This is a genomic window from Streptosporangium sp. NPDC049046 (assembly GCF_040649155.1).
Lineage (GTDB): Bacteria > Actinomycetota > Actinomycetes > Streptosporangiales > Streptosporangiaceae > Streptosporangium.
This window is the reverse complement of sequence record NZ_JBEZEZ010000007.1, coordinates 113077-170747: the sequence shown is the minus strand read 5'-3', so window position 1 is coordinate 170747 and position 57671 is coordinate 113077. Positions and strand designations below refer to the sequence as shown.

Annotated in this window: 51 protein-coding genes, 1 pseudogene and 2 riboswitches (2 of these 54 only partly in view); of the genes and pseudogenes, 38 read left to right on the top strand and 14 right to left on the bottom strand. The window is 69.3% G+C overall.

Features of this window, described 5'->3' with window-relative positions; all coding sequences use genetic code 11:
• The 3 genes from AB0B96_RS12095 to AB0B96_RS12085 form a co-directional block, all read left to right on the top strand.
• On the top strand, positions 1–94 hold the final stretch of the coding sequence (locus AB0B96_RS12095) for a MarR family transcriptional regulator (RefSeq protein ID WP_362898025.1). 356 nt of this gene lie to the left of the window's left edge; only the last 94 of its 450 coding nucleotides appear in the window; its start codon lies off the left edge, out of view; the stop codon is at positions 92–94.
• A 296-nt stretch (positions 95–390) separates the two neighbouring features.
• The gene (locus AB0B96_RS12090) at positions 391–942 is read left to right on the top strand and encodes a SigE family RNA polymerase sigma factor (RefSeq protein ID WP_362898023.1); all 552 of its coding nucleotides are present in this window, start codon (positions 391–393) and stop codon (positions 940–942) included.
• Positions 939–2111 carry a hypothetical protein gene (locus tag AB0B96_RS12085; protein ID WP_362898021.1) on the top strand — a complete coding sequence of 391 codons (1173 nt, stop codon included), beginning with the start codon at positions 939–941 and terminating at the stop codon, positions 2109–2111. Before AB0B96_RS12090 ends, AB0B96_RS12085 begins: the two co-directional genes overlap by 4 nt.
• Before the next feature lie 179 nt (positions 2112–2290).
• Here the strand turns inward: AB0B96_RS12085 and AB0B96_RS12080 are convergent, their stop codons facing one another.
• Positions 2291–3685: a hypothetical protein gene (locus AB0B96_RS12080; protein WP_362898019.1), complete on the bottom strand. Its 1395-nt coding sequence runs from the start codon at positions 3683–3685 to the stop codon at positions 2291–2293.
• 595 nt (positions 3686–4280) lie between these two features.
• On the opposite strand from AB0B96_RS12080, the gene AB0B96_RS12075 reads away from it, so the two are divergent.
• From AB0B96_RS12075 to AB0B96_RS12050, 6 genes are all read left to right on the top strand, one after another.
• A complete protein-coding gene (locus tag AB0B96_RS12075) occupies positions 4281–4493 on the top strand; it encodes a hypothetical protein (RefSeq protein ID WP_362898017.1) in 213 nt (70 codons plus the stop codon).
• A complete protein-coding gene (locus AB0B96_RS12070; RefSeq protein WP_362898015.1) occupies positions 4486–4926 on the top strand; it encodes a type II toxin-antitoxin system VapC family toxin in 441 nt (146 codons plus the stop codon). Before AB0B96_RS12075 ends, AB0B96_RS12070 begins: the two co-directional genes overlap by 8 nt.
• A 190-nt stretch (positions 4927–5116) precedes the next feature.
• Complete coding sequence (locus tag AB0B96_RS12065) at positions 5117–6727, top strand: ATP-binding cassette domain-containing protein (RefSeq protein WP_350941564.1); 1611 nt, start codon at positions 5117–5119, stop codon at positions 6725–6727.
• A 64-nt stretch (positions 6728–6791) separates the two neighbouring features.
• Entirely contained in the window at positions 6792–7604 is an 813-nt protein-coding gene (locus tag AB0B96_RS12060; RefSeq protein WP_362898012.1) for a hypothetical protein, read from the top strand.
• 370 nt (positions 7605–7974) lie between these two features.
• Positions 7975–9831: a hypothetical protein gene (locus AB0B96_RS12055; RefSeq protein WP_362898010.1), complete on the top strand. Its 1857-nt coding sequence runs from the start codon at positions 7975–7977 to the stop codon at positions 9829–9831.
• Between the two features lie 155 nt (positions 9832–9986).
• On the top strand, positions 9987–11276 hold the full coding sequence (locus AB0B96_RS12050) for a C40 family peptidase (RefSeq protein WP_362898008.1): 1290 nt from the start codon (positions 9987–9989) through the stop codon (positions 11274–11276).
• Between the two features lie 172 nt (positions 11277–11448).
• Here the strand turns inward: AB0B96_RS12050 and AB0B96_RS12045 are convergent, their stop codons facing one another.
• The gene (locus tag AB0B96_RS12045; RefSeq protein WP_350941556.1) at positions 11449–11946 is read right to left on the bottom strand and encodes an inorganic diphosphatase; all 498 of its coding nucleotides are present in this window, start codon (positions 11944–11946) and stop codon (positions 11449–11451) included.
• Positions 11947–12068: 122 nt separating this feature from the next.
• On the opposite strand from AB0B96_RS12045, the gene dacB reads away from it, so the two are divergent.
• The 11 genes from dacB (at position 12069) to AB0B96_RS11990 (ending at position 22150) form a co-directional block, all read left to right on the top strand.
• Complete coding sequence (gene dacB, locus AB0B96_RS12040; protein ID WP_362898006.1) at positions 12069–13436, top strand: D-alanyl-D-alanine carboxypeptidase/D-alanyl-D-alanine-endopeptidase; 1368 nt, start codon at positions 12069–12071, stop codon at positions 13434–13436.
• 51 nt (positions 13437–13487) lie between these two features.
• On the top strand, positions 13488–14579 hold the full coding sequence (locus tag AB0B96_RS12035) for a zinc-dependent metalloprotease (RefSeq protein ID WP_362898004.1): 1092 nt from the start codon (positions 13488–13490) through the stop codon (positions 14577–14579).
• A 24-nt stretch (positions 14580–14603) separates the two neighbouring features.
• A complete protein-coding gene (gene tilS, locus AB0B96_RS12030; RefSeq protein WP_350941552.1) occupies positions 14604–15617 on the top strand; it encodes a tRNA lysidine(34) synthetase TilS in 1014 nt (337 codons plus the stop codon).
• A 12-nt stretch (positions 15618–15629) separates the two neighbouring features.
• Complete coding sequence (gene hpt, locus AB0B96_RS12025) at positions 15630–16187, top strand: hypoxanthine phosphoribosyltransferase (protein WP_350941551.1); 558 nt, start codon at positions 15630–15632, stop codon at positions 16185–16187.
• Between the two features lie 280 nt (positions 16188–16467).
• Complete coding sequence (gene ftsH / locus AB0B96_RS12020) at positions 16468–18474, top strand: ATP-dependent zinc metalloprotease FtsH (RefSeq protein ID WP_350941550.1); 2007 nt, start codon at positions 16468–16470, stop codon at positions 18472–18474.
• Between the two features lie 2 nt (positions 18475–18476).
• Positions 18477–19061, top strand: coding sequence for a GTP cyclohydrolase I FolE (folE, locus tag AB0B96_RS12015; protein WP_362898000.1), 585 nt, complete (start codon positions 18477–18479; stop codon positions 19059–19061).
• Positions 19062–19373: 312 nt separating this feature from the next.
• Entirely contained in the window at positions 19374–20225 is an 852-nt protein-coding gene (gene folP / locus AB0B96_RS12010) for a dihydropteroate synthase (RefSeq protein ID WP_362897998.1), read from the top strand.
• Positions 20222–20662 carry a nuclear transport factor 2 family protein gene (locus AB0B96_RS12005; protein WP_350941547.1) on the top strand — a complete coding sequence of 147 codons (441 nt, stop codon included), beginning with the start codon at positions 20222–20224 and terminating at the stop codon, positions 20660–20662. The genes folP and AB0B96_RS12005 overlap by 4 nt, the downstream gene beginning before the upstream one ends.
• Positions 20663–20832: 170 nt before the next feature.
• Positions 20833–21207 carry a dihydroneopterin aldolase gene (gene folB, locus AB0B96_RS12000; protein ID WP_350943518.1) on the top strand — a complete coding sequence of 125 codons (375 nt, stop codon included), beginning with the start codon at positions 20833–20835 and terminating at the stop codon, positions 21205–21207.
• Complete coding sequence (gene folK, locus AB0B96_RS11995) at positions 21204–21701, top strand: 2-amino-4-hydroxy-6-hydroxymethyldihydropteridine diphosphokinase (RefSeq protein WP_350941546.1); 498 nt, start codon at positions 21204–21206, stop codon at positions 21699–21701. Before folB ends, folK begins: the two co-directional genes overlap by 4 nt.
• Positions 21698–22150 (top strand): DUF3180 domain-containing protein, encoded by a 453-nt coding sequence (locus tag AB0B96_RS11990; protein ID WP_362897995.1) that lies wholly within the window; start codon positions 21698–21700, stop codon positions 22148–22150. The genes folK and AB0B96_RS11990 overlap by 4 nt, the downstream gene beginning before the upstream one ends.
• A 22-nt stretch (positions 22151–22172) precedes the next feature.
• Here AB0B96_RS11990 and AB0B96_RS11985 read toward each other — a convergent pair whose 3' ends face one another.
• The 3 genes from AB0B96_RS11985 to AB0B96_RS11975 all read right to left on the bottom strand — a co-directional run bounded on the left by AB0B96_RS11985 (position 22173) and on the right by AB0B96_RS11975 (position 25974).
• Positions 22173–23270, bottom strand: coding sequence for an acyltransferase (locus tag AB0B96_RS11985; protein WP_362897993.1), 1098 nt, complete (start codon positions 23268–23270; stop codon positions 22173–22175).
• 203 nt (positions 23271–23473) lie between these two features.
• Positions 23474–24658: an NADH-quinone oxidoreductase subunit D gene (locus tag AB0B96_RS11980; RefSeq protein WP_362897991.1), complete on the bottom strand. Its 1185-nt coding sequence runs from the start codon at positions 24656–24658 to the stop codon at positions 23474–23476.
• A 17-nt stretch (positions 24659–24675) separates the two neighbouring features.
• On the bottom strand, positions 24676–25974 hold the full coding sequence (locus tag AB0B96_RS11975; protein WP_362897989.1) for an aminotransferase class V-fold PLP-dependent enzyme: 1299 nt from the start codon (positions 25972–25974) through the stop codon (positions 24676–24678).
• 52 nt (positions 25975–26026) lie between these two features.
• Positions 26027–26142: riboswitch (SAM riboswitch) on the bottom strand.
• 241 nt (positions 26143–26383) lie between these two features.
• On the opposite strand from AB0B96_RS11975, the gene AB0B96_RS11970 reads away from it, so the two are divergent.
• Positions 26384–27331 carry a TerC family protein gene (locus AB0B96_RS11970; RefSeq protein WP_362897987.1) on the top strand — a complete coding sequence of 316 codons (948 nt, stop codon included), beginning with the start codon at positions 26384–26386 and terminating at the stop codon, positions 27329–27331.
• Between the two features lie 19 nt (positions 27332–27350).
• The gene (locus AB0B96_RS11965) at positions 27351–28550 is read left to right on the top strand and encodes a cytochrome P450 (protein ID WP_362897985.1); all 1200 of its coding nucleotides are present in this window, start codon (positions 27351–27353) and stop codon (positions 28548–28550) included.
• A gap of 20 nt (positions 28551–28570) precedes the next feature.
• On the opposite strand, the gene AB0B96_RS11960 is transcribed toward AB0B96_RS11965, so the two are convergent.
• A complete protein-coding gene (locus tag AB0B96_RS11960; protein ID WP_362897983.1) occupies positions 28571–29605 on the bottom strand; it encodes an SAM-dependent methyltransferase in 1035 nt (344 codons plus the stop codon).
• Positions 29606–29858: 253 nt separating this feature from the next.
• On the opposite strand from AB0B96_RS11960, the gene AB0B96_RS11955 reads away from it, so the two are divergent.
• From AB0B96_RS11955 to AB0B96_RS11930, 6 genes and pseudogenes are all read left to right on the top strand, one after another.
• Positions 29859–30749 (top strand): DUF2520 domain-containing protein, encoded by an 891-nt coding sequence (locus AB0B96_RS11955; protein WP_350941534.1) that lies wholly within the window; start codon positions 29859–29861, stop codon positions 30747–30749.
• A gap of 104 nt (positions 30750–30853) precedes the next feature.
• Positions 30854–31675: pseudogene (panC, locus tag AB0B96_RS11950) on the top strand (pantoate--beta-alanine ligase); the annotation flags it as partial.
• A gap of 203 nt (positions 31676–31878) precedes the next feature.
• Positions 31879–34545 (top strand): L-aspartate oxidase, encoded by a 2667-nt coding sequence (locus AB0B96_RS11945; RefSeq protein WP_362897981.1) that lies wholly within the window; start codon positions 31879–31881, stop codon positions 34543–34545.
• Entirely contained in the window at positions 34545–35327 is a 783-nt protein-coding gene (locus tag AB0B96_RS11940) for a type III pantothenate kinase (protein WP_350941530.1), read from the top strand. The genes AB0B96_RS11945 and AB0B96_RS11940 overlap by 1 nt, the downstream gene beginning before the upstream one ends.
• Before the next feature lie 84 nt (positions 35328–35411).
• The gene (gene lysX, locus AB0B96_RS11935; RefSeq protein WP_350941529.1) at positions 35412–36914 is read left to right on the top strand and encodes a bifunctional lysylphosphatidylglycerol synthetase/lysine--tRNA ligase LysX; all 1503 of its coding nucleotides are present in this window, start codon (positions 35412–35414) and stop codon (positions 36912–36914) included.
• A 775-nt stretch (positions 36915–37689) separates the two neighbouring features.
• On the top strand, positions 37690–37890 hold the full coding sequence (locus tag AB0B96_RS11930) for a LuxR C-terminal-related transcriptional regulator (RefSeq protein WP_030905642.1): 201 nt from the start codon (positions 37690–37692) through the stop codon (positions 37888–37890).
• 77 nt (positions 37891–37967) lie between these two features.
• On the opposite strand, the gene AB0B96_RS11925 is transcribed toward AB0B96_RS11930, so the two are convergent.
• On the bottom strand, positions 37968–39017 hold the full coding sequence (locus tag AB0B96_RS11925; protein WP_362897978.1) for an NlpC/P60 family protein: 1050 nt from the start codon (positions 39015–39017) through the stop codon (positions 37968–37970).
• A 5-nt stretch (positions 39018–39022) separates the two neighbouring features.
• Positions 39023–39170: riboswitch (cyclic di-AMP (ydaO/yuaA leader) on the bottom strand.
• Between the two features lie 461 nt (positions 39171–39631).
• On the opposite strand from AB0B96_RS11925, the gene AB0B96_RS11920 reads away from it, so the two are divergent.
• The 5 genes from AB0B96_RS11920 (at position 39632) to AB0B96_RS11900 (ending at position 47245) form a co-directional block, all read left to right on the top strand.
• Positions 39632–40183: an amino-acid N-acetyltransferase gene (locus tag AB0B96_RS11920; RefSeq protein ID WP_362898294.1), complete on the top strand. Its 552-nt coding sequence runs from the start codon at positions 39632–39634 to the stop codon at positions 40181–40183.
• A 228-nt stretch (positions 40184–40411) separates the two neighbouring features.
• Positions 40412–41509 carry an RDD family protein gene (locus AB0B96_RS11915; protein ID WP_362897976.1) on the top strand — a complete coding sequence of 366 codons (1098 nt, stop codon included), beginning with the start codon at positions 40412–40414 and terminating at the stop codon, positions 41507–41509.
• A gap of 1286 nt (positions 41510–42795) precedes the next feature.
• Positions 42796–43128 carry an Lsr2 family protein gene (locus AB0B96_RS11910; protein ID WP_350941526.1) on the top strand — a complete coding sequence of 111 codons (333 nt, stop codon included), beginning with the start codon at positions 42796–42798 and terminating at the stop codon, positions 43126–43128.
• A gap of 279 nt (positions 43129–43407) precedes the next feature.
• On the top strand, positions 43408–45900 hold the full coding sequence (locus tag AB0B96_RS11905) for an ATP-dependent Clp protease ATP-binding subunit (protein ID WP_350941525.1): 2493 nt from the start codon (positions 43408–43410) through the stop codon (positions 45898–45900).
• 394 nt (positions 45901–46294) lie between these two features.
• Positions 46295–47245 (top strand): TIM barrel protein, encoded by a 951-nt coding sequence (locus tag AB0B96_RS11900; protein ID WP_362897973.1) that lies wholly within the window; start codon positions 46295–46297, stop codon positions 47243–47245.
• A gap of 228 nt (positions 47246–47473) precedes the next feature.
• On the opposite strand, the gene AB0B96_RS11895 is transcribed toward AB0B96_RS11900, so the two are convergent.
• Together AB0B96_RS11895 and AB0B96_RS11890 are read right to left on the bottom strand one after the other, a co-directional pair.
• On the bottom strand, positions 47474–48562 hold the full coding sequence (locus AB0B96_RS11895) for an alanine racemase (RefSeq protein WP_362897971.1): 1089 nt from the start codon (positions 48560–48562) through the stop codon (positions 47474–47476).
• Between the two features lie 80 nt (positions 48563–48642).
• On the bottom strand, positions 48643–49518 hold the full coding sequence (locus AB0B96_RS11890; protein WP_350941521.1) for an A/G-specific adenine glycosylase: 876 nt from the start codon (positions 49516–49518) through the stop codon (positions 48643–48645).
• A gap of 254 nt (positions 49519–49772) precedes the next feature.
• Here AB0B96_RS11890 and AB0B96_RS11885 point away from each other — a divergent pair, with 254 nt between their 5' ends.
• Positions 49773–50438: a hypothetical protein gene (locus AB0B96_RS11885; protein ID WP_362897968.1), complete on the top strand. Its 666-nt coding sequence runs from the start codon at positions 49773–49775 to the stop codon at positions 50436–50438.
• 236 nt (positions 50439–50674) lie between these two features.
• On the opposite strand, the gene disA is transcribed toward AB0B96_RS11885, so the two are convergent.
• Positions 50675–51760, bottom strand: a complete 1086-nt coding sequence (gene disA / locus AB0B96_RS11880; RefSeq protein ID WP_362897966.1) for a DNA integrity scanning diadenylate cyclase DisA — start codon at positions 51758–51760, stop codon at positions 50675–50677.
• A 93-nt stretch (positions 51761–51853) separates the two neighbouring features.
• On the opposite strand from disA, the gene AB0B96_RS11875 reads away from it, so the two are divergent.
• Positions 51854–52078: a hypothetical protein gene (locus AB0B96_RS11875; protein WP_362897964.1), complete on the top strand. Its 225-nt coding sequence runs from the start codon at positions 51854–51856 to the stop codon at positions 52076–52078.
• Here the strand turns inward: AB0B96_RS11875 and radA are convergent.
• From radA to AB0B96_RS11855, 4 genes are all read right to left on the bottom strand, one after another.
• Positions 52071–53474 carry a DNA repair protein RadA gene (radA, locus tag AB0B96_RS11870; RefSeq protein WP_362897962.1) on the bottom strand — a complete coding sequence of 468 codons (1404 nt, stop codon included), beginning with the start codon at positions 53472–53474 and terminating at the stop codon, positions 52071–52073. The genes AB0B96_RS11875 and radA overlap by 8 nt on opposite strands.
• A gap of 93 nt (positions 53475–53567) precedes the next feature.
• Positions 53568–53882, bottom strand: a complete 315-nt coding sequence (gene trxA / locus AB0B96_RS11865) for a thioredoxin (protein WP_350941517.1) — start codon at positions 53880–53882, stop codon at positions 53568–53570.
• Positions 53879–54259, bottom strand: coding sequence for a MerR family transcriptional regulator (locus tag AB0B96_RS11860; protein WP_362897959.1), 381 nt, complete (start codon positions 54257–54259; stop codon positions 53879–53881). Before AB0B96_RS11860 ends, trxA begins: the two co-directional genes overlap by 4 nt.
• Positions 54260–54359: 100 nt before the next feature.
• On the bottom strand, positions 54360–55058 hold the full coding sequence (locus AB0B96_RS11855; RefSeq protein ID WP_362897957.1) for a class I SAM-dependent methyltransferase: 699 nt from the start codon (positions 55056–55058) through the stop codon (positions 54360–54362).
• 162 nt (positions 55059–55220) lie between these two features.
• On the opposite strand from AB0B96_RS11855, the gene AB0B96_RS11850 reads away from it, so the two are divergent.
• From AB0B96_RS11850 to AB0B96_RS11840, 3 genes are all read left to right on the top strand, one after another.
• On the top strand, positions 55221–56030 hold the full coding sequence (locus AB0B96_RS11850; protein WP_350941514.1) for a sugar phosphate isomerase/epimerase: 810 nt from the start codon (positions 55221–55223) through the stop codon (positions 56028–56030).
• An 11-nt stretch (positions 56031–56041) separates the two neighbouring features.
• Entirely contained in the window at positions 56042–56830 is a 789-nt protein-coding gene (locus AB0B96_RS11845; protein WP_362897955.1) for a TetR family transcriptional regulator, read from the top strand.
• Positions 56831–57181: 351 nt separating this feature from the next.
• On the top strand, positions 57182–57671 hold the start of the coding sequence (locus AB0B96_RS11840) for a heterodisulfide reductase-related iron-sulfur binding cluster (RefSeq protein ID WP_362897953.1). Its footprint extends 1661 nt past the window's final position; 490 of the gene's 2151 nt are visible here — the first part of the coding sequence; its start codon is at positions 57182–57184; its stop codon lies off the right edge, out of view.

Sequence of the window (57671 nt, the reverse complement as noted above, 5' to 3'; positions counted from 1 at the left end):
GATGCGTGACTGGTCCGAGTGGGAAAGGAAGGAGTTCGCCCGCCTGCTCACGGCCTTCGTCGCGGAACTGGGCCGACGCCACAGGGAAGGCTGACCGCGCTGACCGCGCTGACCGCGCTGACCGCGCTGACCGCGCTGACCGCGCGACGGCGCGGGAAGGGGCCGAGTGTCTTCTCGAATGTCGGTTGCGGATCCGCGGTGTGCCGGTTTTTCTTCCCGTCGAATGTCGGTGATCGACTCGCGAACTGTCGGTTTTTGTTCTCGTCACATGTCGGTTGGGCCCCCACGCCATGCTGCGGGGAGAGGCGCACATCCACCTCACTTCACTGAGAAGGGGACCAATCCGCCGTCCCGAGGCAACCTGATCGACGGGATACGCATGGAGCAGGCATGCAGTCTGAGATCAGGAGTGTCGTGGAGAAACCGCCGCCGGAGCCTCACGCGGCGACCGCTCCGGCCGACGCCGTCGTCACCGATTTGTTCATGACCCACCGTCTCGGCCTCGTCCGCTTCGCCTTTCTGCTGGTGGGGGACCGGGAGACGGCCGAGGATGTCGTGCAGGACGCCTTCGCGGCGATTCACCGCCGGTGGAGCCGGTTGACCGACCACGACCAGATGCTCCCCTATCTGCGGACGGCGGTGCTCAACGGGTGCCGCATGGTCCACCGGCGCCGAGTGATCACTCGGCGTTTTGGTGGTGACCGGAAAGCGCCGTTCTGGTCCGCGGAGGCCGAGGTGTTGCTCGGGGAGACCAGGCGAGAGGTGTTCCTCGCCGTTCGAGCACTGCCGCGCCGTCAGCGTGAGGCGGTGGTGCTGCGCTACTACCTCGACCTGTCGGAGGGGGAGATCGCCGAGGTGATGGGGGTCAGCCGCGGAACGGTGAAGTCGTCCACGTCCCGAGCCCTCAGGACGCTCGCCGCGAAACTGGAGGAGGACCGATGACCCCGCAGACCGAAGACCGGCTCCGTGACGCCTTCGCCGCCGGTGCCGAACTGGTGGGCGCCGAGACTCTGCGACCCGCCGACCAGGTGCTACGACCGAGGGCCGCTCGTCGCCTTCGTGGTTCCCTCCGTATGGCTCCGCTGCTGGCCGCACTGGCGGTCGTGGTGGTGAGCGTCGCCGTCGGGGCCGGGTTGCGCGGTTCGGGGGCGGTACAACCCGTGACGGAAGCTCCGCCCGGCCCCGCCTTCCTCCTGGTCGCGGGGAACGACGGGTTGACGGTCCGCGACGCCCACAGCGGTAAGGTCACCGACCGGGTTGTGATGCCCCGGTCCCCGGAAGGGAGCACCCGGGGTGTGCGCGGCGGATATCTGCTCGCCGGAACCGGAGAGGGCAGAACGTTCTACGTCGCCCAGAGTGTGCTGTCCCGTCAGACGGCGGTGGGCACCACGTGGTTCCACCGGATACGGATCGACGAGCGGGGAAAGGTCACGGAGTTGGCACGCGACGTGATCTCCCCGGTGACCGGTACGGCCGCGTCCTCTCTCGCTGTCACCGACGACGGCACCCGACTGGCCTACAGCGTCGACGGTGAGGTGTGCGGCAAGGACGCGACGCTGCGCTTCTGCCCCGGAGCACGGCTCACGGTCGTCGATCTGCCCACCGGGAAGACACGTACCTGGACGACGAACGCCACCGGCGACCTTTGGAGCCTGTCGTGGGCGGCCGACCGCCGCACGCTGGGCTTCGTGACCATGTCGCAGGCCCGGGTCCTTGACACGGCCGCCGCCGGTGACACGCTCAAAGCCGGTCGGACGGTGTTTCAGGGGGTGGACGCCCCGGATGCCGCGACGATCAGCCCGGACGGTCACAGGATGCTGGTCGGCCGCAGGCATCTGTCCGACGGCCGGGGACCGCACCGCTACACGATCGAGGAGTACTCCGTCGTGGACGGCCGGAAGATCCGCACGCTGTTCGGCGCGGAACACGCCGGCAGGAGCATTCCCCGGTGGAAGCTGTTCCAGTACGACGCCACCGGACGCCACCTGCTCTTCACGGGAAACTTCTACCCGCTGAGCAGGCTGGACGAGAACGGACAGGTGACCGTCCTCGTTCGTCAGGAGCCCCTGGACTCCCTCGGGGCCCCGCAGGAGATGTCGGCGGCCTGGTAGCGACGGCCCGTCCCAACCCATGATCGCGAACCACGCGGACCCACCTGGAGGGGGCGGCTGAGAACCGGGTGACGGAGAAATTTCGTTGGCCGCGACAAGGGGCGACCCAGCGCCTCCCGGCGGGCTCCGGTGTACCGGGTCACCGCCGGGAGGCGCTGGGTCGATTCGTCACCTGGAGGTCACTGCCAGCTGTCCAGGCGGCAGCCGTCGGTGGTCTTGCCGTTGTTGCAGTGGTTGAGCTGGAGGGCGTCGAGCTGGTAGGCGAAGGTCTGGCCGGCGGGGCTGACCACCGAGATCTGGACGCTGGCCGCTCCGGTCGGGGCGGTCGCCCTGTGCCGGTATTCCGTCCAGGTGCTGGTCAGCGCGGTGCTCGGACCGTCACTGCTGGAGATCAGGGTGTTGGACGAGTTGTACCACGACAGGCGCAGTTTCACGTTGCCGGAGGTGGCGGTGGTCATCTTGGCGAAGAACTTGTAGGTCTGGCCGGCGGTCACCGCGGGTTTGCGGGTGACCGATACGACGCCGTCGGCGTGCGACTGCACGTTCATGGTGAGCGACCGGCGGCCGTCGTAGTGCTTGGCCGAGATCTGTGACGTCGGGCCGGGCGGGGTCACCTGGATCCAGCCGCCGCCCGAGACACTGAACCCGGTCGGGGTGGAGTACGGCGCGTCGGCTTCGACGGTGCGTTCCTGCGCGGTCAGCAGGTCGTTGCTGTAGCCGATGTCGCAGCAGGTGGGGGTGGTGAAGTAGGGCCAGGCCGCGACGTTCACCTTGCGGGTGTCACCGGCCTCGTTGCCGGTGTAGAAGGTCGCCGTGGTCTCGCTCGGGTCGTAGTAGTTGTTGAAGTCATGGTCCAGCTGCCAGTCGTAGACCTGGCTGGACATGATGTCGGGATAGCTGAGGTAGTCGATGGTCTCGGTGACCTTGGGATGGTCCACGTAGAAACTGTCCGCGCCGAGGTGGATCAGTTCGTGCAGCATGGTGGCGCTGGACCATTCGTCGGCGGTCGCCGCGCACGTCGTCGTGCACCAGGCGGTCGCGGTCCCGTTGAAGTCCTCGAACACCACGTACTTGCGGTTGGCGTTGTCGTATCCCGCCGCGCCGAGATCATCGGTGATCTTGTCCACCGAGGTCTCGCCGCCGATCACGCCGGCCTCGATCTTCTCCGGTATCACCAGCGCGCGGGCGTAACCGGAGTAGGTGCTGGTGTCGTAGCCGGTGCGGCAGCTCAGTTTCAGGTGCTGGTCGTAGTCGGTGGACTCGTCCAGTTCCAGGTCCATCCGGTCGACCAGCTTGGCGATCTGCTCGACGTGGGTCTCGTAGTTGTTCCCTCCGCCGTCGTGCCAGGCGTAGATCACCTGGATGGCCGGGGTGCTCCCGCTCGCGTCCTTGGGGTCGGACAGCGTTGTGGTGCAGCCACGCTTGGGCACGTTGGCGTCCACCGGCAGTGTGTACGGACCGGTGGGTTCGTTGATGTACGGCGGCGCGAATGCGGCCACCGGACTCGCCATTGTCAGAACGACGAGTCCCCCCGCGGCGATCGCCGACATGATGCGACGCAGTTTCAGTGACAAAGGTGCTCCTCCCGTTGAGAACCCATGATCGGGAGAGTAATCAGCGCCACGGACGAAACAAATACCTCATTGCAAACATTTTCAGACTTATGAATAAACGTGCAGTCTTGCCCTGGTATCGGAGGGGCCGTAACCGAAAGTGCAATACCGATAACGGTTTCGGTTGATCATCTTTTTCTGACAAAAATCCCGACAAAGCACCTTAAATGGATTTAATTACTCATGTCAAGAAAAAGGATGATTTGTGAATTTTGTACCATATGACGGAGTCGACGGACCGGCAACCGGCCGGCATCGCGTCGATCCGGTCGCGTCCTTGCATCCATCTCACGATGTTCTCCGGTTCCGAATCAGGGGGTGGAGGGGCTTGCTCCGCAGGGACGTCACGAACGGATCGCCCTGGTCGGCGTTCCACGACGCCGGGGAGATCCGGCTGATGTTCACCTCGCGGCCGAGGAGGTGTTCCGCCGCTCGTGCCGCGTCGTACAGTTCGTCCTCGTCCGGGGAGCCCACCTGTACGTTATGACCCCTGCTGGAAGACATAGAGCTGCCGGTAATCCTGTGTTCGGCCAGAACAGGGCCGTACACTGCGGTTATGAGCGCGATGCGTGAGGAACTCCACCTGCTGGTGGACGAGTTGCCGGAGAACCGGGTGTTGCCGGTGCTCGCGCTCGTCAGGGAGAACGTGTCGTCCTCCCGTCGGAGGGAGAAGGCCGCGGTGGCTCTGGAAGCCATCCGTGACCGGATGCGCGGGGTGACCGGGGTGGACGAGGAGTTGGACCGGCTCCGGGACGAGCCGCGTGGCTGATGCCTACATCGTCGACACCGGTGTCTTCCTTCGCTGGTTCGTCGATCAGCCAGGATTCGAGCACGCCCGCGAAGTCCAGGAGGCATTCCTGGACGATCTCGTCGGACTGGAGACAGCGGACTTCGCCCGGATCGAGGTGGCCGGAGTGCTGCGGAAGAAGGGACTTCTGGCGGGTCGCCTGACGGCGGAGGAGTTCGCAGCGGCCGTGCGTGTCATCGACGATCTCGGTGTGATGGTGCACCCGATCGGTGCCGACCACCTGGAACGGGCTGCCGGCCTAGCCGTACGGCTGACACTGCGCATGTACGACGCCGTCTTCGCTCAGCTGGCGCTTGATCGTGGAGTCCCTCTGCTCACGACGGACGCCAAGCTCTGTCACGCGGTCGAGGGCGTGGTGAAGACCGAACTGCTCAAAGGTATGAGAGAGGTCTGACCTCGTCCGTGGTCATCGAGGCCGATCATGGCCGCCAGGAGCCGAAGCGAGAGAACCGTCGGGAGTTTCCCGCACCTCATCGTCTGTGAGGCTCGGTACGAACGGGCGATGCCGGTCCGGTGGAAATCGGAATGTCCACCGGACCGGTTCGCGGGTACCCTGCGCGAGGACCTTTTGAAAGGAAATCGTCGTGGGGCACGTTGAGGTCGGGCATCTGACATACGTTCTGCCGGATGGGCGGCCGTTGCTGGACGACGTGTCCTTCCGGGTCGGCGAGGGGGTCAAGGCGGCGCTCGTCGGACCCAACGGGGCGGGCAAGACGACGCTGATGCGGCTGATCGCGGGCGACCTGCAGCCGGTCGACGGGAGCGTCGCCAGTTCCGGTGGCCTGGGCATCATGCGGCAGTTCATCGGCAGCATCCGCGACGGCAGGTCCGTGCACGACCTGCTGGTCAGCGTCGCCCCGCAGCGGGTGCGGCAGGCGGCCGAGCAGCTTGAGGCCGCCGAGCTCGTGATGATGGAGCGCGAGGACGAGAAGGCGCAGATGCGCTACGCGCAGGCCATCACCGACTACACCGACGCGGGCGGCTACGACATCGAGGTGCTCTGGGACACCTGCACGATGGCCGCCCTCGGCATGCCGTACGACGACTGCAAGTATCGCGAGGTCAACACGCTGTCGGGCGGTGAGCAGAAGCGGCTGGTGCTGGAGGCGCTGCTGCGAGGACCCGACCAGACGCTGCTGCTCGACGAGCCGGACAACTACCTGGACGTGCCGGGCAAGCTCTGGCTGGAGCGGGCGCTGCGCGAGACGGCCAAGACGGTGTTGCTGGTCAGCCACGACAGGGAGCTCCTGGCCAACGCGGCCGACCGGATCATCACCGTCGAGTCCGGCAACATCTGGGTGCACGGCGGAGGGTTTCGCACGTACGCCCAGGCGCGCAGGGAGCGCAACGAGCGCCTCGACGAGCTGAAGAAGCGCTGGGACGAGGAGCACGCCAAGATCAAGCGTCTGGTCCTCATGCTGAAGCAGAAGGCCAAGTACATGGACACCATGGCCGCCGCGTACCACTCGGCCCAGACGAGGCTGCGCAGGTTCGAGGAGGCCGGGCCGCCGGAGGCGGCGCCCAAGGAGCAGTTCATCAGCATGCGGCTCAAGGGCGGCCGGACCGCGAAGCGGGCGGTGATCTGCGAGAAGCTGGAGCTCACCGGCCTGATGAAGCCGTTCGACCTGGAGATCTGGTACGGCGAGCGGGTCGCGGTGCTGGGTTCCAACGGCTCGGGCAAGTCGCACTTCCTGCGTCTGATCGCCGGGGAGGAGGTCAGGCACACCGGTGTGGCCAGGCTCGGCGCACGGGTCGTCCCCGGCCATTTCGCCCAGACGCACGCACGCCCCGAGCTCATCGGCCGGACGCCCTGCGAGATCGTCATGACCGAGCACGCCCGGCTCAAGAACGAGGCGATGAAGGTGCTGTCCCGTTACGAGCTGGCCGGGACCATCGCCGAGCAGCGCTTCGAGACGCTCTCCGGCGGCCAGCAGGCAAGGCTGCAGATCCTGCTGCTCGAACTGTCGGGCACCACCCTGCTGCTGCTGGACGAGCCGACCGACAACCTCGATCTGGCCAGCGCCGAGGCTCTTCAGGAAGGGCTGGACGCCTTCGACGGGACCGTGGTCGCCGTCACCCACGACCGCTGGTTCGCCGATGACTTCGACCGGTACCTGGTCTTCGGCGCCGACGGAAAGGTCTACGAATCATCCGAACCGGTATGGGACGAGGCCAGAGTGGTCCGGCAGAGGTAAAGACTCCGGCCGTTTCCGGCGTGTCCAGGTGGGCCGGGGACCGCGGGCCGGTTATCACGGCTAGGTGACGCACAGCACCCGAATCGTCGGCGCCCTCGCCCTCCTCCTCATCGGATGCGCCGGATGCACCGAAGACGAGCAGACGAAGCAGGCCGCCGCGCTCCAACCGCTCGCGGTCAGGGAGCAGGCCTCCTCCATCGTCAAGGGTGACGATGGGTATGTGGTGAATTGGGCAGGAGTGCTGGCCAACACCAACCCGTGGCACTTCGGCGAGCACGTCGTGGCCACCGTGGTGGCCAAGAACTCCCAGGGCAAGGAGGTCGTCCGGCTCGAACAGCCGCTGGACGCCGTACCCCCCGCGGGGACGCTCCCCTTCACCGGCCAGGCGGTGACCCAGGACAAACCGGCCACCGTGAGCATCACGTACCGTCCGGCGCACTGGCACCAGGCGGGCCGGATCGTCTCGGCGTTCCAGCCCTTCCCGATCCGCGAGGTGCTGACCGACCGCACCGCCGACGGCGACTACCTCGTCACCGGCTACGTCGGCACCCCGTACGTGATACCGGCCCGCAGCCTGGCCGTCACCGCGCTCCTGCGCGACAAGCGGGGCAAGCTGCTCGGCGGCGGGAGCACGTTCGTGGACAACGTCCAGGCGGGGCAGAAGCGCCGGTTCATCATGCAGATCAAGAGTGTCCAGAACACCCGCGACATCGCCTCCGCCGAGGTGAGCGCACGCACCTGGGGATCGAGCAGCCGTCCCTTCGAGCAGCTCGCCCTCGGCGGTTCCCTGCCGCTGAACACGGTCAAGCCGAAGATGCCCCCGTTCGCCAAGGACCGGGGCAGGCAGGCGCCCCTCGCGGGTGCCGGCCACCCGTGAGTGATCGCCGAACGCCCTGACGGCCCGTGGTCGCTCGTCCGTGATCAGCCGGGTGTTCGGCACCGTCCGCCCGTGGTCGTCCGTCCGTGGTCGCGGGAGATTGGTCATCGTTCGCCCGTGATCGTTGGACGTTCCGGCCGTCCGCCCGTGGTCGTCCGTCCTTGGCCGCGGGGCCGGACGCCCGCGGTCGGGAGACCTTCCACAGTGCTCCGATATGCACGCTCAATTCGGGCTATATGGTCATTCTCTGGTATTTATAATTGTCATTCACGTCAGATTCTTACTTGATTCGATGACATTTCAAAGACAATCGAAGTTGCCGTCCGTGAAGTGCTGCACTCGTGGTTACTCAGCGCTTACCTTCGATTACATGACTGACGGTGCCCTGGTCGCAGCGCTGTGCGCGAGGAGTCCCGGAGCCCTCGCCGATCTCTACGACTCATACGCGGAAAGCATCTACCGATACTGCCGTTCGATGCTCGCCACCTCCGGCGCCGCCGAGTCGGCGCTCCTCGACACCCTCATCGCCGCCGAGGCCCATATTCACGCGCTCACCGACGCCCGTCGGCTGGAGGCGTGGCTGTACGCACTCGCTCGGGGGGAGTGCGTACGGCGTGATCCCGACGAGGGGAGCGGCCCGCAGGACCCCGCTCCGGCGGTCGCCGCCGGAGACGACGCGGACCTGCGGGTGATGGCCTGGAACGCCACGCGGAGCCTGTCGCCCGACGACCGGGAGATCCTCGACCTGAGCTGCCGCCACGGCTTCGGCCCCATCGACCTCGCCGCGGTGCTGGGCGTCACCCCCAAGGCCGCGGGCGCGCTGTACGAGTCGGCGAGGGAGCGCCTGCGCGACGTCGTCACCACGGAGGTCCTCGTCCGAAAGGGGCCCTACGACTGCGCGAGCCGGGCCCGCATGCTGACCGGCCTCGGCGGCGAGCTCACACCGGAGGCGCGTGAGCGGGTCATCCGCCACGTGAACCGCTGCGACACCTGCGCCCCGCACCGGGTCAGGCAGGTCTCCGCGGCGAAGGTCTACGACCTGCTCCCCCTCGCCGCGTTGCCGCCCACGCTGCGCGCGTGGGTGATGAGTCACTTCACCGACCCCGAGCGGGTCTCCTACCGGCGCGACGTCGCCGATCGAGCCGGTCCTCTCGACGGTGCCGGGTTCCCCGTCGGCAGGATTCGCGGGAGCCGTCGCAGGCCCTACGCGCTCGCCGGCGCGGCGGCCGCGGTCGCCGCGGTGACGGCGCTGGCCCTGGTCCTGGTCCAGGCGGGGATCGGGTCGCAGGGCACGGGTTCCGATGCCGCCTCGGACGCGTTCCCGGCGGTGGTGGAGCCTTCGGACTCCTGGAGACCAGGAGAATCCCGGCGAGAGGGCGCGCCCGTGACGTCGGAACCCGTCGGGGAGGGGGCGGCCGTCGAGCGGATCGGTTCGCTCGGGGTGACGGAGCCGGTCAGTGCCACCGGACCCGACCTGCGGAGCGACCGGCGGCCGGGAGTGCCGGGCCCGGTCGGTCACCGGGGGGAGAGCCGGTCTCGGCAGCCGGGTGACGAACCTCCGGGCGAAGGGCCACCCGGTCCGGTCGGTGACGGGTCGTCCGGCGAAGGGCCTGCCGACGAAGGGGCATCCGATGACGGGTCGCCGGGTGATGGAGCGGCCGACCGTCCGGCCGCTCCCGAGGAGAGCCTGGTGCCGCCCCCGTCGCCGGTGCCGCCGGGGGCCTCCGGGATCGGCGCGCCGGACAGGCACCACCCATCCCGTGATCACCATGGACACTCCTCCCGCCGCTGCCGGACTCCTCATCGGCCGGCGACCCCGGCGCCCCCGTGGACGGCACCAGGCTCTCCTCGGGAGGACTCGGCACCTCCGCGGGCGGATCCAAGGCCACCGGGCGACGTGACAGGCCCGAGGGGAGAGCACCGGCCTCCGCGCATGGCCCCGACACCTCGGCGGACCGACTTGAGGCCCCCGCGAGCCGACGCGAGACCTCCGCGTGCCGAGCCCGGACCTTCGCGAGCCACGTTCACCCACCCGCGACGTTCGCGTGCCAACCCCGACCACCTGACGTCCGGCCGGGGGCAGGCCTCTGACGATTTCCGGCCCGCGTCCACCGGTCCTGGACGGACCGGGGAGGGGGCGGGTCCGGAACGGATCTCGACCAGCGCGGATCGCGGGCAGACCCCTGTCGGCGAGGATAGTGTGGCGGGCGATGACTACGGTGAGTAAGTGACATGTGTGTGCAGAGTGACGAACGGGAATGCTGAGGTAGGCCGCCTGGCGCGCGGTGACGCGTCGCGTCGCGCCGCGTCGCGCGGACAAGACCGCGACACGTGGCCGGACCGCGAAGAGGCGGTGACAAGGGGGACTCCGGGGGGAGACGCATGCATTCAGTCAGACGGCGCCGTCATGCCGCCGCGGTGGCGGGCCTCGCCTGTTGCCTGATCGCCGGGCCGGGGCTCCCCGCCGGCGCTGTTCCCGGCCGGCCGGGACCGGCCGACGACGCCGTACGGGGCGGCGTACCGGCTCCGTCGGCGGGTGAGGTCGCCGAAGCGCGGGCCGTCGCCCGCGAGCGCGGTGAGAGGCTCGGCGCGACCACGGTCCAGGTAGCCGAGGCGCAGGCCAGGCTTGAGGAGCTGGTCGCCGAGGCGGAGCGCCTCGTCGAGTCGTACAACGGGGAGCTGGTCAAGACGGCTCGCGCCAAGGAGCTCGCGGAGCAGGCGGCGGAGCGGGCGAGGACGGCGGGCGTGGAGGTCGGGGAGGCCCGTGAGGCGGTGGCCGCGATCACCGCTCAGAGCTACGGCGGTCTGGACATCACCCAGCCGATGATGGCGATGATGACCGACAGCGGCGGCCCCATGGACGACGGCTATCTGCGCCGGGCCAGCATCCTGGCCCACATGGGCGGAGGGCAGGCGGAGACGCTCAAGCAGCTGCGGGACGCCCAGGAGGTCTTCGCGATCCTGAAGGCGCAGGCGGACGACGCCTACACCGAGCGACAGGAGGCGCAGGCGAGGGCGGAGGAGGCGAAGCTCGCCGCCGAGGAGGCCGTCGCCGAGCAGGTCGAGGAGACCCGGCGGATCAAGGAGGAGCAGGCTCGGCTGGAGAAGCTGGCCGACGAGGCGCGCGACGCCGCCGACCTGCTCGCCAGGAGGCGCGAGGCGGCCCTGGAGCAGGCCAGGATCGCGAGGGAGAGCGCCGAGCGCGCTCGACAACAGGCCGCCGCGGTGCGCCGGGAGGCGGCGCGGATGGCGGTGGCCTCTGGAGAGGCCGCTTCGCGCTGGGCGCTCAATGTGACGGCCGGTTCCGCCAGGGGCGACATCGCCGCCGACTGGGCGCTCACCCAGCTCGACAAGCCGTACGTGTGGGCGGCGGCCGGGCCGTCCGCCTACGACTGCTCGGGGCTGACCATGCGGGCCTGGGAGCGGGTGGGGGTCGCCCTGGACCACTGGACCGGCACCCAGTGGACCGCGGGCCCGCACGTGCGGCTCAGTGAGCTCCAGCGAGGTGATCTGCTCTTCTACGGGCAGATCACCGGCGATCCCGGAGACATCCACCATGTGGGGATCTACGTCGGCCGAGGGCTGATGGTGCACGCCCCGCAGACGGGGGACGTGGTGAGGGTCGCGCCGATGTGGCGTAGCGATCTTGTCGGCGCGACCCGTCCCACGTGACGACCGGCCAGAGGACGACCGGCTGAGCGGTGACCGGTCGGAGGGCGACCGGTCGGGGAGTGACTGTTCGGGGGGCGAACCGTCGGGGAGTGTGAGTCGGTCAGAGGATGATCGGTCAGGGGGCGAACGGTTGGGGAGCGGGCTGAGGACCGGGTAATAATCCGGTCAAGGATCAGTGCTTTCCGTGGGTGTCGTCCTTGGCGCGCTTGATGGAGCGGACGATCTCCTCTTCCGCCTCCACCCTGCCGACCCAGTTGGCGCCCTCGACCGACTTGCCGGGCTCCAGGTCCTTGTAGACCTCGAAGAAGTGCTGGATCTCCAGGCGGTCGAACTCGGGAACGTGGTGGATGTCGCGAATGTGTTCCATCCGGGGGTCGGTGGCGGGGACGCACAGGACCTTGTCGTCGCCGCCCTTCTCGTCGGTCATCCGGAACATGCCGACCGCCCGGCACTTGATCAGGCAGCCGGGAAAGGTCGGCTCCTGGAGCAGCACCAGGGCGTCGAGAGGATCACCGTCCTCGCCGAGGGTGTCTTCGATGAAGCCGTAGTCGGCGGGATACTGCGTGGAGGTGAAGAGCATGCGGTCGAGCCTGATGCGGCCTGACTCGTGGTCCACCTCGTACTTGTTCCGTTGCCCCTTGGGAATCTCAACGAGAACGTCGAACTCCACCGCGTTTCCTCCACTCAACCCCCCGGGCACCCCCGGTTGGGCGTTAATGTCTCGTAGGCGTTTTATGCCTTTTGGATACGGATGATGAGAGGACGGCGACGGTAATGCGGCGTGAGCGGTGGGTGGCCTTGGTCACTCTCGTCCTGCTGCAGGTTTTCGTCGTCGCGGCCGGGGCGCACCTGCTCGCCAGCGGTGTGCTGGTCGCGGGTGAGCCTGAGACGGTCGTCGTGTCGGCCGAGCCGCCTCCCATCCCGGTCATCACCGCGGGTCCGGTGCTGGCTGCGGGGGGGAGCGGCCCTCTCCCCGCCAAGGGTACTTTGGCGGGGCGGCTGACCGAGGCGCTGGGTGACCCCGCGCTGGGACGAAGTGTCGGCGCCGCGGTTCTCGACGCGGAGACGGGCGCCCTGCTCTTCGACAGCGGGGCCGCCACGGGCATCACCCCCGCCTCCACCACCAAGGTCGTCACCGCGGTCGCGTCGATGGCCTCACTGGGACCCGACGCCAGGCTGAGCACCCGCGTGGTGCGGGGGGCCTCGCCGGGCTCGATCATCCTCGTCGGGGGCGGCGACCCCACCCTGGCGAGTCCCAGAACGGCGGCGAGCCCGGTCTATCCCCGGCCCGCCTCGCTCGCCGTCCTCGCCGCACGCACCGCCAGGGCGCTCAAGCAGGCCGGGGTGTCCAAGGTGACGGTCGCCTACGACGACTTCCTCTACACGGGGCCGCGCACCGCCGCCACGTGGAAGCCCGGCTACGTGCCCGAGGGGAGCGTCGCCCCCGTCACGGCGCTCATGGTCGACGAGGGCAGGGCCGCGCGGGGAAGTGACCGGCGGGTCTCCGACCCCTCCCGTACGGCGCACGGCGCGTTCGTGTCGCTGCTGTCGAAGTACGGGATCACGGTCTCCAAGTCCGCCAGGCGGTCCAAGGCCCCGGCGGGCGCGCAGGAGATCGCGAGGGTCGACTCCGCGCCGGTCTACGCCCTGGTCGAGCGGGCACTCACGCTCAGCGACAACGACCTGTCGGAGGCGCTGGCCAGGCATGTGGCGATCAAGGAGGGGGAGCCGGCCTCGTTCGACGGCGGCGCCACGGCCGTCGGCAAGGTGCTGACCAGGCTCGGCGCGGCGAAGGGGGTGCTGGTGTTCGACGGCAGCGGGCTGTCGCCGAAGAACCGCATCGCCCCGGAGGCGCTCGCCCGGCTGGTCGCGGCGGCGGCCTCCCCGGCCAATCCCGGCCTGCACCCGATCATCAGCGGTATGCCGGTCGCCGGCTTCAGCGGCACCCTTGGGCGCCGGTTCGACAAGCTCCACTCCGCCTACGGGCTGATCCGCGCCAAGACGGGCACCCTCGACGGGGTCAACACGCTGGCGGGCATGACCACCACGCGGAGCGGACGTATGGTGACCTTCGCTTTCATGGCGGACAAGGTCCCGCCCGGCTGGGGCAAGGCGGAGGCAGCCCTCGACAGGCTCGCCGCCGCGGTCGCCGCCGGTTGATCACGGGTTCCGGGTGCGCGACTCGGGGGGAGAGCACGTACGGTGGACGGTATGCAGGTGATCGACTGGGATCTTGCCGTAGCGACCGGAACGCGCCTGGTGCGCCCCGGGCCGCAAGTGAGCCGAGAGGAGGCCCGGCAGGCCGTCGCCGACTTACGGCGGCTCTCGCGCGAGGCCGAGGGGCATGTCCGCGAGTTCACCCGAATCGACACCGAGACCGCGCCGCAGACCGCGACCGTCGTCGACAGGCCGGGTTGGATCAAGGCCAACATCGACGGGTTCCGGGTGGTGCTGGAGCCGCTCACCGAGCGGATGGCGGCGAGGGGGAGCCAGACGCCGGCGATCGTGGGCGCCGTGGGTTCACGCATCACCGGGGTCGAGGTGGGCGCGGTGCTGGCCTTCCTCGCCTCCCGCGTCCTGGGGCAGTACGAGCTGTTCCTGCCGCCCGACCCGACGGGCCAGGCGCCCACGGGACGTCTCACGCTGGTCGCGCCCAACATCGTCCACGCCGAGCAGGAACTCAACGTCAACCCGCGTGACTTCCGCCTCTGGGTCTGCCTGCACGAGGAGACCCATCGGGTGCAGTTCACCGGCGTCCCCTGGCTGCGTGAGTACGTCAGATCGCAGACGACCGACTTCCTGCTCGCCTCCGACATCGACCTGCCCGCGCTGCTCGAGCGGCTGCGTTCGGCCGCCGGCACGTTCACGGACGTCGTCAGGGGCGGTGAGGGCAACCTGATCGACGCGATCCAGACGCCCGAGCAGAAGGTGATCCTCGACCGGCTCACCGCGGTGATGACCCTGGTCGAGGGGCACGGCGACTACGTGATGGACGCGGTCGGCCCCTCGGTGGTGCCCTCGGTCGCCGACATCCGCGCCAAGTTCCACCACCGTCGCGAGGGCGGGTCCCGTCTCGACCGCACGGTCCGAAGGCTGCTCGGCCTCGACCTCAAGATGAAGCAGTACGCCGAGGGCTCCGCCTTCGTCCGCACGGTCGCGGGACAGGTGGGCATCGACGGCTTCAACAAGGTCTGGACCTCGCCGGAGACGCTCCCCACCCAGGACGAGATCTCCAATCCCGCGCGCTGGATCGCGAGGGTGAACGGCACTCCGGCCATCCCCGCCGGGGGTGCGGTCGGCTGACCGGCAGGGCGGACAATGGCGGGCATGGGTCCGCATCCCGCCGTCGCCGACGTCCGACGCGCCGTACGGCTCGCACTGGACGATCTGGAGCCCGGTGCTCTCGTACTGGCCGCGTGCAGCGGCGGCGCCGACTCCCTCGCCCTGGCCGCCGCGCTGGGCTTCGTCGCGCCCCGCGCGGGGCTCCGTGCCGGTCTGCTCAGCGTCGACCACGGCCTGCAGGAGGGCTCGGGCGAGCGTGCGGGCGACGTCGTGCGGCTCGCGCCAGGGCTGGGACTCGATCTCGCCGAGGCGCTTCCCGTCTCCGTCGGCACCTCGGGCGGACCCGAGGCGGCGGCGAGGCAGGCGAGGTACGCGGCCCTTTCCGAGGCCGCGGAACGCCTCGGGGCGGCGGCCGTGCTGCTCGGGCACACCAGGGACGACCAGGCGGAGACCGTACTGCTCGGGCTGGCCAGGGGGAGCGGCACCCGGTCGCTGGCCGGGATGCCCGCGCGGACAGGGATCTATCGGCGTCCGCTGCTGGAACTCGGCCGCGCGACCACCGTCGCGGCCTGCGCGGCGCTCGGCCTGTCCCCGTGGGGAGACCCGCACAACCTCGACCCGCGCTACACCCGGGTCCGGGTCCGGGAGCGGTTGCTGCCCGCCCTGGAGGACGAGCTCGGCCCCGGTGTCGCCGAGGCGCTCGCCAGGACCGCGTCCCTGTGCCGCGACGACGCCGACGCGCTCGACGCCTGGGCCGGGGAGTCCTACGCCCGCGTCGCCGTGAAAGATTGCGCTCTTAGCGATATCGCGACGGTGACGGTGGCCGTACGGGACCTGGAGGATCTTCCCGTCGCGGTGCGGCGGAGGGTGTTGCGCAGGGCGGCGATCGACGCGGGAGCGCCACCGGGCACGCTCGCCGCCTCGCACGTCCTCCAGGTCGACCGTCTGATCACCGCGTGGCGGGGGCAGCGGTGCGTGGAGGTGCCCGGGGGGGTGAGGGTGGTTCGCCGGTATGACACCCTGATACTCGCCAGACAGCCAGCCAGCCCCGTTTCGTAAGGAAAATCCCAGGTGGACGCAGCTGACATGGGCCGGGACCTCTCGAAGGTCCTCATTCCCGAGGATGAGCTCCAGGCCAAGATCAAGGAGCTCGCGAGCCGGATAGACGAGGACTACGCGGGGCAGGACCTGCTGATCGTGGGCGTGCTCAAGGGCGCGGTCATGGTGATGGCGGACCTGGCCAGGGCCTTGCGCCTGCCCGTGCAGATGGACTGGATGGCCGTCTCGTCCTACGGGGCGGGCACCAGGTCGTCGGGTGTCGTGCGGGTGCTCAAGGACCTCGACACCGACATCGCGGGACGCCACGTGCTGGTTGTCGAGGACATCATCGACTCCGGTCTCACCCTGTCGTGGCTGGTCCACAACCTGAAGTCGCGCAACCCCGCCTCGGTGGAGATCTGCGCCGCGCTGCGCAAGCCCGACGCGATCAAGGTGCCGATCGACGTGAAGTACATCGGTTTCGACATTCCCAACGAGTTCGTGATCGGTTACGGCCTCGACTACGCCGAGCGCTATCGCAACCTTCCCTTCATCGGAACTCTCGCCCCTCACGTATACGGAGCGGGCTGAAAAGTACGCCCTGCGCGAAGTGTGTCATTCACAAACGCGACATTGCCCATAGCGGCGGGGAACACGGACCTACCTGACGTACGTTGGTAGGGCAAAGCCGGTCTGTCCGCGCGGTGACCCCGCACGCCATGCCGGTGTACCTTCGGACAACCGAAGAGGTGGCCTCCCGCCGTCTCTGGGTAGTCAGTTGGAGCGGTTAGGGATACCGCGAGCCCCGGGTTCGCCCGGGGTTGCCAGGCTCTGGTCAGGAAGGGACGGGCCCGCCGGGGTTCCGCATCGGATGGATCTCAAGCGATTTACACGTGGGCCACTGCTGTGGATCCTGGGCATCGTCGTTCTGCTCCTTCTCGTCACCACGATGTGGGGCGGTGAGGGCGACTTCGAGAGGCGAGACACCTCACAGATCGTCAGCTGGATCGACGAGGGCAAGGTCTCCAACGCCAAGATCATCGACAAGGACCAGCGCATCGAGGTCACTCTGACCGACAAGAAGCGCTACTACTCCATGTGGGTGACCGGCCAGGGCATACAGCTCGCCGACAAGCTGCAGGCGGCGGAGTCGGCCAACAAGCTGCCCGGTGGATACAACGTCGAGGTGCCCAGGGAGAACTTCCTTCTCGGGCTCCTGGTGAGCTTCCTGCCGATCGTCATCATCGTGCTGATCTTCCTGTTCATCATGAACCAGATGCAGGGCGGCGGCTCGCGGGTGATGAACTTCGGCAAGTCGAAGGCGAAACTCATCACCAAGGACACCCCCAAGACCACCTTCGCCGACGTCGCGGGTGCCGACGAGGCGATCGAGGAGCTCCAGGAGATCAAGGAGTTCCTGCAGGCCCCGACGAAGTTCCAGGCGATCGGCGCCAAGATCCCCAAGGGCGTCCTGCTCTACGGCCCGCCGGGAACCGGTAAGACCCTGCTCGCCAGGGCCGTCGCCGGTGAGGCCGGGGTGCCGTTCTACTCCATCTCCGGTTCCGACTTCGTCGAGATGTTCGTCGGCGTCGGCGCCTCCCGGGTCCGCGACCTGTTCGAGCAGGCGAAGGCGAACGCTCCGGCGATCATCTTCATCGACGAGATCGACGCGGTGGGCCGCCACCGCGGTGCCGGTCTCGGCGGCGGCCACGACGAGCGCGAGCAGACGCTGAACCAGCTCCTCGTCGAGATGGACGGCTTCGACGTCAAGGGCGGCGTGATCCTGATCGCCGCGACGAACCGCCCCGACATCCTCGACCCGGCGCTGCTGCGCCCCGGTCGTTTCGACCGCCAGGTCACCGTCGACCGCCCCGACCTGGAGGGCCGTAAGGGCATCCTCAAGGTGCACGGCCGCGGCAAGCCCTTCGCCGAGGGCGTCGACCTCGACATCATCGCCCGCAGGACGCCCGGTTTCACCGGTGCCGACCTGGCCAACGTGATCAACGAGGCCGCGCTGCTCACCGCGCGGGCCGACCAGAAGCTGATCACGATGGAGCTGCTCGAGGAGTCCATCGATCGGGTGATGGCCGGTCCCGAGCGCAAGTCGCGCCTCATGTCGGACCAGGAAAAGAAGATCATCGCGTACCACGAGGGCGGACACGCCCTGGTCGCGCACGCGCTGCCCAACTCCGACCCGGTCCACAAGATCACGATCCTGTCCCGCGGACGCGCCCTCGGCTACACGATGACGCTGCCGATGGAGGACAAGTTCCTCGCGACCCGCTCGGAGATGCTGGACCAGCTCGCGATGCTCCTCGGTGGCCGTACGGCCGAAGAGCTCGTCTTCCACGAGCCCACCACCGGCGCCTCCAACGACATCGAGAAGGCCACCTCCATCGCCCGCCGCATGGTCACCGAGTACGGCATGAGCGAGCAGCTCGGCGCCCGTAAGTTCGGCAGCGGCAACGGCGAGGTCTTCCTCGGCCGCGAGATGGGTCACGAGCGCGACTACTCCGAGAAGATCGCCTCCACGATCGACGAGGAGGTCCGCCGCCTCATCGAGTCCGGCCACGACCAGGCATGGGAGATCCTCGTCGAATACCGCGACGTGCTCGACAACCTGGTGCTTGAGCTGATGGAGAAGGAGACCCTCTCCCGCGACCAGGTCCTGCAGATCTTCGCCCCGGTCGTCGTCAGGGAGAAGAGGCCCTCCTACTCCGGTTACGGCAAGCGGCTGCCCTCCAACCGTCCGCCGATCCTCTCCCGCAAGGAGCAGTCGGGCAACGGCACGCTCCCCCCGGGCGAGCAGGCCGACGGCAACGGCGCCCTTCCGGCGGGGACGGGCCACCCCGACACCGCGCCCAAGGACGTGAACTGAGCGTGGCGGGTGCCAGGCCGCTCCAGGTCGACACGGTCCGGCTGGAAAACGCCGTTCGTGAGATCCTCATCGCCATCGGTGAGGATCCCGACCGCGACGGGCTCCAGGCGACCCCCGCCAGGGTCGCCCGCGCCTACGCCGAGCAGTTCGCCGGGCTGGGGCAGACCCCGGAAGACGTCCTGACCACGGTCTTCGACGTCGACCACGACGAGATGGTGCTCGTCCGCGACATCGAGGTCTACTCGACCTGCGAGCACCACCTCGTGCCGTTCCACGGCGTCGCCCACGTCGGCTACATCCCCAACGAGAAAGGGCAGGTCACCGGCCTGTCCAAGCTCGCCCGCCTCGTCGACGTGTACGCCAGGCGTCCCCAGGTGCAGGAGAGGATGACCTCCCAGATCGCCGACGCGCTCATGAACGTGCTGGAGCCGCGGGGGGTGATCGTGGTGATCGAGTGTGAGCACCTCTGCATGACCATGCGGGGTGTGCGCAAGCCCGGTGCCAAGACGATCACCTCGGCCGTACGCGGAAGCTTCCGCGACAGTGACAAGACCCGCGCCGAGGCGATGGCCCTCATCATCCGCTGATCACCTTCACGCGTGCATTCGAGACACACCCCGTCAGGACCGCCGATCGGCGGCCCCGGCGGGGTTTCCGCGTTGTGGAGGGTTGTGGCCGGAAGCCCTGATTCTCCGCCACGGCCGACCGGTGCCTGGTACGTTGCTCGCGTCGGACGCCGCCGGGCGTACGCCGCCCGCGTCCACAGGAGCTGGAGGAGAACGCATGCCGGCCAGACGTCCCCGAGGACCGTCCGCCCTGTGACGGGTGTGCGGATTCGTTATGGCACAAGCCGGACCCACGAGACGGGCGTATGGTGCGCAACGCCTAGGCTGGTCGCCATGACGACGTGGAGTGTGCCCGGGCTGCCGGACGCGGGCCGGTGCCTCGTTATGGGCGTGGTCAACGTCACTCCCGACTCCTTCTCCGACGGCGGCAGGTGGTTCGACCCGGCGGTGGCCGTGCGTCACGGCCTGGAGCTGGTCGAGCAGGGCGCCGACATCGTCGACGTGGGCGGCGAGTCCACCAGGCCCGGCGCCGCGCGGGTGCCCCTGGAGGAGGAGCTGGCCAGGGTCGAGCCGGTGATCAGGGAGCTGAGCCGCGAGGGCGTCACCGTGAGCGTCGACACCATGCGGGCCGAGGTCGCCCAGATGGCCGTGGAGGCCGGGGCGAAACTGGTCAACGACGTGAGCGGAGGGCTCGCCGACCCGGCGATGCCGAGGGTCGTGGCCGCCTCGGGCGTGCCGTACGTGGTGATGCACTGGCGGGGGCACAGCCACGCCATGGACCGCAGGGCCGTGTACGGCGACGTGGTGACCGAGGTGCGCGAGGAGCTCGCCAAGCGGGTCGCCTCCGTGCTGGCCGAAGGCGTGGCCGAGGAGCAGATCGTGCTCGATCCGGGGCTGGGCTTCTCCAAGAACCCCGAACACAACTGGGCTCTGATCGCGGGCATCGACAGGCTCGGAGAGCTGGGATACCCGCTGATCATCGGAGCCTCGCGGAAACGCTTCCTGGGTCGCCTCCTGGCCGACCGGGACGGCGCGCCGCGCCCTTTCAGTCGTAGTGACGATGCCACGCTCGCCGTGACCGCGCTCGCCGCGCAGGCGGGGGCCTGGTGTGTACGCGTGCACGACGTCCGCCCGAACGCGGACGCCGTCCGTGTGGCTGCCGCAGTTCAGGGAGCGAGATCATGAGCGTCGACACCACCGCCGTCGAAACGGTCAACCAGGCGTTCTACACCGCCATCGAGGACGCCGACCTCGACAGGATGACCGAGATCTGGGCCGAGGACATCGAGGGTGAGCAGGTGAGCTGCGTCCACCCCGGCTGGCCGATCGTGAACGGCCGGCAGGAGGTGCTGCGCTCGTGGGCGCTCATCATGGCCAACACGCCCTACATCCAGTTCGTGCTGACCGACGTCCGGGTCATGGTCCTGGGCGACGTCGCCATCCTCACCTGCGAGGAGAACATCCTCACCGCCGGCGACGAAGGTGACGCCAGCTTCGCGGCGGGCAAGGTGGTCGCGAGCAACACCTTCGTGCGGACGTCGGCGGGGTGGCGGCTCTGGCTGCACCACGGCTCGCCCGTGCTGCAGGGGGACGACGAGGACGAGGACGAGGAGGCCGCGTGATCGACGCCGAGACCCCCTCGTCCCCCGAGACGCCCCTGCGGATCGACGACGCCGTCAGCGACCTGATCGGGGATCCGGCCGACGAGCCGGTCGGCGGCCCGGCCGGGGGTTCGCTTCGAGACCCGCTGGAAGGTCCGGCCCCCGGCGCGTACGGGGACTCGGCGCACGGCCTGCCGCCGGGCGCGGCCGACCGGATCAGCCTGAAGGGGCTGCGGGTGCGCGGCCGGCACGGCGTGCTGGCCGCGGAGCGGGAGCTCGGCCAGGAGTTCGTCGTCGATGTCACCCTCTTCCTCGACACGGCGCCGGCGGCGGCCGGGGACGATCTGACCAGGACCGTCCACTACGGCGAGCTCGCCGAGGACCTCGCGGAGGTCGTGCGGGGCGAGCCGGTCGACCTGATCGAGACCCTCGCCCAGCGCCTCGCCGACGTCTGTCTCGCCCGCGAGCTCGTCCAGGTGGCGGAGGTGAGCGTGCACAAACCCGCCGCGCCGATCCCGCTGCCGTTCGACGACGTGATCGTGACGATCACCCGGGGCCGGGCATGAGGGTGGTCCTGGCGCTCGGCGGCAACCTGGGCGACCGGTTCGAGACCCTGAGGGGCGCGCTCGACGCCCTCTTCGAGAAGCCGGATCTCACGTTCGTCGCGGTGTCACCGGTCTACGAGACCGACCCGGTCGGCGGTCCCGAGCAGGGCGCCTATCTCAACGCGGTGGTGATCGCCGAGAGCGCGCTGGAACCTCGGGCGCTCCTCGATCGTGCTCACAGTGTGGAGAACACCTTCGGCAGGGTCCGGGTGGAGCGCTGGGGAGCGCGCACGCTGGACATCGACCTGATCACCGTGGGGGACGTCGTGATGGACGATCCCGACCTCACCCTGCCGCACCCCAGAGCGCACGAGCGCGCGTTCGTGCTGGTCCCCTGGGTGCGGGCCGATCCCGGGGCGGTCCTGTCCGGGCGCCGGGTGGCCGACCTGCTCGCCGGTCTCGACCAGGGTTACGTACGGCCGCGTCCCGACCTGATCCTGCGGGGGCCCGCGTGAGGCCGACCCGCCCCGGCGTTCTCGTCGGGCTTCTCATCGTGTTCGCGATCCTCACCTGGGCGCTGCTCAGGCCGCTCTACTCGTCCCTGCCGACCGTGCCGTGGACGGCGATCCCGACGGTGCTGCTGCTCGCGATCGGCGAGTTCTACACCGGGTGGATGACGAAGGCCAGGATCGAGCGCAAGCCCGACACCGAGCCGGTCGAGCCCCTCGCCGTGGCCCGTCTGGCCGCCCTCGCCAAGGCCTCCGCGTTCGGTGGCGCGGTCTTCGGCGGGATCTTCGCCGGGTTCACCGTCTACACGGTGGAGATGCTGGAGCAGGAGGTCCCCCGCAGGGACTTCTTCATCACCGGCGGGTCGCTGCTGGCGTGCGTGCTGCTGGTCTGCGCGGCCCTGTACCTGGAGCACTGCTGCCGGGTTCCCAAGGACTCCGCGGGCGACGAGCGCTGAGACCCCGCGTGCTGAGACGCCGCTAGCGGCGCCTCGCCGTCCACTGGCGTCCGAAGAGCATGATGACCGGAAGCGTGCAGATCAGCGCTCCGGCGATGGCGAGGGGACGCTCCAGCCACCAGAACAGGTCCAGCCGTACCCTCTCGCCGGGTCCGCTGCCCACCAGCCACCAGGTGAGCGCCACCCAGATCGCCATGCCGGTCGTGTGGAACAGGAACAGCGGGAGCGCGAACCGGTTCACCGTCTCGTTCACGCGCTGCCACCTGGGCCGTACGAGCAGGCGTTCCATGGACGGCCTCAGCACCTCCACCAGGCCGATCTGGAAGATCAGCAGGGCCACGATGACGAAGGTGGGCGGCGCCATGTTGGACAGCTTGTCGCCGGGAACGCCCACCATCGACCCGGGGTAGATGCCCGAGTAGACCAGGCCGAAGAGGGCGAACAGCCCGGTCCACAGGATGGCGACGTCGAAGCGGCGGGGAAGCGCCACCACCCGGTCGTAGAAGAATCCGGCCTGGTGGGCGAGCCCCCAGACGATGATCATGTTGAGCCAGCCCACGGCCTCGTACCCGTAGCGCAGCCGCAGCACGTCGACGACGAGCGCCGCCCCCGCCAGCCAGATCAGGGCGAGCACGTCGTAGTGCCGGTGCAGCCAGAGCGAGATCGGCAGCAGGGCGATCAGCACGAGGTAGACGCCGATGAACCAGAGCGGGCTGATGACGAGCAGGACCACGCGGCCCATCCACTCGATCCCGAACGCCCACGTCACGATCACACCGAACACGATCCAGGTCCCGGCGAGCGCGAGCGCGGGGATCGCGAGACTCCGGATGCGCCGCCACACGAAGGTGCCGATGCCGACCCCGCGCTCGCAGGCCCGGTTCCACGACAGGAGGTGGACGTATCCGCCCACGTAGAAGAAGAGCGGCAGCACCTGCAGCAGCCAGGTGAGGATCCACAGCCCCGAGGTGAAGCCCAGCGGGCTCGTCGGCGAGGGGCCGTCGGGCCCCCACTGCAGGATCGTGAACGCCCAGTGCCAGACGACCACGACGATCAGGCTGAGCGCGCGCAGCCAGTCGACGTAGCGGTCCCGCCGCGGCCCGTCCGTGGCGGGAGGCACCTCGGCCGGTACGGAATCCGAGGTCGCGGTGCTTCCGGAGCGGCTCTCGGTGGTTTCCGAAGTCCCAGAGGTTCCTGGTGTCCCTGGTGTTCCGGGGGTTTCCCGGGATTTCGAGGCGGAGGGCGCGGGAAGAGGTGTGGAGGGTACAGGGGTCGCCCTCTCCTGGTCTCCGCCGGATTCGATCATGCGGTTGCAACCGTGCCTTACTTGTCGATGTCGCCGACGACGAAGAACATCGAGCCCAAAATGGCGACCATGTCCGAGACCAGGTGGCCGGGGAGCATCTCGCGCAGCACCTGGACGTTGTTGAAGGAGGCCGAGCGGAGCTTCATCCGCCACGGCGTCTTCTCCCCGCGCGAGACCAGGTAGTAGCCGTTGAGGCCCAGCGGGCTCTCCGTCCAGGCGTAGGTGTGGCCCTCGGGCACCTTCAACACCTTGGGCAGACGCTGGTTGACCGGCCCCGGGGGCAGGTCGAGGAGCCGCTCCACGCAGGCGTCGGCCAGGTCGAGGGAGACCTTCACCTGTTCGAGCAGCACCTCGAACCGGGCGTGGCAGTCTCCCGCCGACCGGGTGACGACCTTCACCGGCACCTCGCCGTAGGCGAGGTACGGCTCGTCCCTGCGCAGGTCGAGGTCGACGCCGGAGGCGCGGGCGATCGGGCCGCTCACGCCGTACTGCATGATCGTCTCGCGGTCGAGGACGCCCACCCCGCGCGTGCGGGCGAGGAAGATCTCGTTGCCGGCGATGAGGTTCTCGATGTCGGGCAGTCGCCGCCGCACGTCGGCCACGGCCTGGGCGACCCGGCCCGTCCACCCCGCGGGGATCTCCTCCTTGAGGCCGCCGACCCGGTTGAACATGTAGTGCATGCGCCCGCCGGAGATCTCCTCCATCACGGCCTGGAGGGTCTCGCGCTCCCGGAACGCGTAGAAGACCGGGGTGATCGCGCCGAGCTCCAGCGGGTAGGAGCCGAGGAACATCAGGTGGCTGAGCACCCGGTTGAGCTCGGCCATCAGCGTGCGCGTCCAGACCGCCCTCGCCGGCACCTCCATGCCGAGCATCCGCTCCACCGCGAGCACGACGCCCAGCTCGTTGGCGAACGCCGACAGCCAGTCGTGCCGGTTCGCCAGCACGATGATCTGCCGGTAGTCACGCACCTCGAAGAGCTTCTCGGCGCCCCGGTGCATGTAGCCCACGATCGGCTCGGCGGAGCTGATCCGCTCCCCGTCCAGCGTGAGCCGCAGCCGCAGCACACCGTGCGTGGACGGGTGCTGCGGCCCGATGTTGAGGACCATGTCCTCGGTCGCGAGGTCCTTGCCGTCCGCCCCCCGTACGGCCTCGGCTCCAGCCCCCATCCCCACGCTCAGCTCACGGCGCGCGCCTTCAGTCATAGGGCCATGCTGTCACGTCAGCCGCGCGAGGCAAGATCCCGCAGGGCGCCGATCAGTCGGTCGACGTGCTCGGAGGTGGTACCGATGCCGATGGAAGCGCGGACGGCGGAGGCGGTGACGTCGTCGCAGCCGCCGTCCTTGGCGCCCAGCAGGTGCCGTACGAAGGGGTGGGCGCAGAACTTGCCGTCGCGGACCCCGATGCCGTAGTCGCCGGACAGGGCCTCGGCGACCTCGCGGGCGGTGAAGCCGTCCACCACGAAGGAGACGATGCCGACGCGCGGGTGGTCCGGGCCCCACAGGGACAGCTCGTGGACGCCGGGGACAGCTGCGAGGCCCGCCCTCAGGCGCCGGAGGAGGTGCTCCTCCTCGCGGACCAGTGGGGTCCAGCCGGTGGCGGACAGCGCGTCGCAGGCCGCGGCGAGCGCGATGGCGCCCAGCACGTTCGGGGTTCCGGCCTCGTGCCGCGCCTCGGGGTCGTCGTGCCACTCGGTGTCGTCGTCGTTCACGGCCTTCACCGCCCCGCCGCCCCGCAGGTACGGCTCGGCGTCGGCGAGCCAGTCGGAACGGCCGATCAGCGCGCCCGTGCCGAACGGCGCGTAGAGCTTGTGGCCGGAGAAGACCACGTAGTCCAGGTCGAGGGCCGTCAGGTTGAGGCGGCGGTGCGGGACGAGCTGCGCGGCGTCGACGAGGACGCGGGCACCGTGGCGGTGGGCGATGTGGGCGAGCGCCGCGATCGGCCACAGCTCCCCGGTGACGTTGGAGGCGGCGGTCACGACGAGCAGCTTGGGGCCGTCGATCGAGGCGAGGGCGTCGTCGACGGCGCGGACGGCCTCGCCGGGGAAGGCGGGGGCCGCGAGCCGCACGACCCGCTCCCAGGGGAGCAGCGAGGCGTGGTGCTCGGTGTCGAAGACCACGGTGGTGGTGCCCTCGGGCAGGCTACGGGCCAGCAGGTTGGTCGCGTCCGTGGTGTTGCGGGTGAAGATCACCGAGTCGTCAGGGCGGGCGCCCACGAAGGCCCGCACCGTGTGCCTGGCCTGCTCGTAGCGGGCCGTGGTCAGCTGGGACGCGTACCCGGCGCCGCGGTGGACGCTGGAGTAGGCCGGGAGCGCGGCGGCGACGGCGGCGCTCACCGGCTCCAGACAGGGGGCGCTCGCGGCGTAGTCGAGGTTGGCGTAGCGGACGAGCCTGCCGCCCCTGACCGGGACCTCCAGGTCCGAGCCGAGCACGGCCGGGATCGGCCGGTCACCGGACGCGCGGGTCTCGGGGACGGCGGTGGTGGCCGGGGTGGCGGGGGTGCTGATCGTGAGGGTGGACACGCCATGGCTCCTTCGAGGTCATCGGACCCCAACCCATGGCATAGGTGCCTGGAGCCCGCGCTTGCCCGGCACACCTCGTGCCGGACCAGGTCCTCACCCGGGGCACCCCGCCGCGGACGCGAGGGTTGCCGGCCAGCGAGCCGGGGCTTGTCACTGGCACTCATGACCTACGGAGGCACTATAACCGACGTCCCGCGGTGGCCCGCAAGTCCGAAAGGTGATCGTCCCGGTATCCGGGGCAGGAGCGGGCGCCTGGGCGCGTCCGGCGAATTGACGGCGAGTTGTGATGAAAGGAAGGAACTCGGGGCCTTTCCCGGTCGTCCTGGAGTCAGCCGAAGAAGGTTCAGCCGGCTGGATGATCGCGCGTTCGAGCGTTGGCCGAAGAAATCGGCCGAAGAAGGAGAAGGCCATGGATTGGGTGACCAACCCCGAGATATGGATAGGTTTTTTCACCCTTGTCGCCCTGGAGATCGTCCTGGGGATCGACAACATCATCTTCATCTCGATCCTGGTGGGCAAGCTCCCGCCCGCGCAGCGTGACAGGGCACGCAAGATCGGTATTTCCGTCGCCCTGCTCAGCCGTCTGCTCCTGTTGTTCGCGCTGTCGTGGGTGGTGAGGCTCACGACGCCGATGTTCGAGGTCTTCGGGCAGGGGATATCGGGGCGCGACCTGATCCTGATACTCGGAGGCCTGTTCCTGCTGGGCAAGAGCGTCCACGAGATGCACAGCAGCCTGGAGGGGGACTCCCACCACTCCGAGGGCAAGGTGTCGGCGTCCTTCACCTCGGTGATCATCCAGATCATGATCCTCGACGTCGTCTTCTCGCTCGACTCGGTGATCACCGCGGTCGGCATGGTCGACGAGCTGGGCGTCATGATCGCGGCCGTCATCGTCTCGGTCATCGTGATGCTGATCGCCTCCGGGCCGATCAGCCGCTTCGTGGACCGGCACCCGAGCATCAAGATGCTCGCCCTGTCCTTCCTGGTGCTGATCGGCGTCGTGCTCATCGCCGAGGGGTTCGAGCAGCACATCCCCAAGGGCTACATCTACTTCGCGATGGCGTTCTCGCTGCTGGTGGAGCTGCTGAACATCCGGATGCGCGGCAAGGCGGGCAGGCGTAAGCCGGTCGAGCTGCGTTCTCGCTACGGTGCCGAGGACCAGTCGGGTCGTACGGACTCGGTGGACGGCACGGACCGGAAGGACCCGAAGGACTCGGTGGATCCTACGCATCGGGCCGGTTCGGAGGCGTCGGCGGCCGCGGTGCCTCAGGGGGTTCCGGCGAGCCGGACCGGTCCTGCGGGCGAAGTGGATGAATCACCCGAAAAGGGAAATTCGGACAAGCGGCCCGACTCCTGACCAGGATTACGATGTTTACGTGCGCTTTGATCCCTGGAATCCGGAATTCGTCGCCCACCCCTACGACGTCTACGACGAGCTGAGGCGGGAGCGGCCGGTCGGCTTCTTCGAGCCGACCGGCCAATGGCTGGTGGCGAGGCACGCCGACGTCAACGCGCTGCTGCGAGACCGCAGGCTCGGCCGGTCCTACCTGCACGTGGCCTCGCACCAGGAGCTCGGCAGGCCGGACGACCCCGAGTTCCAGGACCCGTTCTGGCGGGTGATCAGGGCAGGGATGCTCGACGTCGAGCCGCCGGTGCACACCAGGCTCCGGCGGCTGGTCTCGAAGGCGTTCACCCCCCGCATGGTCCAGGCCCTCCGCCCCAAGATCGCCCGCATGGCCGAGGAGCTCGTGGACGTCTTCGTCGAGCGCGGCGGAGGCGACCTGATCGCCGAGGTCGCCGAGCCGCTCCCGGTCACCGTGATCGCCGAGATGCTCGGCATCCCCGAGGCCGACCGGCACCTGCTGCGCCCCTGGTCGGCCGACATCTGCGGCATGTACGAGCTCCAGCCGTCGGTCGAGGCCCAGCACGCCGCCGTACGGGCGGCCGAGGAGTTCTCCGCCTATCTCGTCGAGCTGGCCCGCGCCCGCAGGGCCGACCCCGGTGACGACCTGATCAGCGCGCTCGCCCTGGTGGCCGACGAGGGCGACCGGCTCACCGAGGAGGAGCTGGTCGGCACCTGCGTGCTGCTGCTCAACGCCGGACACGAGGCCACCGTGAACGTCACCGGCAACGGCTGGTGGTCGCTCTTCCGCAACCAGGCGGAACTCGACCGGCTCCGCGCCGACCACACCCTGCTGCCCACGGCGATCGAGGAGCTGATGCGCTGGGACACCCCGCTGCAGATGTTCGAACGCTGGGTGCTCGAGGACGTCTCGGTGGGCGGGATCGACATCCCGCGCGGCTCCGAGGTGGCGCTGCTGTTCGGCTCGGCCAACCGCGATCCCGAGGTCTTCGCCGACCCCGCCCGCCTGGACGTGGGCCGGGCCGACAACCCGCACATCTCCTTCGGCGCCGGCATCCACTTCTGCCTCGGGGCACCGCTGGCCAGGGTGGAGCTGATCGAATCCTTCGGCGCCCTCCTGCGCAAGGCGCCGAAGATGGAACTCGTCACCGAACCCACCTGGGGTCCCGGCTACGTCATCCGGGGCCTCACCGCCCTCGATGTGCGGGTCTGAACCGGTCCGGAGCGGCGCTCTCAGTGGCGGCTCTGAGAGAGCCAGCCGAAGCCGCCGAGGCCGCCGGGGGCGATGAGCTCGGCCTCCTCGGAGGCCCTGGTGAGGGCCCGCAGGTAGCCGCGCGGGTCGTTTCCCGCCTGCTCGACCGGCGGACGGCTCCCGGTGACGCCCAGGGCGCGCAACGCCTCGCGCTGCGTGGTCAGCGCCGTCGTGACGGCTCCGGCGCTCTCGCCGGAGGCCGCGCAGGCGTCGAGCGCCACGTGGGCGGTGATGTCGCACGACCCGTCGGGCACGGGCGCGACCGTCGCTCCGTCCCGGTATCCGGCGAGCGTGCCGTACGGCGGCCGGTCGTCCAGAGCGTGGGAGTAGTCGATCGCGATCGCCCGGCCGCGCGCCAGCCGTACGATCACCGAGGCCCACGCCCTGTCGCGGGGCCTGCCGATCTCGGCACGCTCGCCGGGGGCCCGCATCCGCCACCAGCGGGCCAGCCACGCGAGATCCGCCTCGGAGGGGCTGTCACCGAGCCGCTCCTCACCGTTCGTGATGTTGACCAGGACCAGCCGGGGGCCGTCGGCCGTCTGCTCCACGATGTCGACGGGGACGTTGTCGAGCCACTCGTTGGCGATCACCAGCCCGTGGATCCCGTCCGGCGCGGCCTTCGCCCAGACGATCTCCTCGGGCAGCGCCGAAGGCCGGGGCGCCAGGTCGACCGCGGTGACCCGCAGTCTCGACCGGAGCGCGGACGGCGCCGCGGCGAGCACACCGGCCGCCAGCCTGCCCTCACCGGCGCCGATGTCGACCAGGTCGAGCACCTCGGGGCCGCCCAGAGCCTCGTCGATCGCGGCCAGCTCGCGCAGCACGGCCTCGGCGAAGACGGGGGAGGCGCCGACCGAGGTCCGGAAATGGCTGGAGGGACGCTCCCGGAGATAGAAGCCGCTCTCGCCGTAGAGGGCGTGCTCCATCGCGGCACGCCAGGTGAGCCACACGCTCTCAGACGCTACCCGCCGGGGCGAGGGAACGAGATCGACGCGCGCCGACGCTTCGAGTGAGTGCATGACCGCATTCTGTCATCGGTTTGCACGATCGTTGTTGACGCCACGTCGGCGCGTCGCCGTCCGAATCACCGTATGGGCCGGGTTTCCGGGCTCTTTCGTGGGTCACGTACGCTCCCGGTGTGCCCGATCCGGGCATACCGGGAGGAGACCTCGCCTCCGTTGCCGAACACGCGTCTTGACGCGGTCGCGACAGCACGGCCCGTTACTCTGGTCAATCGGGCACGGAACCCACATGGTCGAAGGACGGGACGTCATGGACGCAGTCGATCGCCCGGCACGGCTGGCCGTCGGAGTGGTTGGAGCGGGCAAGGTCGGTTCGGCGCTCGGCGCCGCGCTCGTCAGGGCGGGGCACCGGGTGGTCGCGACGAGCGGCGTCTCCGACGCCTCCAGGGAGCGGGCGGTCGAGCGGCTCGGGCTCGTCCCCGCGAGACCCGAGGACGTGGTGGCGGGCGCGGATCTCGTCCTGCTCACCGTCCCCGACGACGTACTGCCGGACCTGGTCTCCGGCCTGGTGGAGACCGGCGCCGACCTGCGCGGCAAGCTGGTGGCGCACACCAGCGGCGCGTACGGCCTCGCCGTGCTGAACCCGGCGATCAAGGCCGGGGCGCTACCGCTCGCGCTGCACCCCGTGATGACCTTCACCGGCCGTGACGACGACCTGCGCCGCCTCACCGGGATCTCGTACGGGGTGACCGCTCCCGACGCGCTTCGCCCGGTGGCCGAGGCCCTCGTCATCGAGATGGAGGGCGAGCCGGTCTGGATCGCCGACGAGGACCGGCCGCTCTACCACGCGGCCCTGGCGGGGGCGGCCAACCACATGGTGACGCTCGTCGCGGAGTCCTCGGAACTGCTGGAGAGGATCGGCGTGGAGCAGCCGGGCAGGATGCTCGGCCCGCTGCTCGGCGCGGCCCTGGAGAACGTGCTGCGGCTCGGCATCGCGGGGCTGACCGGCCCGGTGGTGCGCGGCGACGCGGGGACCGTCCGCAGACACGTGGACGCGCTCATCCTCGCCGCCCCCGAGGCGGCGGACGCCTACGTGGCGCTGGCCAGACTCACCGCCGACCGGGCGCTGGCGGCCGGGTTGCTCAAGCCCGAGGCCGCCGAGCGCCTTCTGGACGCCCTCGGCGGCAACAAATGGACCTGAACCCCCGGGAGGTTCCAATGATCGTGGCGGACGACCGTGCGGGGCTGCTCAAGGCCCGCGAGACCCTGGGGATCGGCGCGGGCGCCTTTTCCGGGGGAAGCGCGCTGGCACTCGTACCGACGATGGGCGCGCTGCACGAGGGACACCGCTCGCTCATCCGGCTGGCCCGCGAGAGAGCCGCGCACGTGGCGGTGAGCATCTTCGTGAACCCGCTCCAGTTCGGGCCCACCGAGGACTACTCCCGCTATCCCCGTACGTTCGACGCCGACCTCGAAGCCTGCGCGGCCGAGGGGGTGGGCGTGGTGTTCGCCCCCTCGGCCGAGGACATGTACCTGCCGGACAGGCAGGTCGGCGTGTCCGCGGGCGAGATGGGCTCGGTCGTCGAGGGGGAGTTCAGGCCGGGCCACCTCGACGGCGTGCTGACCGTGGTGCTGAAGCTGTTCAACCTGGTCCAGCCGGACGTGGCGGTGTTCGGGCAGAAGGACGCCCAGCAGCTCGCGATGATCCGCAGGATGGTCGCCGACCTGAACCTGCCGGTCTCGATCGTCGGGGGGCCCACGGTCCGCGAGCCGGACGGTCTGGCGCTGTCCAGCCGCAACCGCTACCTGTCGCGGGACGACCGGGTGGCGGCCCTCGCCCTGTCCCGCGCCCTTGAGGCCGGGGCCGGGCAGGCTCTCGACCGCGGTGACGGCGCGACCCGCACCCTTGGAGTGGGAGCCGGGCGGCGCGCGCCCGCGGAGATCCGCCGGGCCGCGCTCGCCGTCCTGGAGGCCGAGCCGTCGCTCGCGGTCGACTACCTCGTCCTGGTCGACCCGGCGACCTTCGCGGAGGTCGGCGACGACCACACGGGTGAGGCGATCCTCGCGGTGGCCGCGAGGGTGGGGTCCACCAGGTTGATCGACAACGTCACGCTCGACATTCGCTGATCCGCGGCCGTTCGGCGGTGGGGCCCGTGAGTCGCGGAGGAGGGCTCCCGTTTCGACCTCCGTCGGGGTGTACGGCCCCGAGCTGCCATGATTTCGGCGTTCGGGCGAAATGTCCTACCCCGGGGAACAGCCGATTCGCGGGGGGCGTTATCGTCACACTGACGAAATGAACGGCCTCTAACGAGCCCCGCGAGGAGGCGGCTATGAGCATCCCGGCCATTCCCCAGAGGTTGACCGCTCCCGCTCCGGGCTGGACGGTACGGGCGGACGTGGTCGTGGTGGGCTCCGGCATCGCCGGCCTCACCCTGGCACTGCGGTCCGCCGCCCTCGACCCCGGGGCGAAGGTCCTCGTCGTCACCAAGGACGTCCTGTCCTCGGGATCGACCCGCTGGGCACAGGGCGGCATCGCCGCCGTGCTCGACCCGCGGGACACCCCCGAGGAACACCTCTCCGACACGCTCGTCGCCGGAGTGGGCCTCTGCGACGAGGAGGCCGTCCGCACCCTGGTGACCGAGGGACCCGACGCGCTGCGCGGCCTGATCGCGATGGGCGCCCGGTTCGACACCGACGCCTCGGGGGCACTCCAGCTCACCAGGGAGGGCGGCCACCGGCGCGACCGCATCGTGCACGCGGGAGGCGACGCCACCGGGGCCGAGGTGCAGAGGGCGCTCGTCCAGGCCGTGAGGGAGTCGGGGATCGAGGTGATCGAGCACGCGCTCGTCCTCGACCTCCTCAAGGACGCCGAGGGCCGCACCGCGGGGGTGACCCTGCACGTCATGGGCGAGGGTGAGCGCGACGGGGTGGGCGCGGTCACGGCGGGGGCCGTGGTGCTGGCCACGGGAGGCATGGGGCAGGTCTACTCGGCCACCACCAACCCCCTCGTCTCCACCGGCGACGGAGTGGCGCTCGCGCTGCGCGCGGGCGCCGTCGTCAGGGACCTGGAGTTCGTCCAGTTCCACCCGACCGTCCTCTGGCTCGGCGAGCACTCCACCGGCCAGCAGCCGCTGATCTCCGAGGCGGTGAGGGGCGAGGGGGCCGTACTGGTCGACGCGGACGGCACCCGCTTCATGCGCGACGTTCACGAGCTCGCGGACCTCGCCCCCCGCGACGTCGTGGCGAAGGCGATCATGCGGCGGATGCGCGCCACCGGCGCCGACCACGTCTATCTCGACGCCCGCCACTTCGGCGAGGAGAAGTGGCGCACCCGCTTCCCGACGATCCACGCGGTCTGCCTGGAACACGGCATCGACCCGGTCACCCAGCTGATCCCCGTCGCGCCCGCCGCCCACTACGCCAGCGGCGGTGTCCGCGCCGACCTGCGCGGCCGTACCAGTGTGCCCGGCCTGTACGCGTGCGGCGAGGTCGCGTGCACCGGTGTGCACGGCGCCAACCGGCTCGCCTCCAACTCCCTGCTGGAAGGTCTGGTCTTCGCCGGGCGCATCGCCGCCGACATCCACGAGGCGCGTACCGTCCTCGCCGGGAGCGCCGGGAGCGCCGGGAGCGCCGGGAGCGCCGGGAGCGCCGGGAGCGCCGGGAGCGCCGGGAGCGCGACGCGGCCGGTCGAAGACGAGCCGGCCGCGAGTGGGTCGGTCGTGGGCGAGTCGGTGACGGGTGGGCCGGTCGCCGATGACCGGCCCACCGGCCTGATCGACCCCAGGGCCCGGAGCAGGATCCAGGGGCACATGAGCCGGGGAGCGAGCGTGCTGCGCGGCCAGGAGTCCCTGGGAGAGGTCGCCAGGGCCCTGCTGAACCTCAGGTGGACCCCGGTGGTGGTCGAGCCGTGCACCGAGTCCTGGGAGACCACCAACCTGCTGACGGTCGCCTCCGCGCTCGTGGCGGCCGCCCGCGAACGCGAGGAGACCCGGGGGTCACACTGGCGTGAGGACTTTCCCGAGCGGAACGACGACCGGTGGCTGGGCCACCTCGACATCACCCTGACAGCGGAGGGGCTGGCCATGACATACGCACCGCACGGGCAGCGCGCGAGCGCGCTGCCGCCCCAGGTGGAGAACGACCTCATCGAGGCGGGCCTGGACCCGAGGGCGGTGACCGCGGTCCTGGAGGCCGCCGCGGCCGAGGACCTGCAGGAGGGGGGCGACGTCACCAGTGTCGCCACCATCCCCGCCGACCAGACCGCCACCGCCGACGTGGTGGCCCGCGCCGACGGCGTGGTCGCAGGGCTGGCCGTGGCCGAGGGCGCGTTCTCCCACCTCAGCCAGGGCCGCCTGGTGACCGAGCGCAGGGTCAAGGACGGCGAGCGCGTCGCCGTCGGCGACGTGCTGATGACCGTCACCGGTCCCACCAGGGACCTGCTGACCGCCGAGCGCACCGCGCTCAACCTGCTCACCCACCTGTCCGGCATCGCGACCCTGACCGGCCGCTGGGTCCGGGCCGTCGAGGGGACCGGGGCCAGGATCAGGGACAGCCGCAAGACGCTGCCGGGACTGCGGGCCCTGGAGAAGTACGCCGTCCGGTGCGGCGGCGGAACCAATCACCGCATGTCACTTTCGGACGCCGCGCTGATCAAGGACAATCACGTGGTGGCCTCGGGTGGGGTCGCCGAGGCGTTCCGGGCGGTCCGTGACGCCTTTCCCGGCCTGCCGATCGAGGTCGAGGTCGATCGGATCGACCAGATCGAGCCGGTGCTGGCCGAGGGAGCGGAGGAGATCCTGTTGGACAATTTCACCGTCGAGGAGCTGGCGCGGGCCGTACGGCTGGTGGACGGCAGGGCGCGGCTGGAGTCCAGCGGGGGACTGACCCTCCAGGTCGCTCGTGCCGTGGCGGAAACGGGTGTTGACTACCTTGCCGTGGGCGCGCTCACGCATTCGGCGCCGGCGCTGGACATCGCCTTGGACCTTCGGGGGAATTGATGCTGCTTGCCATCGACGTCGGCAACACTCACACCGTTCTCGGACTCTTCGAGGGTGAGGACGTCATCGAGCACTGGCGGATCGCCACGGACGCCCGGCGGACGGCTGACGAGATCGCCGTCGTGCTCCAGGGGCTGCTCGGGCAGTCGCCGCTGCTCAAGGGCGCCGACGTCAACGGCATCGTGATCTGTTCCACCGTCCCCTCGGTGCTCAACGAGATGCGTGAGATGTGCCGCCGCTACTACGGCGACGTGAACGCGGTGATCGTCGAGCCGGGCGTCCGCACCGGGGTGCCGGTGCGGATGGACAACCCGAAGGAGGTCGGCAGCGACCGCATCGTCAACGCGCTGGCGGCGATCCAGCTGTACGGCGGGCCGTGCGTCATCGTCGACTTCGGCACCGCGACCTCCTTCGACGCCGTCTCCGCCAAGGGGGAGTACGTCGGCGCGGTGACCGCCCCCGGCATCGAGATCTCGGTGGACGCGCTCGCCACGGCGGGGGCGCAACTCCACAAGGTGGAGCTGATCCGTCCTCGCTCCGTGATCGCGAAGAACACCGTCGAGGCGCTTCAGGCCGGCATCATCTACGGCTTCGCCGGTCAGGTCGACGGGATCGTCGAGCGGATGGCGGCGGAGCTCGCCGACGACCCCGACGACGTCACCGTGGTCGCCACCGGCGGCGCGGCGCCGCTCGTGGTGAGCGAGGCCCGCTCGATCGACATGCACGAGCCCTGGCTCACGCTGATCGGCCTGCGCCTGATCTACCACCGCAACACGCCCTGAGGACGCCGGGGCACCGGGAGAGTCCCTCCCGGTGCCGGACGGGGGGAACTCACGGGGTTCGCCGCATCGGTACCCTTTGGAACTGTGACCGATGACGTGACCACCCCCGCCGAGGATCTGCCCGAGCAGATGCGCGTACGCCGGGAGAAGCTCGACCGCCTCCGTTCCGAGGACGTCGACCCCTATCCGGTGAACTTCCCGCGCACCGCGACCAACGCCGAGATCCGCCAGAAATACGCCGATCTCTCCGCTGACACCGCGACGGGCGACAAAGTGGGTGTCACCGGCCGCGTGATGCTGTCCAGGACCGGAGGCAAGCTCTGCTTCGCCACCATCCGCGACGGCTCAGGCGATCTCCAGATCATGGTCTCCCTGGACAGGGTGGGCGAGGAGTCCCTCGCCGCGTGGAAGCGCGACGTCGACCTCGGTGACCACGTGGGCATCGAGGGCGAGGTCATCACCTCCCGCAGGGGCGAGCTGTCCATCCTCGCCGACCGCTGGGCGATCACCTCGAAGTGCCTGCGCCCGATGCCGGAGAAGCACGCCGGGCTCACCGACCCCGAGGCGCGGGTCCGTCAGCGCTACGTCGACCTCATCGTCAACGACGAGGCCAGGAAGATGGCCCACACCCGCAGCGCCGTGGTCCGGGCCGTCCGCGACTTCTGGCACGAGGAGGGCTACCTGGAGGTCGAGACGCCGATGCTTCAGCCGATCCACGGCGGAGCCACGGCCAGGCCCTTCAGGACCCACATCAACGCGTACGACATGGAGCTCTACCTCCGGATCGCGATCGAGCTCTACCTCAAGCGGCTGGTGGTCGGCGGCCTGGAGAAGGTCTTCGAGATCAACCGCAACTTCCGCAACGAGGGCGCCGACTCCACCCACAACCCCGAGTTCACGATGCTGGAGGCGTACGGCACGTATCTCGACTACAACGACATCGCCGACCTGACCCAGCGGATGATCCAGAAGGCCGTGATGGCGGCCCTCGGCCACTCCGTCGTCGTCCACCAGGGCCAGGAGGTCGATCTCGGGCTGGCGAAGTGGCCGCGGATCACCCTGTACGGATCGGTCTCCGAGGCGCTGGGCGAGGAGGTCACCACCGAGACGCCCCTGGAGCACGTCCGCAAGCTCGCGGACGCGCGGGAGATCCACTGGGACGCCAAGTGGGGTCAGGGCAAGCTGGTCCAGGAGATCTTCGAGGCCCTCGTCGAGCACACGCTCATCCAGCCCACGTTCGTCATGGACTATCCGCTGGAGACCTCCCCGCTGGCACGCAACCACCGGGACAACCCCCTCCTCACCGAGAAGTGGGACCTGATCGGCTTCGGTACCGAGCTGGGCACCGGTTACTCGGAGCTGAACGACCCGGTCGAGCAGCGCCGCCGCCTCACCGAGCAGTCCCTGCTCGCCGCGGGCGGCGACGCGGAGGCCATGCAGCTTGACGAGGATTTCCTCACCGCCCTGGAATATGCGATGCCGCCCACCGGTGGCATGGGGCTCGGGATCGACCGTCTCATCATGGCCTTCACCGGCAAGAACATTCGCGAGACCATCCTGTTCCCGCTGGTCAAGCCGACCGCCTGAGCACGGCGAAGGGCGGCACGCAGGGATCTTGTGGTGGCGTCGGCCCCGGGCACCGCCCGGGGCCGGCGCCGTTTTCATGTGGTGGCGCGGTGAGACCGCCGTGAGTGCCGCGGGGCCGTCGACGAGACGGACGGGACGGACGGGACGAGAGCTGAGGGCTGGAAACGGTCGTCGCGCCCATGGTCCCCCATAATGCCGGACGCCTTTCCGTGCGGATCAGAAATCCATTTCCAGCACGTCCAATATCGCTTTCGCGTCCCATCGTCACCGCGTGATACTTCACGAATGCCGCGAAGCCGCTTCCTCGACCCCTATATTTCCGTCTTTTTCGCGGCGTGTCGTCAAGGTGGCGGATGGTGATGGCCGCCGAAGACTATCGGGAAGAGATCGGTTTTTACCGAGAAATGCGGGCAGTCCGGATCTCCGGAGGACCCGCTCCGGCGCGCCCGGCGGGGCGAGGGCTCCCGCGAAACCTTGTTCTGCCAGGACTTCGATCACCGCAGCCAGGGGTACCTGCCGGCTCGTGCTCGGGATGGGTCATGACATAGCCGCAAAGGCACTGACATATCATGAGTACTTCATGTAGCGCCTACTATGTCAATACTGGACGCGCGCTATGAAGAGCGGAACTTGACGACCTTTGAACAAGGCGTTTACCGTTCCTGGCGGACGGTATTCATTTCCGGCGTCTCGCACCCGGTTTCCAGAGTGGGGGGAGTGACTCTTGATGGCATATCCAGAAGTGGATTCACGCCATGGCGACAGCCCCCTGGGCATGAGCGATATCGGTCTCAGCGATGACGATCTCGTGCTGCTGGCTGAGCTCGCCAAGGGTGTCACGGTCGATCGGGTGGGGCGTCGCCTCGACATCAGCGGGCGGACCGTCAGGCGCAGGCTGAGAGGCATCTGCGACCGCATCGGTGTCGCCACGGCGATCGAGGCCGTCGCCTGGGCCGCACGCCGTCGCCTGATCTGACACGGCACCGCACGCGTGCCCGGCAGGTCGGGCCGGGCACGCGTGCGGACAGGGCAGGGGGGCGGGGTGGGGCACGCTCAGGCGGCGATGCGGACGCCTCCGACAAAGGGCCGGTTGTCGATCGTGGTGATGTGGACGACGTCACCCGTCCGGGGCGCGTGGACCATCAGGCCCGCGCCGATGTAGATCCCGACATGGTGCAGGTCGCTGTAGAAGAAGACCAGGTCTCCGGGGCGTAGCTCTTTCCTGGAGACGTGGGTGCCGGCGGTCCACTGGTCGCCGGTGTAGTGCGGCAGGCTGATGCCGACCTTCTGGTAGGCCCACATGACCAGCCCGGAGCAGTCGAAGGAGTTGGGACCCTCGGCGCCCCAGACGTACGGCTTGAGCTGCTGGGTGAGCGCCCAGCGGGTCGCCTCCGCGGCCTTGCCGCTTCCCACGATGGGCACGTTGGTCTTCACCCGGGCGCCCCTGTTGCCGACGGCCCTGGCACGCACCTCGCTGAACAGGTCGCTCTCGACCCGCGCGACCAGACGCTCGATCTTGGTCCGGTTGCCGTCGATCTCCGCCAGGAGCTTCTTGACCTCCGACGTCCTCGCCTTGGCGCCGGCCTTCGCCCGCTCGGCGGCCTCGATCGCCCGGGCGACCTGGGCGACCTCCTCGCTCTGCTGCTGCTGGAGCGCGTAGTTGGTGGTGGCCTGATCGAGGAAGGTGTCGGGGTCCGTCGCCTGTGTGAAGGCGAGTCCGGAGTTCAGGCCGCCCGACATGTAGGTGCTCTGCGCCAGGAGGGTGGCCTTGGTGCGACGGGAGGCCAGCTCCGACTCGCTCGACGCGAGGATCTTCTCGGCGCTCTCCGCGGCCCGCTGGGCCTGCCTGAGCTTGACCCGCTCGCCGTTGTACCGCTCGGCGAGGACGCCGATCTCCTCGTGCAGTTTCTCGGCCTGCTTGGCCAGCTGCTGGAGGCTGGGTTCGGGGTCGGCGGTGGCCGCGACCGTCGGTGTGCCGAGAGTGAGGGTGGCGAATGCCAGGCCGATCACCGCCATGCGGCGGCGCAGCCCGCGCGGCGCGCGTTCTCGACGGCGGGCGTCGTCGCCCGCGTTCTTTCCTCCGCGGTCGCGCTCGCGCTTCACCAACGGGCTCCTCTCCTCGGCCGCCTACCGGGTTAGCTGACGGGTTCGGGCCGGAGGCAGCCCTACCGAGTGCGCCGGTGGCACTCGGATTCACCCCCAAGGACGTGGTGGGTCCCCGGTTCCCCGTGGTGAGGGATTCGGCGGGTCAGGCTTTTACGTCTCTGACATCGAGCACGGAGATTAGTGCACCCGTGGTTCCTGCTCAACCAGAACTGCGAATTCAGTGGAGGTTCCGCAACTGAAGTGTCACGGAAAGATCACATGTCAATATGATCAACATGGCCATTACGCTGCCTTTACCTCCCCGGCGGGGGGTGCGGGGAAGGTCTTCCCAGGTCCGGGACCGTACCAAAGGTGAGTTGTGGCACACGTGAGATGCCGCGCGCCCAGTGTGGTAAAGCGATTACCGGCGGTCATGTGAGGGGGGTGTGCCGCGAGTTAAGGAGGAGCCGTAATTGAAGACCGGTGAGGACGTACGCTGAACGGTCATGGAGCAGCTTGCTGAGCATTCTCCCGTGCCGGTCGTGAGCACCCCGGGCGGCGGGGAGCGACGCGCGGGACCCGAGGGGGCGGAGCCTGACCCGCCCCTGCCCGCGGCGGCCGAGGTCGCGGAGATCGCCAAGGCCGCCGAGGTCTCGGTCCGTCGTGCCCGGACCCCGGACGTCCGCGCGATCAGGCGGCTCGTCGACACCTACGGCGGCGTCGGCCCCCGCCTGCTGGAGAAGGCCACCGTCACCCTGTACGAGGACGTTCAGGAGTTCTGGGTCGCCACCGACGCCGAGGGGGCGGTCATCGGCTGCGGGGCTCTCCACGTCCTCTGGGAGGATCTTGCCGAGATCCGCACCGTGGCCGTCGATCCGACCCGTCGCGGGATGGGAATCGGCCACCGGATCGTCTCCGCCCTCATTCGCACGGCCGCGGAGCTGGGCCTGCGCCGGGTCTTCTGCCTCACCTTCGAGGTCGACTTCTTCGCCAGGCACGGTTTCCGCGAGATCCAGGGCACGCCCGTCGCTCCCGCGGTCTACGCGGAGCTTCTCGCCTCCTACGACGAGGGCGTGGCGGAGTTTCTCGATCTGGAGCACGTCAAGCCCAACACCTTGGGAAACACCCGGATGCTGCTCCACCTGACACGTGAGCCCGACTGTGATGACTTTGGAGCTGACTGATCGGAAAGGTGACTGTCGATACCTATGTCGATACCTTGTGCAGCAGCAAGCATGTGCGTCTGACATTTGCCACATGCGCAGTCTAAGTGAGGTGACGCGGTGAGCACCGGACAGCCGCCGTATCCACAGGATGATCCCGACCGCGATCGCACACCGTCGGGACACCCGGATTACGGACAGCACAACGCGGGTCGAGCCGCTGGCGAACTCGATCCCGACGTAACGGTCATGGGATATCGGTCGGAGGCCTCACAGCCGAACACCGGCCCAGGACAGAGCCAGCCCGGCTACGGCCAGGGTTACGGGCAGCAGGGCTACGGCCAGCAGCCCGGTTACGGCCAGCAGGGTTACGGCCAGCAGCCCGACTACGGGCAGCAGTCCCAGCAGCAGGGCTACGGCCAGCAGGGCGGGACGGGGTCGTACGGGCAGCAGCAGCCCGGCTACGGCCAGCAGTCCCAGCAGCAGGGTTACGGCCAGCAGCCCAGTTATGGCCAGCAGGGCGGGACCGGCGGGTACGGCCAGCAGGGCGGGACGGGGTCGTACGGGCAGCAGCAGCCCGGTTACGGCCAGCAGGCGTCCCACGAGCAGTCGGGCTACGGTCAGCAGTCCCAGCCCGGTTACGGCCAGCAGGCTTACGGCCAGCAGCCGGGCTACGGCCAGCAGGGGGCCCAGCAGCCCGGCTACGGTCAGCAGCCGGACTACGGGCAGCAGTACGGCCAGCAGGGTTACGGCCAGCAGCCCGACTACGGCCAGCAGGGCTACGGCCAGCAGCCCGGCTACGGGCAGCAGGGCTACGGCCAGCCGTACGGCGGTCCTCCCGGGGCGCCCGCCCCGCTCGCGGAGTGGTGGCAGCGTCTGCTGGCGAGGCTGGTCGACGGGATCATCCTGGCGATCCCGGGGGTCATCATCAGCCTGGTGCTGACCGCGATGCTCGTGACCGCCCCCACCTTCGACGGCACGTCGATCACGGAGGGGAGCGGGACCTTCCTCGCCGGGCTCCTCATCGCGTTGGTCAGCGCGGCGATCTACATGGCCTACGAGTTCCTCATGCTCAGCAGGGGCGGCCAGACGGTCGGCAAGATGGTCATGGGCATCAAGGTCGTGCCGGTCGGCAGTGCCCTGCCGCCCGGTGGGCTCGGCTCCGACATGGCGGTCAAGCGCGCCGGGGTGATGTTCGGCCCGCAGTTCCTGAGCTGGATCCCCTTCGTAGGCTTCCTCTTCAACATCTTCAGCCTCGTGAACGTCCTGTGGCTGCTGTGGGACAAGCCGCTGCAGCAGGCCCTGCACGACAAGGTGGCGGGGACGGTCGTCGTCAAGATCAAGTAGTCCCCTGAATAACGGGGCCGGCGGTTCAACCGCCGGCCCCGTTTTCGTGCGCGGGTGAGAAAACGGGGGCCCTTAGGGGTCCGTAAGGGTCTCGGGGGCCGGGGCGCGGAAGCCTCAAAACCATTTGCCGCGCCCTGAGCAACGCGGGGGAAGTTATGACCGAGTCTCGACCCGCTCGCCGGAATATTCGCGTACGTTGCCCACAACGGGCTCACGTCCGCCCTGGGCGCCCTATGAGGGGTCAATGCCGGATCCGTCCCCGTCGGGGGTTCGTGCACTACTCGCCGAATGGTCGGCGCCGCGCGCCTCCGGCATCCTCGGTGACCTCGCGTCGGATTCTCTTCTTCGCCTTCCGCCGTGTGTTCGGGGCAGCCGGTGAAGACCTTCTTACGGATCCGGATCGGGGCGCCCGGTGTTGGCGAGGTTGTCTGAGGAGTGCATCGTGTTTGGTGGTTATACGGTCTACGACTATGTACTCCGTGCCAGAGTGGGTCGTACTCTTGGCAAGAAAGTGTTGAAGATCCGTCTTGTTCCATACACTTGTGTCACATCGGTTCACACCGAGGTGATGAAGCGAGCAGCTCCCCGTCCGGGCGTTCTGTCGACGGAGGGCATTCTCGCGATGAAGTCGTCGGCGGCGATCTCAGGCTCCATGGCAAGGTGTTGTTCATCCCGGCGGACAGCCCCCTTCAGCAGGGACTTCGTCGCCGGGAGGTCGATGGCGCAGCGGCGCGGAAGCCGCGCGGCATTGGTATTACGGCGACGATGATGATCACCTGATCGTCCACCTGGTTTTTCCTCGTGCCTTTACGACCACAACCGGTAAGAGAGCTGGAGAGAAGCATTAGGCTGGAGGAAGACGGCATGGTCGCCCCTGCGCGCGTGTCGCCGGTCGGTGGCGCTATGGTCATCTATGGGCGGTTCCAGCGATCGGGTGCGCTCGCGAGGCCCGGAGAGCCGCCGCCACATTTTCATGGTCCCCAGAAAGCCACCCACGGTGCGGAGCGAGGGCGAATGTACGACGTATTGTCCGCGTTGATACCCCCGGCGGTCGTCGGCGGGGCCTTCATCTTCGGAGTCGTCAAGCTACTTCGGAGTGAAGCCGCCGGCCGACGTCCGGCAAAACGGCCCGACCCCGAGTCGCAGAAGAGCTGATCCACCGGAGGCTCGACCGGTGAGTCTCGGTTGCCTGTGAGAATCGCCGAGCTCCTGGAATTGCCGCTCTTCGATCGCGGGTATATGTTTAGCTTGCGAATGAAACAATACTCCGCGAAAGGATTGTGTAGATGGCCAAGCAGATCCAGGAGATTCTCATCGACGACCTCGATGGGGGCGAGGCCAATGAGACTGTCGCCTTCGCGATTGACGGCACCAGCTATGAGATTGACCTGAGTGACGTTAACGCGAAGAAGCTCCGCGACTCCCTGTCGCCTTTCGTGCAGAGCGCCCGCCGTTCCGGCGCCCTGGCTCCCCGCCGCCGCCGCGCAGGCGGAGCGCGGGCACTCACGCGAGAGAAGAGCGCCGACATCCGGGCGTGGGCGAAGTCTCACGGACTCAATGTCAGCGAGCGCGGTCGGATCGCCTCGAAGATCGTCGAGCAGTACGAGCAGGCTCACTAGATCGGCTCAGTAGATCGAGTGAATCATGCGGTTATGGCGGTCACGGTGGGGTCCGGTGGCGGCCATGACCGCATGATGCGTTTTACTGGAAGACAAACGTCGTTCGCTTGCGGCGTAGCGGGAACATCGCACCCCCCATAAGTAGTTGGATGGAGGGTGAACGCCCTGCGCTCGGGGAACGTCTTCTGCATAGAGCGGTCGCCGGGTCGGGGCTACCATGCGGGATGACAGGGCTCGGATATCCCGGACCTGCCTGACCGCTCTGTGAGGAGCGACGAGATGTTCGAGAGGTTCACCGACCGCGCACGGCGGGTTGTCGTCCTGGCCCAAGAAGAGGCCCGGATGCTCAACCACAACTACATCGGTACGGAGCACATTCTTCTTGGCTTGATCCATGAAGGTGAAGGCGTTGCCGCCAAGGCTCTGGAGAGCCTCGGCATCAGTCTTGAAGGTGTGCGTCAGCAGGTCGAGGAGATCATCGGCCAGGGTCAGTCTGCGCCGTCGGGGCACATTCCGTTCACCCCGCGTGCCAAGAAGGTCCTTGAGCTGTCGCTCCGCGAAGCCCTGCAACTGGGACACAACTACATCGGCACCGAGCACATCCTGCTCGGCCTCATCCGTGAGGGCGAGGGCGTCGCCGCCCAGGTGCTGGTGAAGCTGGGAGCCGATCTCAACCGGGTCCGGCAGCAGGTCATCCAGTTGCTCCACGGCTACCAGGGCAAGGAGCCGGCCGCCGCGGGCGGTCCGACCGAGGCCGCACCGTCGACCTCCCTTGTGCTGGACCAGTTCGGCCGCAACCTGACGCAGGCCGCCCGTGAGGGCAAGCTCGACCCGGTCATCGGCCGGGAGAAGGAGATCGAGCGGGTCATGCAGGTCCTGTCCCGCAGGACCAAGAACAACCCGGTCCTGGTGGGAGAGCCCGGCGTCGGCAAGACCGCCGTCGTGGAGGGCCTGTCCCAGAAGATCGTCAAGGGCGAGGTGCCGGAGACGCTCAAGGACAAGCAGCTCTACACCCTCGACCTGGGCGCCCTCGTGGCGGGTTCCCGTTACCGCGGTGACTTCGAGGAGCGGCTGAAGAAGGTCCTCAAGGAGATCCGCACCCGAGGCGACATCATCCTGTTCATCGACGAGCTCCACACGCTCGTCGGCGCGGGTGCCGCCGAGGGCGCGATCGACGCCGCCAGCATCCTGAAGCCGATGCTGGCCCGAGGCGAGCTGCAGACCATCGGGGCCACCACCCTCGACGAATACCGCAAGCACCTGGAGAAGGACGCGGCGCTGGAGCGACGCTTCCAGCCGATCCAGGTGGCCGAGCCCAGCCTCAGCCACACGATCGAGATCCTCAAGGGCCTGCGCGACCGTTACGAGGCACACCACCGCGTCTCCATCACGGACGGCGCCCTGGTGGCCGCCGCGCAGCTGGCCGATCGCTACATCAGCGACCGGTTCCTGCCGGACAAGGCGATCGACCTCATCGACGAGGCCGGCTCGCGCATGCGCATCCGCCGCATGACCGCGCCGCCGGACCTCCGCGAGTACGACGAGAAGATCGCCAACGTGCGGCGCGACAAGGAGTCCGCGATCGACGCGCAGGACTTCGAGAAGGCCGCCGCGCTGCGTGACCAGGAGAAGCAGCTCCAGCTCAAGCGCGAGCGCCGTGAGAAGGAGTGGAAGGCCGGCGACATGGACGTCGTCGCCGAGGTCACCGAGGAGCTCATCGCGGAGGTCCTGGCGACCGCCACCGGCATCCCGGTCTTCAAGCTCACCGAGGAGGAGTCCCAGCGACTGCTCCGCATGGAGGACGAGCTCCACAAGCGGATCATCGGCCAGGACGACGCCATCAAGGGTCTGTCCCGCTCGATCCGCCGTACGCGCGCCGGTCTGAAGGACCCGCGCCGTCCGGGTGGCTCGTTCATCTTCGCCGGTCCGTCCGGTGTCGGTAAGACCGAGCTGTCCAAGGCGCTGGCCGAGTTCCTGTTCGGGGACGAGGACGCGCTGATCATGCTGGACATGTCGGAGTTCATGGAGAAGCACACCGTCTCCCGTCTCTTCGGCTCGCCTCCCGGCTATGTCGGATACGAGGAGGGCGGTCAGCTGACGGAGAAGGTGCGGCGCAAGCCGTTCTCGGTCGTCCTGTTCGACGAGATCGAGAAGGCCCACCCCGACATCTTCAACTCGCTGCTGCAGATCCTGGAGGACGGTCGCCTGACCGACGCCCAGGGCCGGGTGGTCGACTTCAAGAACACCGTCATCATCATGACGACGAACCTCGGCACCCGAGACATCTCCAAGGGTCAGGGCGTCGGCTTCGCGAAGAACAACGACGCCGAGTCCAACTACGACCGGATGAAGTCGAAGGTCCAGGAGGAGCTCAAGCAGCACTTCCGGCCGGAGTTCCTCAACCGTGTCGACGACATCGTGGTCTTCCACCAGCTCACGCCGAAGGAGATCATCCGCATCGTCGACCTGATGCTGGCCCAGGTGAGCCTGCGTCTGAAGGACCGCGACATGGGGATGGAGCTCACGCAGGAGGCCAAGCAGCTGCTGGCCGACCGTGGCTACGACCCCGTGATGGGCGCCCGTCCGCTCCGCCGTACGATCCAGCGCGAGCTGGAGGACATCCTGTCCGAGAAGATCCTGTACGGGGAGCTCCGTCCCGGCCAGATCGTGAAGATCGGGATCGAGGGCGAGGGGGAGAACGCGAAGTTCACCTTCATCGGTGAGAACGCGCCGTCTCCCCAGGTCCCCGACTCGGCCGCGGCCATCGTGTAGCCGATCCAGGACCGGGGCAGGCCGGACATGGCCTGATTCAGGCCAAATGAGCAGACCCCGCCGTGAGGAGACTCACGGCGGGGTCTGCTCATTTGTTATCTAAGACGGTATTTCGCCACGACAGGTAGTACTACACTCTGTAGAGTGAGTTCGGTGACTCTCACCCGGACGATCTGAAAGCAGTACCGGCTGCGGTGAGAGCGGTATCGAGGTAAGCCCGGCGACGTACCGAGGAATCAGCTCCGAGAGTGACGCGGAGATCGGTGCCCGCGCGGGATGCTTCAGACGACCGGGCCGGACTCCCGGCCGGGAGGGCTCCGGCTCGCGCCGCCGTCGACGAGCGGCGCGGGGGTCATCGGGGACGCTTACACGGAAGCACGCTTTGGAGGCACGCATGCGTTTACGGCACGAGGACGGGACGCTCGTTCACCTGGCCTACAACGCGGGCGTGCACCCCGCCGAGGATCTGGAGAACCTCATCGCGCACCTCACCCGGTACGCGGTGCCGGTGCGCAAGCGCCTCGGGGTGGAGCGCATGGGGGTCGGCCTCTGGCTCTCCCCGAGCGTCGCCGACCATCTCACCTCCGACAGGATCGAGCTGGTGCGCCTGCGCCGATCCCTTGAGGAGCGCGGCCTGGAGGTCGTCAGCCTCAACGGCACCGGCGGCAGAAACCAGGAGGTCCCCGGTCCCGACTGGGCCAAGCCCGAGCGTTACCGCTACACGATGGCGCTGGCCAAGATCCTCGCCTTCCTGCTCCCGCAGGACGTCCGCTTCGGGAGCATCTCCACCATCCCCATCGGCTGGCGCCGCGACTGGCCCGCCGACCTGCACTCGATCGCCTCGCGACGGATGGAGCGCCTCGCCCGCGAGCTGCGCGGTCTGTACAGCGTCACCGGCAAGACGATCAGAGTCGGTTTCGAGCCGTGGCCCGGATGCGTGCTGGAGACCACCAAGCAGGCCCTCGACCGGGTCGGCGGCATCGACTCCGAGCACCTGGGCATCTGCCTGGACGCCTGCTATCTCGCGGGCGGCTCTGAGGAGCCGGGAGCCGCCCTGCGCGGCCTGGCGGACACCGGAGCCCCCGTGGTGAAGCTCGGCCACGTACACAACCACATGGCCGCCGCGTGCCAGGAGCTGCCCAGCACCCGCCCGGTCCTGGAGGACACCCTCACCGCGATGCTCTCCGGCGCGGTGAACGGCACCGCCCACATCGAGGTGGAGACCCACGATCTGGCCGTGCCCCTGCGGGGCAAGGGCCCCGGCGCCCTGGTCAACGTGATCGCCGAGGAGCTCGACTGGGCCCGCACCAGCCTCACCGCCCTCGGTCTGCGCCTCGCCGCCTGACCTTCCCGGCCCGACGCCCCGTCGAGCCTCGCTCGACGCCCTGTCGTGTCGATGTCGAGGGCGGACTCACCGCCCTCGGCGCCGGACGGCTCCGAGAGAGGTGTCCTGATCTCTCCGTGCCACGGCGCCCATCACCGGGAAGTGTCACGGCGCTCATCACCGGGAAATCGTCGAAGCCCTCGGCTCCAGGAAGAGCCGAGGGCTTTCGCGGCGTCGGGACGGCACACCTCAGACGTACGAGAACTCCGGATGCGGGTGCATCAGGAAATCGTGGTGGGAGATGTTCCAGGCGTAGGCACCGGCCATCAGGAACTGCACCAGATCGCCGGTCGCCAAAGCCGCCGGGACCCGGCGCGCGAGGGTGTCCTTGGGAGTGCAGAGCTGGCCGACGATCGTCACCGGCTCGCCCTCCATGGCGATGACCATCGGCTGGTCGTGGCCCTTGGTCGCGGGCGTGCGGATGTGGTGGGTCCCACCCGCCACGATGGCGAACAACTCGCCGTGGACCCGCTTGACGTCCAGCACACGGGTCACGTACCGCCCGCAGTAGACCGACACGGACCGGCCGGGCTCGACGCGCAGCGTCTCACCGGGGCGGCGCAGCCCCGCCAGGCCCTTGCCGTAGGTCTCCCAGTCGAAGACGGCGCCGGGGTCGGCGTAGTCGACGGCCATGCCGCCACCGAGGTTGATCTCGGTCAGGCCAAGACCGCGGGCGTAGCCGAGCACGCCGTCGGCGACCTCCAGCATGCGCGGGGCGTCCAGGCCGCTGGCCAGGTGGGCGTGGACGCCGCGCAGGCGCACCGCGTCCTGGCGCTCCAGAAGCGCGAGGCACTCCTCGACGCCGGCCGGGTCCATGCCGAAGGGGGTCGCGCCGCCGCCCATCGCCAGGGCCACGTCCCCCAGCGAGAGGGCGAGGTTGGCGCGGAGCAGCACGTCGGCCTCCCGCCCGGTGGCGATCAGGCGGCGCAACTCGTTCGGGCTTTCCACGTGCAGCCGTTCGACGCCGTGATCGAGGGCGAGCCGGAGCTCGTCGTCGGTCTTGCCGGGGCCGCCGAACGCGATCCTGGCCGAGGGGAGCACACCCCGCACATGCTCCAGCTCGCCACCGGAGGCGACCTCGACCCCGTCCACGTGCCGGGCCAGCACCCGCAGCAACTCCGGGTCCGGGTTGGCCTTCGCCGCGTAGTACAGCTCGACTCCCGGAAGCGCCGCCCGCACCGCCGCCGCGTGCGCGTCCAGGGCGGCCAGGTCGTACACATAGGCGGGTAGCCTTCCGGCCGCCGCCAGCTCACGGGCTCTTACGGTGAGAGCGTCCACAAAAAATCTCCGATGGATGTGGGATGCCGAAGATCAGGTGAGAGAAAACGTGGATTCGACGTACCGCACCGGTTGGTGACTCAGCCGGGGAGGCGGTAGGTGCCGTCGTCGAGGACCTCGGCCAGGCCGTCCGCGATCAGACCGTCGAGGGCGCGTTCGCGCTGCGGGGCGTCGTCCCAGACCACGTCGAGGGCGTCCTTGGGTACGGCGCCGTGGGCCTGGCGCAGCACCGCGAGGAGGCGGCCACGGCACTGGCGGTCCGTTCCCGCGTACGTCTGGCCCTTGCGCGCCGGGCCGTCGTGGGCCGGTTTGCCCGCGAGGCGCCAGGCGCACAGGTCGCTGATCGGGCAGTCGGCGCAGCGGGCGGCGCGAGCGGTGCAGACCAGGGCGCCCAGTTCCATCACGGCGACCGCCCAGACGGGTGCGCGGTCGGCGTCGGGGAGCAGGGAGGCGGCGAGCCTGCGTTCCGGGGGCGTGGTGGCCTTGGGCGGATACTCCTGCCCGCTGACGGCCCGCGCCAGGACCCGCCGCACGTTGGTGTCGAGAACCGCGTGGCGGCCCTTGAAGGCGAAACTGGCGACCGCGGCGGCGGTGTACTCGCCGACGCCGGGAAGTGCGAGCAGGGCGTCGTGGCCGGTGGGGACCTCTCCGCCGTGCCGTTCGGTGATCGCGCGGGCGCACGCGTGCAGGTTCAGTGCCCGGCGGGGGTAGCCGAGGCGGCCCCAGTGGCGTACCGCCTCGCCGGGGGACTCGCGGGCGAGGGAGGCGGGCGTGGGCCAGCGCTCCATCCATTCGGTCCAGACGGGAAGCACCCTGACCACCGGGGTCTGCTGCAGCATGATCTCGCTGACCAGGATCGACCAGGGGGAGGCGCCGGGCGTACGCCAGGGAAGGTCGCGGGCGTTGCCGGCGTACCAGTCGAGGACGGGTTCGAGTAAGCGGTTCGGCTCGGGCACCTTTCGACGATAGTGCGGGCACGGACAGGCGCAGCCAGGCACGGGCAGGCACGGGCAGGCGCGGACGCCTTGGCCCGGCTTCGTCTGTCTGCACCTGTCTGCACTTGGCGGTTTCTGTCCGCGCCTGGCTGTGCCTGCTCCGTGCCTGCTCCGTGCCTGTTCCGTGCCCGCCCCGACCATTGACCTGCGGCCGAAACAGGCCGGAAGCGGCGGGTCGTCTCCTGTGGTCCGCCAGGACTAACCATACTGAGCGTATGGATCCCGACACGTTCCGTGGTGACGTCGGAGCCGACGTCTACTGGCGGCGCCGGATAGCCGCGCTTGTCGGTGTGCTCGTGGTGGTCGCCGTCGTGGCGTGGGCCTGCTCGTCGACGGGCGGGCCGGATGACGTCAGGGAGAGGAGCACCTCGGCCACCGGACAGCAGACACCTGACCCGCTGACGGCCGTCCTGCCGACCATGACGGTCATCCCCTCGACGTCCGCGAGCCCGACGCCCACGCCGAAGGCGGCCGCGCGGCCCAGACGGCCGGGCGAGGCCTGCGTCTCCCCGCAGCTCGTGCTGAGCATGGAGGGCAAGGGGACGATCTACCCGGCGGGAGTCCAGCCGCGCTTCGTCCTCACCCTCGTCAACGTCGGCAAGGTGATGTGCACCACCGACGTCGGGCCGCGCGCGATGGAGATGCGCATCACCTCCGGCAACGACCGCGTGTGGTCGTCCTCCGACTGCGTCGGCGGCGACGCCGTCAAGATCCGCGAACTCGACCGGGGCATCCCGTACGTCAGGGAGCTGGTGTGGGACCGCCGCCGCTCCGGTGGCGACTGCACCGCCGACCGCGCCGCCGCCCTGCCGGGCACCTACGTCGCGGTGGTTCACGCTCCCGGCCTGAAGAGCCGCAAGGCGGTCTTCCACCTTCGGTAGCCGTCGGGTCTCCCGCCTGGCGAGACCTCAGGCGGTCTTCCACCTTCGGTGGCCGTCGAGGTTGCCGTCCGGCGGGACCTCAGCCGTCGAGGTTCCCGCCTGGCGGGACCTTGAGGCCGTCCTCGGGGATCATCGTGGGTGGCCTGGGCTCGCTTTTCGCGGTCGTTGGGGGCTGTCGAATCCGAGAGGGCGGGACACCGGGTACGCCGTGGGCTCACCCCGGCCCCGCCGGGGTCTCAGACGTAGCGTTCCAGGATGGACGACTCCGCGAGCCGGGAGAGGCCCTCCCGGATGTGGCGGGCCCTCGCCTCGCCCACCCCGCCCACCTCCTGGAGCTCGCCGATGCTGGCCGCGAGGAGCTTCTGCAGGCTGGCGAAGTGGTCGACGAGGCGATCGACCACCGTGTTCGGCAGACGCGGGACCTTGGCCAGCAGGCGGTAGCCCCGCGGGCTCACCGGGGTCTCCAGGGCGTCGTTGCCCGCGTGGCCGAGGATCTGGGCGACGACCGAGAGGTCGAGAAGCTCGGCGGAGGAGAGCTGGTCGAGCTCGTGCAACGCCTCGGCGAACTTGCGCGGGCGGCGGCCGGCCGCGGGCAGGTAGTCGCGCACGATCAGCTCACGGTCGCTCTCCGTGCCGGCGACGAGCTCGTCCAGCTGCAGGGAGAGCAGCCGGCCGTCGGTGCCGAGCTCGACCACGTATCCCGCGATCTCCTCGGAGATGCGCCTGACCATCTCCAGCCGCTGGGCGACCACCGCGATGTCGCGGACCGTCACCAGGTCCTCGATCTCCAGCGCGGAGAGAGTGCCGGAGACCTCGTCCAGGCGGAGCTTGTAGCGCTCCAGCGTGGCGAGGGCCTGGTTGGACTTGGACAGGATGACCGCCGACTCCTCCACCACGTAGCGGATGCCGTCGAGGTAAAGAGCGATGATCCGCATGGACTTGCTGAGCGAGATGACCGGCAGTGACGTCTGCAGGGCCACGCGCTGGGCGGTGCGGTGCCGGGTGCCGGACTCGTCGGTGGGAATGGACGGATCGGGCATCAGGTGCACGGCCGCGCGTACGATCCTGAGATCGCCGGAGTTGAGGACGATCGCGCCGTCCATCTTGGCCAGCTCGCGCAGCCGCGTCGCGGAGAACTCGACGTCCAGCTCGAAGCCGCCGCTGCATATCTCCTCGACCGTGCCGTCGTATCCCAGCACGATCAGGCCACCCGTGTGCCCGCGGAGAATGCGCTCCAGTCCGTCGCGCAGCGCGGTGCCGGGTGCGACCGCGGCCAGGACGGCTCTGCGACGTTCGTCGAGTCCTTTGTAGTTTGCTGGCACATGACCCCCGTGGTCTGCGTATAGCGCTCAAGCTTACCGGCGGAGGATCCGCGCGGTCCGGAATCGGTGGATGCCACGCGCCGTGCGGAGCCCGTGACGCGCCGCACCGGCGTGGGCGCCGGGGAGCCGCCGGGCGCGCCTCGCGTGGATCTCGTGATGGCGAGCGTCGGGGAGCCGTCGAGAGCGCCCCGCGTGGATCTCGTGGCGGCGGGTGTCGCGGGGTCGCCGACCGCGTTCCTTGCGGTGCCGGTGACCGGTCGCACCGTCGCGGGGCCGCCGGCCGCGCCGCGCCTGGAGCCCGTGGCGCGTCTCAGGTGACATGGGTGAGGGCGTCCCAGACGTTCTCCGCCTCGACGACGTCGAAGCCGGGCGCGAAGGGCGCTCCGCGTCCGGCCATGCGGACCAGGGAGTGGTCGCCGTTGCGCTTCTTGCCCGTGTCGAGGGAGCCGGTGGGGACGAGCGCGCGGGTGAAGCCCAGCCGGGCGGCCTCCGACAGGCGGCGCCGCACGTCGCGCACCGGGCGCAGCTCTCCCGCCAGGCCCACCTCACCGAGCACCACCAGGCCGGAGGGGAGCGCCTTGTCACCCGCCGCGCTGGCGACCGCGAGCATCACCGACAGGTCCACGGCGGGATCGCTGAGCTTGATCCCTCCGACGGTGGCGGTGAAGACGTCGCATCCGCCCAGCTTGGCGTTGAGCCGCCGCTCCAGCACGGCGAGGACCATCGTGACCCGGTAGGTGTCGAGCCCGGAGGAGGATCGGCGCGGCTGCTGGGCCTCGGTCCTCGCGACCAGGGCCTGCACCTCGGCGGGCAGTGGCCGGGTGCCCTCCAGGGTGACCGTGACGCACGTGCCGGGCACCGGGTCGGTGCGGTGGGAGACGAACAGGCCGCTGGCGTCGGTGATGCCCTCGATGCCGCTCTCGTGGAGGTCGAAGCAGCCGACCTCGTCCACCGGGCCGTACCGGTTCTTGATCGCACGGACGAGGCGGAGCCGGGAGTGCCGGTCGCCCTCGAAGTGGAGCACGACGTCGACCAGGTGCTCCAGGGTGCGGGGACCGGCGATCGAGCCCTCCTTGGTGACGTGGCCGACCAGCACGGTGGCCATGCCACGCTCCTTGGCGAGCCGCACCAGGTTTCCCGCGACCTCCCTGACCTGGGTCACCCCGCCGGGCACGCCCGTCGCCTGGGTGGAGCCGATCGTCTGCACCGAGTCGACGATGAGCAGGTCGGGCTGGACCTTCTCGACATGTGACACCAGCGCGCCCAGGTCGGTCTCGGCGGCGAGGTAGAGGCGGTCCTGGATCGCGCCGATCCGGTCGGCCCTGATCCGCACCTGGGCGGCCGACTCCTCACCCGTGATGTAGAGGACCGTCTGCTGTCGGGCGATCTTGGCTGCCGCCTCCAGCAGGAGGGTCGACTTGCCGATGCCGGGCTCGCCGGCCAGCAGCACGACGGCTCCGGGAACCAGACCGCCGCCGAGGACCCGGTCGAGCTCGGGCACACCGGTGCTGCGCGCGTGCGCCACCTCGGCCTTGACCTGGCCGATCGGCACCGCCGGTGCCGAGACCGCCCCGGCGGAGGCCACGCGTGCCCCCGCGGGAGCCGTCTCCTCCTCGACCGTGCCCCAGGCCTGGCACTCGCCGCAGCGCCCCACCCATTTGGCCGTCTGCCACCCGCACTCGGCACAGCGGTAGCCACCAGCCTTCTTCGCCATGGCCGCACGTTACCGGCAGAGCCCGACAACTTTCACCCGGTACGGCGTGCCGTACCGGGTGAAAGTCGCGGGGAGGTACGGAGCGCGCTTTCCTCAGATGTGGCCTTCGAGCTCGGCGAGGAGCAGGCGCTTGGGCTTGGCGCCCTTGATCTGCTGCACGACCTCGCCGCCCTTGTAGAGGTTGAGCGTCGGCAGGCCGAGGACGCCGTACCTCGCGGTGATCTCGGGGTAGTCGTCGGCGTTGAGCTTCGCGATCGTGACGCGGTCGCCGAGCTCGGCCTCGATCTCCGTGAGGATCGGCGCGATCATCTTGCACGGCCCGCACCACTCGGCCCAGAAGTCGACCAGGACGGGCTTGTCGCTCCGCAGCACCTGCTCGTCGAAGTTCTCCGCGGTCAATGTGATCATGATTTTCCCACTTTCCTCAGTACGCATCCTGGGCAGGCGGTGGTCAGCTGCGCCGCCACCTCCGCCCTCCGGGTGAGAAGCGTGCGGATCTCGTCGTCGATCTCCGCCAGTTTGCGCTGGTAGACGGCGACGGACTCCGGGCACGACCCCCCTGACTCGTGACCGGCCCGCAGGCAGGCGACGAACGGGCGGGCGTCGTCCAGGGTGAAGCCGACGGCGAGCAACGAGCGGATCTCGGAGACGAGCTTGAGATCCTCCTCCCCGTACTCCCGGTAGCCGTTGGCCGAGCGCCGGGCCGTGATCAGTCCCTGCTGCTCGTAGTAGCGCAGTGCCCGGGTGCTGACACCCGCCCGCCGCGCCAGCTCACCGATCCGCATCCGGCCCTCCCCACGGCACGACGATAGACCTTGACATCAACGTCAAGGTCAAGGCCCCGTCCCGTTGTTCCCGGTCGGCCCCGCGGAGGTCGTCGCCGTTTCAGAACCGCTTCCAGCGCAGCAGGTTGGGGTAGGCGATCTCCAGGCCGGGGGTCTCGGCGATGGCCAGGTCGGCGACCGCGGGGGTGAACTCGATGCGGAGCACGGCCTCCAGGTCGGCGCGGCGCTCGAAGGACATGCGCAGATCGAGCTTGTCCGTCTGCCAGCCCTGGCGGCTCCAGAAGTTCTCGACGGACCTGGCGGAGTAGGCGGGGATGGACTGGCCGAACCAGCGGCCGAAGGCGCCGCGGGTGGTGTCGATGTCGATCACGAAGGCCGCGCCGCCGCGCCGCATCACCCGGGAGAGTTCGGCCAGGCCCGGCTCGCACCCGGGGCCGAAGAAGTACGCCCAGCGGGCGACGGCCACGTCCACGGAGGCGTCGGGCAGCGGGATCGCCTGGGCGGTGGCGGTGTGGATCTCGACGTTCCGCAGGGCGCGGCAGCGGCGCCTGGCCAGCAGGACAAGGTCCTCGTGCGGCTCCACGCCGATCACCCGGGTGGCGGTCGAGGCGAGGGCGGGCAGGTGGTAGCCGGTACCGCAGCCGATGTCGAGGACCGTCGCCCCGGTCCACGACCGGATCGCCGACATCGCCGCCTCGGCGTGTCCCTCGGGGTCCACCGCCCGGTTTTCCAACTCGTAGATCTGGGGGGTGTTCCAGATGTTGGGGCTGGGGATGGAGCCCCTCAAGAACCTCGGCATGCCCTCACCGTAATGGTGTGATCTAGGCCGTGTCGGTGGTGGCGGACAGCACTGCCCTCCGGACCCGCTTAGGCTGGCAAATGTGAGCGACGTGAGCGATCGGGCCGGTCGGCCCGGCGGTGTTCGCGAGTGTGCGCTCCGAGCCGGAGACGAGGAAGCGGTATGAGCGTCCGTGTATCCAGCGCGAAGATCGCGCTGTCCACCGCGTCGGTGTATCCCGAACGTACTCCCGACGCTTTCGAACTGGCCGCGCGCCTGGGGTACGACGGTGTGGAGATCATGGTGGGCGCCGACCCCGTGAGCCAGGACGTCGATGTCCTGGAGCGGCTGTCGGACCACTACCACCTGCCGATCCTGGCCATTCACGCACCGTGCCTGCTGGTGACGCAGCGTGTGTGGGGCAAGGACCCGTGGGCCAAGCTCCAGCGCGCGCAGCGTGCCGCCGAGCGGGTCGGTGCCAGGACGGTCGTGGTGCATCCGCCGTTCCGCTGGCAGCGCGACTACGCGCGCGACTTCGAGATCGGCCTGGCCAGGATGCGTGAGGAGACCGACGTGGTCTTCGCGGTGGAGAACATGTTCCCGCTGAGGGCGAGGGGCAACGAGGTCGTCCCCTACTCTCCCGACTGGAATCCGGTCGACTACGACTTCCCGCAGGTCACGCTGGATCTGTCGCACACGGCGGTGTCCGGGTCCGACGCCCTGGAGATGTTCACCAAGCTCGGCGACCGGCTCGCCCACCTGCACCTGGCCGACGGCGTCGGGGTGCCGAACAAGGACGAGCACCTGGTTCCCGGGCGGGGCAACCAGCCGTGCGCGCCGATCCTGGAGCGGATGGCGGGCAACGGATATTCGGGGCTGGTCGTGCTGGAGATCAATACGCGCAAGGCGGCCAGCCGTTCCGAGCGGATCGACGACCTCGCGGAGGCGCTCGCGTTCGCCCGGCTGCACCTCGCGGCCTCCACCCCCGCGTGAGTGGGCCTGTCATGAGCACCACGGGCAGGCCCTCCAACGGCTCCTCGGACGGGTCCGTGGACGCGCCCGCGAACGGATCCTCGGAGAGGTCGACGGACGCCCCCGCGAACGGTCCCTCTGGAAGGTCAACGGCCACGCCCGCGAACGGGTCCACGGACGGACCTGCGAACGGGTCCACGGACGGACCTGCGGAGAGGTCCGCGGCCGGACCGGCGGAGGGGAGAAGGCGTCCGGGGCGCAGGCCGGGCTCGGCCGACACGCGAGGGCAGATCCTCGCGGCGGCGCGCGAGACCTTCGCGGAGAAGGGGTTCGACAAGGCGACCATCCGGGGCATCGCCCGGCGGGCGGAGGTGGACCCGGCGCTGGTCCACCACTACTTCTCCGGCAAGGAGAAGATGTTCGTCGAGGCGATGGAGCTGCCGATCAACCCCGAGAACGTCCTCGCGGCGATCATGGCGGGACCCCGCGAGGAGGTCGGCGAGCGGCTGGTCAGGCTCATCCTGACGATCACCTCGGAGGCCGGGGCGCGCCAGCCGGTGCTGGCGCTGGCCCGCACCGCGATGACGAACGAGCGGATGGTCGTCATGATCCGCGAGTTCGTGACCCGCGCGCTGCTCAACCGGGTCGCGGAGAGCCTGGACATCCCGCTGATCCGGATGGAGGCGGCCTTCGCGCAGATGTTCGGCGTGGTCCTGATGCGCTACGTCCTCCAACTGGAGCCGCTCGCCTCGGTGGATCTTGAAGAGCTGGTGAAATTGCTCACACCCACGATCCAGGGTTATCTCGACCCGCCGCGATAGGCTTCCCCGCCCTCCGGGGGCGCCCATAGAGGTCTTCCCGCTATATACCGCCGTATCTCCCACATTCCCACCATTCGGGCCGAGGTGCCGGCACGCCTCGCCGAGTCCCCGTCCTGCCGATGTCCAGGCCGCGCCCGCCGAGCCCCGTGAAGCTCGAAGGTCACTTCGATGCCGTTCGGAGGCATGCAGAGCATTGTTCTGGGAACGGTGTTGACCGTAGGGTGACGACGGTCACCGGGGGGTCTCCCGGCGAAGAGAAGTTACTCACCGGTAGTATCTGTGGGGACCCTCTGTCATCGTGGATGACCGGCGGTCGTACGCTGGCAGCCAACGCCGTCTGTGGGAGGACCAGTGCTCTGGGTAGCGATCATCGGGCTGGTCATGACAGCCGTCGCGCTCGCGCTCGCCGCGCGCCGCGTGTTGTTCCTGTACAACCTCGCCACCGTAGGGCCTCCCGCGCCCGAGCGCGTCGAGTACGCCAGGGCCAACCTGGGTGAGGAGATCAAGGCCCAGCTGGTCGAGGTGTTCGGGCAGCGGAAGCTGCTGAAGTGGACGGCCTCCGGTGTCGCGCACTTCTTCGTCATGTGGGCGTTCCTCATCCTGGCGACCGTCTATCTGGAGGCGTACGGCGCGCTGATCCAGGGGGCCGTCACCGGCACCCCCGACTTCCACATCCCGCTCATCGGGACGTGGCCGATCCTGGGCTTCCTGCAGGACTTCATCGCGGTCGCGGCCCTGCTCGGACTCATCGCCTTCGCGGTCATCAGGATCAAGAACTCGCCGAAGAAGCTGGGCCGCAGGTCCCGGTTCTTCGGCTCGCACCTCGGCGGTGCCTGGCTCG

What these genes read in the sequence shown, in the direction of transcription:
- AB0B96_RS12090 (WP_362898023.1), top strand. Translation starts at nt 391, where the DNA reads ATGCAGTCTGAGATCAGGAGTGTCGTGGAGAAACCGCCGCCGGAGCCT.
- AB0B96_RS12085 (WP_362898021.1), top strand. Translation starts at nt 939, where the DNA reads ATGACCCCGCAGACCGAAGACCGGCTCCGTGACGCCTTCGCCGCCGGT.
- AB0B96_RS12075 (WP_362898017.1), top strand. Translation starts at nt 4,281, where the DNA reads ATGAGCGCGATGCGTGAGGAACTCCACCTGCTGGTGGACGAGTTGCCG.
- AB0B96_RS12055 (WP_362898010.1), top strand. Translation starts at nt 7,975, where the DNA reads ATGACTGACGGTGCCCTGGTCGCAGCGCTGTGCGCGAGGAGTCCCGGA.
- AB0B96_RS12050 (WP_362898008.1), top strand. Translation starts at nt 9,987, where the DNA reads ATGCATTCAGTCAGACGGCGCCGTCATGCCGCCGCGGTGGCGGGCCTC.
- AB0B96_RS12035 (WP_362898004.1), top strand. Translation starts at nt 13,488, where the DNA reads ATGCAGGTGATCGACTGGGATCTTGCCGTAGCGACCGGAACGCGCCTG.
- tilS (WP_350941552.1), top strand. Translation starts at nt 14,604, where the DNA reads ATGGGTCCGCATCCCGCCGTCGCCGACGTCCGACGCGCCGTACGGCTC.
- ftsH (WP_350941550.1), top strand. Translation starts at nt 16,468, where the DNA reads ATGGATCTCAAGCGATTTACACGTGGGCCACTGCTGTGGATCCTGGGC.
- folP (WP_362897998.1), top strand. Translation starts at nt 19,374, where the DNA reads ATGACGACGTGGAGTGTGCCCGGGCTGCCGGACGCGGGCCGGTGCCTC.
- AB0B96_RS12005 (WP_350941547.1), top strand. Translation starts at nt 20,222, where the DNA reads ATGAGCGTCGACACCACCGCCGTCGAAACGGTCAACCAGGCGTTCTAC.
- folK (WP_350941546.1), top strand. Translation starts at nt 21,204, where the DNA reads ATGAGGGTGGTCCTGGCGCTCGGCGGCAACCTGGGCGACCGGTTCGAG.
- AB0B96_RS11980 (WP_362897991.1), bottom strand. Translation starts at nt 24,658, where the DNA reads ATGACTGAAGGCGCGCGCCGTGAGCTGAGCGTGGGGATGGGGGCTGGA.
- AB0B96_RS11970 (WP_362897987.1), top strand. Translation starts at nt 26,384, where the DNA reads ATGGATTGGGTGACCAACCCCGAGATATGGATAGGTTTTTTCACCCTT.
- AB0B96_RS11960 (WP_362897983.1), bottom strand. Translation starts at nt 29,605, where the DNA reads ATGCACTCACTCGAAGCGTCGGCGCGCGTCGATCTCGTTCCCTCGCCC.
- AB0B96_RS11955 (WP_350941534.1), top strand. Translation starts at nt 29,859, where the DNA reads ATGGACGCAGTCGATCGCCCGGCACGGCTGGCCGTCGGAGTGGTTGGA.
- AB0B96_RS11945 (WP_362897981.1), top strand. Translation starts at nt 31,879, where the DNA reads ATGAGCATCCCGGCCATTCCCCAGAGGTTGACCGCTCCCGCTCCGGGC.
- AB0B96_RS11940 (WP_350941530.1), top strand. Translation starts at nt 34,545, where the DNA reads ATGCTGCTTGCCATCGACGTCGGCAACACTCACACCGTTCTCGGACTC.
- AB0B96_RS11930 (WP_030905642.1), top strand. Translation starts at nt 37,690, where the DNA reads ATGAGCGATATCGGTCTCAGCGATGACGATCTCGTGCTGCTGGCTGAG.
- AB0B96_RS11915 (WP_362897976.1), top strand. Translation starts at nt 40,412, where the DNA reads ATGGGATATCGGTCGGAGGCCTCACAGCCGAACACCGGCCCAGGACAG.
- AB0B96_RS11910 (WP_350941526.1), top strand. Translation starts at nt 42,796, where the DNA reads ATGGCCAAGCAGATCCAGGAGATTCTCATCGACGACCTCGATGGGGGC.
- AB0B96_RS11905 (WP_350941525.1), top strand. Translation starts at nt 43,408, where the DNA reads ATGTTCGAGAGGTTCACCGACCGCGCACGGCGGGTTGTCGTCCTGGCC.
- AB0B96_RS11900 (WP_362897973.1), top strand. Translation starts at nt 46,295, where the DNA reads ATGCGTTTACGGCACGAGGACGGGACGCTCGTTCACCTGGCCTACAAC.
- AB0B96_RS11885 (WP_362897968.1), top strand. Translation starts at nt 49,773, where the DNA reads ATGGATCCCGACACGTTCCGTGGTGACGTCGGAGCCGACGTCTACTGG.
- radA (WP_362897962.1), bottom strand. Translation starts at nt 53,474, where the DNA reads ATGGCGAAGAAGGCTGGTGGCTACCGCTGTGCCGAGTGCGGGTGGCAG.
- trxA (WP_350941517.1), bottom strand. Translation starts at nt 53,882, where the DNA reads ATGATCACATTGACCGCGGAGAACTTCGACGAGCAGGTGCTGCGGAGC.
- AB0B96_RS11860 (WP_362897959.1), bottom strand. Translation starts at nt 54,259, where the DNA reads ATGCGGATCGGTGAGCTGGCGCGGCGGGCGGGTGTCAGCACCCGGGCA.
- AB0B96_RS11855 (WP_362897957.1), bottom strand. Translation starts at nt 55,058, where the DNA reads ATGCCGAGGTTCTTGAGGGGCTCCATCCCCAGCCCCAACATCTGGAAC.
- AB0B96_RS11850 (WP_350941514.1), top strand. Translation starts at nt 55,221, where the DNA reads ATGAGCGTCCGTGTATCCAGCGCGAAGATCGCGCTGTCCACCGCGTCG.
- AB0B96_RS11845 (WP_362897955.1), top strand. Translation starts at nt 56,042, where the DNA reads ATGAGCACCACGGGCAGGCCCTCCAACGGCTCCTCGGACGGGTCCGTG.